Genomic DNA, 57,671 nt, shown 5'->3' on the forward strand with positions numbered 1-57,671 from the left:
ACGGCGGGGTGACCCTCGAATTGTCGACCTCCGGGTCTGACTGAACACACGCGCCACAGAGCGCTCTGAGGCACCCCGCCCCAAACACCCCTAATTCAGCAGGCTCCTAGCGACCGGCTAACTGTTGGTCAGCCCCGCTTCGGCCAGCTCCGCCTCGGTGGGCAGCCGCAGCGTGATCAGGCCCGCGAAGACGTCGCTGTCAACCTCCATGCGGTTGACGGTGACGTGTATCGGTACCCAACCACTGCCGACTCCCGGCAGTCGCAACACCCGGCTGGTGCTGCCGGTCTCGAACTCCTCGGCCATCGGGATCAGCTTGTCGCGGTCATCCGGATGGAACTGGACACTGTGACGCCAGTCGTAATATGGGCACGGCTCGTCCAGCCACTTCAGCAACTGCCAGTTGCTGAGCTCGATAAGTGCGCGATGTACCCCGGCTTGCGAAAGGCTGTCGAGGACCCGTTTCGCCAGCTGGTCGCGGGGGACGGCGTCCTCGTCCCCATCGCAACGCAGGTTGATCGCGCGGGCGATCAGATGCTCGGTGCCGTCCTCGGCGCCCTCGATGGCTGTGCGCGCCACGAACCCTGTTCGAATTTCCTCTCCGCCATCATTGAAAGTCCAAGTTGTGCAATATGTTCTGCCGGGAGCTTCGTTCTTGGCCAAAGCCAGCACATTGGCCTCGTCGCTGTTGAAGCTGCGGGCCGGGAGATCCTCGGCGAACGCGATGTCGTGGGTCGATTCCCCCAGCGGATCACGGCCGGCGTTGACCAGCGATTCGGCGGTATCGGTCGCGACGCCACTCGTGATGTCCCACTTCAACGGCCCCGGGATCGGCCGATCCGGAGGCTCGGCATCGGCAGGACCGATCCACATGTGCACACCGTGCATCCGGCCGTCGGACATCTGGACAGGCTCGGTCCGGATTACCCGATCGCTCTTCGGGGTGATGCTGGCCAGGCTTTTACCGGTCGCCACGGTTTCGGCGATTGCGGTCTGGATGGCGGCCAGATGGGGGCTGCGGCGCAAGTAGATGGCCAGCGGCACCAGGTTCTTCATCTCCCGGCCCTGCGCGACCACCACTGGCTCGGTGCCGAGTGTCTCCACCAGCAGCCAATCGTGGGCCATGGAGGCAGTTTAACGGCGGCATCTGCGTTTCACCTGGACGCCGAGCGGAGGAATCCGCAGGTGAGACGGGGATGACCCGGTCCAGCAAACGGCTGTGCCGCCGATTTCCTTGCGCCCGCGGTGACCAGTTGGGTATTTTCGCTACGCCTCCGGCAGTGCGGGGCCGCCCGCCAGCGTGCGCGGCGTGTCCGCAAGATGGGAGTTGACCGTTCGAGGGGTCCGGTCGGCCCGTCGATCAGGCGCTGCCGCTGGCGAGTTGGGCGAGAACGAGTTCGAGCACCCGTACGGAGCCACCTTTGTCCAGCGGGTCATTCCCATTGCCGCACTTGGGTGACTGCACGCATGACGGGCAGCCCTGCGGGCATTCACACGCTTCGATCGCCGCGGCGGTCGCGCCCAGCCAGGTGCTGGCCAGTCGGTAGCCCCGTTCGGCGAAACCCGCCCCGCCGGGATGTCCGTCATAGACGAATACCGTCGGCAATCCGTCGGCGCCGACGGCGGTGGACAGCCCACCTATGTCACCACGGTCGCAGCTGGCCACCAGCGGTAACAAGCCGATCGCGGCGTGCTCGGCCGCGTGCAGCGAGCCGGGGATTCTCTTCAGTTCGATTCCGCTGTCCGACAACGCTTCCGGAGTGATCGTGTACATCACCGCCGTGGTGGGCAGACAGTGTTCGGGCATGTCGAGCTCGACGAAGTCGATGACCTCCCCCGACAGCCGCCGGCGCAGGTAGCCGATTACCCGGTGGGTCACCGAGACCGGGACGAGGCCCAGCGTCACCGCGTCGAAGTGGACGCGTTCGCCGGTTCCGGTGATGGCGATATCGGTGATCTCCCGGGCGAACGTGGAATAGCCGGGATCCTCGGCGTGGACGAACGCCACCCCGTCGGAAAGGCTCAGCGAGTCGACGACATAGCTCTCGCCTTGATGTAGGTAGACGGCGCCGGGGTGAACGGTCGCCGGAGCCTGGCCCGCGCCTGCGTTGCCCAGCATCCGCCCGGTGCCGGTCTCGACGATCGCGATGTGACCCCCGGCGGTACCCCGGATGTCCACCGCGGGGTGCGGATCCAGCCCGGCAGCCGGGAAATATTTGCCGCCACGCCGGCGCAGCAAACCGTCGTCGACGAGTTCGGTGGCCACCGGCTCGGCCTGCCAGCGACGGACCTCCGCCTCCTCCAGCGGCATTTCCGTTGCTGCGCAGAGTAGCTGGGGGCCCACGACGTAGGGGTTGGCCGGATCGATGACGACCCGTTCGACCGGCTTGTCCAGCAGCGCCTCCGGGTGGTGCACCAGATAGGTGTCCAGCGGGTCGTCGCGCGCGATGAGGACCACCAGCGCACCCTGGCCTCGCCGGCCCGAGCGGCCGGCCTGTTGCCAGAACGATGCGACCGTCCCCGGGAATCCCGCCAGTAGCACCGCATCCAGCCCCGCGATGTCGATGCCGAGTTCGAGCGCGTTCGTCGTGGCCAGCCCGCGCAGTTCACCGTCGGTGAGCGCACGTTCCAGGGCGCGCCGGTCCTCGGCGAGGTAACCCGCCCGGTAAGACGCGACGGTCTCCGACAGCTGCGGTGCGACGTCCTCGAGGCGGGCGCGTGCGTTCAACGCCGTCAGTTCCGCACCGCGCCGCGACCGCACGAACGTCAATGTCCTGGCCCCCTCAGCAACCAGATCGGCCATCATCCGGGCAGCTTCGGCGCCGGCCGAACGCCGCACCGGCGCCCCGTTCTCGCCCAACAGATCGGTGCGCAGTTCGGGCTCCCACAGCGCCACCGTTCGCGCCCCGTGCGGTGAACCATCCCGCGTCACCGCCGTCACGGTCTGACCGATCAGCTCGGCGGCCGTGTCGGCCGGTGCGGCGGTGGTCGCGCTGGCGAAGATGACGGTGGGCCCTGGTGCCGAGGCCGGGGCGTAGCGCTCGCACAATCGCAGCAGCCGGCGCAGGACCATCGCCACGTTCGACCCGAAAATCCCTCGGTAATAATGGCATTCGTCGACCACGATGTAGCGCAGCCCGCGCAAGAACACCGCCCAGCGCGCATGATTGCGCAATAGCGACAGGTGAATCATATCCGGGTTGGAGAACAGCCACCGTGACCGTTCGCGGGCGAATCTGCGTACCTCGGCCTGTGTGTCGCCGTCATAGGACGTCGGGGCGACATCGGTCAGGGCGGCCACCGCGGTGGTCAATGAATGGGCGGTGCGTAATTGATCGTGGCCGAGCGCTTTGGTGGGGGACAAATAAAGCGCCCTGGCGCGTGGATCACGCGCCAGGGCATCCATGATCGGCAATTGGAACGCCAGCGACTTACCCGATGCGGTGCCGGTGCTAATGACGACATGGTGGCCTGAGTGGGCGAGCTCGGCGGCGTGGACCTGATGCGACCACGGCCGGGGGATTCCGTGATCATGGAACGCGCGGAGCACATCTGGATCGGCCCAGGCAGGCCAGTCCGCACTCTCGGCTTGACGGGCCGGGAGTTCGGCGACATGGCGCAGCGCCGAGGGCGACGATTCGGCGCCGGCGACGGCTGCCTTGAGCAGCTCGCTGCCGAAACTCACCATTTGAAAATCAGTCCTTTCGAAAAAATATCTACAGCCCCGTATCGAATTGTTCATCAGTTAGTAGCACCGAGACTGTCGCAAGAGCCCCGGACATGATTGGATAAGGGCGGTCGCAGCTTCTGTGTTCGTGTCCCAACACTCGCAGGATCGACGTTGCGATCGCGGTTCCTGCGAGGGTCTGTAGGTCGGGTGAGTTCCGACGACTCCACGAAGGATGGCGGTCGGAACGGGCCCGGTCTGCCGAAAACTCGGTCGGCCGCTCCCGGTTGGAAGAGAAGGAAAGTACGAAAGATGCCACAGGGAACTGTGAAGTGGTTCAACGCGGAGAAGGGCTTCGGGTTCATCGCTCCCGAGGACGGTTCTGCCGATGTGTTCGTCCACTACACGGAAATTCAGGGGTCGGGCTTCCGCACCCTTGAGGAGAACCAGAGGGTCGAGTTCGAGGTCGGTCAGAGCCCCAAGGGACCGCAGGCCACAGGCGTGCGCTCCATCTGATCAACAACGACGTCAGGAAACACCCCCGAGCGTCCCGGTGACGGGTATCGCCGGGGGTGCTTTCGTTCGTGGCGGTCCCGTCGGGGACGCGCCACGCCCGTTGGCAGCCGCACCGCTGCCGGTCGCTGACTGCCTTACTGTCGAATCGTGAGCCAGCTGTCCTTCTTCTCGGCTGAGTCGGTGCCGCCTGCGGTCGCCGACCTCACCGGGTTGCTTGCGGCAACCGGACAGGTGGTGATGGTCGCTGGCGGCGCCCGGCTGTCGGTGGTCGTCGACGAGCAGTGGCGGGCGCAGGCGCTGGCGGAGATGATCACCGAGGCGGGGCTGGAAGCCGAGGTCACCCGCACCGACGAAGACCACCCGCTGGTGCGCACCGCTGTGGATGCGCGGCTGGTCGGGATCGCGACCGACTGGACCAGGGGGGCGGTCAAGACAGTGCCGCCCCAGTGGCTGCCAGGGGCCCGTGAGCTGCGGGCCTGGACGCTAGCCGCGGGCGTCCCGGAGGCCGACCGCTACCTGCTGGGACTGGATCCGCACGCCCCCGACACCCACTCGCCGCTGGCATCGGCGTTGATGCGGGTCGGTATCGCACCGACTCTGATCGGCACTCGAGGCGCCCGGCCGGCCCTGCGAATAAGCGGCCGTCGCCGGCTATCACGCCTGGTAGAAACCGTGGGGGAACCACCGAATTTGATCGAGGCGTTGTCAGCGTGGCCCCGGATCTGAGAGATTCCCCTGCGAGGGTCAGTTTGCGTTGACTCCTCCGGGGTGCGAAATTGTCAGGTGCCCGCGGGTAGGGGGTACCCGTGGGTAGACAGAAGTGGAGCGTAAGCGCAGTTGGCTGACGAGGGAACCCGCGCAAGCGGCAACGGGAGCGTCCGGCGGCTCGTCATCGTCGAGTCGCCCACCAAAGCGCGCAAGATAGCCGGTTACCTGGGCTCCAACTACATCGTCGAGTCATCCCGCGGGCACATCCGCGACCTGCCGCGCAACGCCGCCGACGTGCCCGCCAAGTACAAATCCGAGCCATGGGCGCGCCTCGGCGTCAACGTCGAGGACAACTTCGAGCCGCTGTACATCATCAGCCCCGACAAGAAGAGCACCGTCACCGAGCTCAAAGGCCTACTCAAGGACGTCGACGAGCTCTATCTGGCCACCGACGGTGACCGGGAGGGCGAAGCCATCGCCTGGCACCTGCTGGAGACCCTCAAACCCCGTGTTCCGGTCAAGCGGATGGTCTTCCACGAGATCACCGAGCCGGCCATCCGGGCGGCCGCCGAGCATCCCCGCGACCTGGACAACGACCTGGTCGACGCCCAGGAGACCCGTCGCATCCTCGACCGGCTGTACGGCTACGAGGTCAGCCCCGTGCTGTGGAAGAAGGTCGCCCCGAAGCTGTCGGCGGGTCGGGTGCAGTCCGTCGCGACCCGGATCATCGTGCAGCGTGAACGCGACCGGATGGCCTTCCGCAGCGCCTCCTACTGGGATGTGATCGCCGAGCTCGACGCCAGCGTCTCGGATCCCAACGCCGCACCGCCGCGGTTTACCGCTCGACTGGTCAACGTCGAGGGCAAACGGGTGGCCACCGGGCGGGACTTCGACTCCCTCGGCGCGGTGCGCAAGCCCGACGAGGTGGTGGTGCTCGACGAGGCCGCGGCGGGCTCGCTGGCCACCGGCCTGCAGGGCTCCAGTCTGACCGTCGCCTCGGTGGAGGAGAAGCCCTACACCCGCCGGCCGTATCCCCCGTTCATGACCTCCACGCTGCAGCAGGAGGCGGGCCGCAAGCTGCGGTTCTCCTCCGAGCGCACGATGAGCATCGCGCAGCGGCTCTACGAGAACGGCTACATCACCTATATGCGTACCGACTCGACGACGTTGTCGGAGTCGGCCATCAACGCCGCGCGCAATCAGGCCCGCCAGCTCTACGGCGACGAATACGTCCACCCGTCGCCGCGGCAGTACACCCGCAAGGTCAAGAACGCCCAGGAGGCGCACGAGGCCATCCGGCCCGCAGGCGATACCTTCGCCACCCCCGGTGCGTTGCACCGTGAACTCGACACCGACGAGTTCCGGCTCTACGAGCTGATCTGGCAGCGCACCGTGGCCTCCCAGATGGCCGACGCGCGGGGCACCACGCTGAGCCTGCGGATCGCCGGAGTCGCTCGGCCGACGACATTGGATCCAGCGACATCCGCCGACGGGCGCGAGGTGACCTTCAGCGCCAGCGGTCGCACCATCACGTTCCCCGGCTTCCTCAAGGCCTACGTCGAGACCGTCGACGAACTGGCCGGCGGTGAGGCCGACGACGCCGAAAGCCGGCTGCCGCAGCTGCGGCAGGGCCAACGGGTGGACGCCACCCGGCTCAACGCCGACGGGCACACCACAAACCCGCCGGCCCGTTACACCGAGGCGTCGTTGATCAAGGCCCTCGAGGATCTCGGAATCGGCCGTCCCTCAACGTATTCCTCGATCATCAAGACGATCCAGGATCGCGGCTACGTGCACAAGAAGGGCAGCGCGCTGGTGCCCTCCTGGGTGGCGTTCGCGGTGACCGGGCTGCTCGAACAGCACTTCGGTCGGTTGGTGGACTACGACTTCACCGCCGCCATGGAAGACGAGCTCGACGAGATCGCCGCCGGCCAGGAACGCCGTACCAACTGGCTGTCCAACTTCTACTTCGGCGGCGAACACGGGGTCGCGGATTCCATCGCCCGCGCCGGTGGCCTCAAGAAGCTGGTGGGTGTCAATCTCGAAGGTATCGACGCGCGAGAAGTCAACTCCATCAAGCTCTTTGACGATGAGCAGGGACGCTCGATCGTGGTGCGGGTCGGTAAGAACGGTCCGTACCTGGAGCGGATGATCACCGACGACGAGGGTGAGCTCAAGCCCCAACGGGCCAACCTCAGCGACGAGATCACGCCTGACGAGCTGACCCTGGAATTGGCCGAAACCCTCTTCGCGACACCGCAGGAGGGCCGCGTGCTCGGCGTGGATCCCGAAACCGGCCACGAGATCGTGGCCAAGGACGGCAGATACGGGCCTTACGTCACCGAGGTGCTGCCCCCGCCGCCGGAGGAGGAGGGCGGTGTCGGCGCCAAGAAGGGCAAGAAGCCGACCGGTCCGAAGCCGCGCACCGGCTCACTGCTGCGATCGATGGACCTGCAGACCGTGACCCTCGAGGACGCGCTCAAACTGATCTCGCTGCCGCGGGTCGTCGGTGTGGACCCCGCCAACGGCGAGGAGATCACCGCACAGAACGGCCGCTACGGGCCATACCTCAAGCGCGGCACCGACTCTCGTTCACTGGCCACCGAGGACCAGATCTTCGACATCACCCTCGAAGAGGCTTTGAAGATCTACGCCGAGCCCAAACGCCGCGGCCGCCAAGGTGCCTCGGCGCCGCCGCTGCGGGAATTGGGTGTGGACCCGGCGTCCGGCCAGCCGATGGTGATCAAGGACGGGCGGTTCGGCCCGTACGTCACCGACGGCGAGACCAACGCCAGCCTGCGCAAGGGCGACGACGTCCTGTCCATCACCGACGAGCGGGCCTCGGAACTTCTCGCCGATCGCCGGGCCCGTGGCCCGGTCAAGAAGAAGGCTCCCGCGAAGAAGGCGGCACGCAAGAAGGCCCCTGCCAAAAAAGCGTGACCTCATCCCGCCCAAACCGACGATAGGCCGCGAAAGTTCGAGTGAACCGCAACATTTCGTCGATTTCGGGGTGGCGACGCTAGCCGGTAACGGTTTCGCTCTCGCTGGCGTCGCTCGGCAGCACCAGGTTCACCGGACGGGCCAACTGGGTGGGCGCCCGGCGGCCGCGCAGTTCGACGATCTCGCCGACGTTCCAGCACAGCGCCTCGGCGTCCAGAGCGCCGCTGACGGCGATCGCCGACGCCAGCACGTGACCGCCCTCGAGCTTGGCCAGCTCGGTCAGCCGCGCGGCCTCGTTGACGGGGTCACCGATCACCGTGTACTCGAAGCGGGCTTGCGCGCCGATGTGTCCGGCGATCGCCCGTCCAGCCGACACCCCGATACCGAATTCGGTCTGGCCGAGCACGCCGACCAGCTCGTCGTGTAGTTCCCGGGAGGCCGCCAGCGCCGCACCGGAGGCGTCGGGATGCTCGATCGGGGCACCGAAGATGCACAGTGCCGCGTCGCCCTGGAACTTGTTGACGAAGCCGCCGTGCTTCTTGACGGTCTCGACCACCACCCGGAAGAACTCGTTGAGCATGCTCACGACCTCGCTCGGAGGTCGTGACGCGGCCAGTTGGGTCGACCCGACCAGGTCGACGAACAGCACCGCGACGTCACGTTCCTGGCCGCCGAGCTCGGTGCCGCGTTCCAGCGCCCGCCGGGCGACATCTTCGCCGACATAGCGCCCGAACAGGTCGCGGAGCCGCTGCCGTTCGCTCAGATCGCGAACCATGTCGTTGAAGCCGGCCTGCAGCAGGCCGAGCTCACTGGCGTCGTAGATCTGCATGTGGGCGTTGTAGTTGCCGCGCTGTACCTCTCCGAGCGCCCAGCGCAGCTGGCGCAGCGGGTCGGCGATCGACATGGCCGCGAGCACATTGCCGGTCAGGCCGACCACCAGCGCGGCGACGGCCATCAGCAGGATCGGCGTGGACAGGGCGTCCGCGGAGGCCGCCAGTAGCGAGAACTTGCTGGCCACGATCGAGAGCACGATGGCCAGCAGTGGCACCCCGGTGGACAGCAGCCAGGTCGCCACGAGCCGCAGCACCACCCCCGGCCGACTGAACCCCTCCGGGACGCCGCTGCGCAGCGCCGCGACGGCGACTGGGCGCAGCACCCGCTCGGACTGCAGGTAGCCGATGATCGCCGTGGCGGTGGCGCCCAGCAGTGTCGCCACCGCCAGCACGGGCGCGGCGTGGCTGGCGACCGGCCAGCTGGCGGCGATGAAGACGATGGCTCCCAGCACCCAGTTCGTCATGCTGATATAGAACCGGTAGGCCGGCATCCGTAGGGCACGAAGTCGCGCCTGCTCGGTGGTGGCCGGGTCGTCGTCGGCGAGCAGTGCGTCGCGGCGTTGCCAGCGGAACACCGGAACGAGCAGCTTGAGGCTGACGAACGCGCCGACGCCGAACGAGATGAACAGATAACTCAAGAAGATGACGAGGTTGAGCGTCGGCAGGTCTTGCAGCATGACCCGATCCGACGGCGGGAGGCCGAACCGCAGGAACCCCAGCACCAGTAATGCGCCGATGATGTCGGCCTGCAGCATGCCCAGGGTGAATACCGGCCACGGCGTGCGCGCCACCCAGCGGACGAATCCACTGATTCGCCCCGGGCTGAGCTGCGCGGTGGTCACCCGCCCACCGTATCGGTACAGGACGACCGATCCGCATCTTCGAAACCTGGTGGACACGGGTTGTGTCATTGCTGCGCACTAGTGTTTGAGGCGATGACCGGAGTTTTCGCGCGGCTGGTTGGCCAAAGTGCGGTGGAAGCCGAGCTGGTGGGTGCCGCACGGGCGGCCCGGGGTGATTCCGCTCACGATGTGGTCGCCACCGGGACGATGACACATGCCTGGCTGATCACCGGCCCGCCGGGGTCGGGACGCTCGGTGGCGGCGCAATGCTTCGCTGCCGCCCTGCAGTGCACGGCGGAGGGCACCCCGGGCTGCGGGGAGTGCCGCGCGTGCACCACGACGATGGCCGGGACCCACGGCGACGTGCGACGCATCGTTCCCGAAGGGCTGTCGATCGGCGTCGACGAGATGCGCACGATCGTGCAGATCGCCTCCCGCAGGCCCAGCACCGGTCGCTGGCAGATCGTGGTGATCGAGGACGCCGATCGTCTCACCGAGGGGGCGGCGAACGCACTGCTCAAGGTGGTCGAGGAGCCGCCGCCGTCGACAGTGTTCCTGCTGTGCGCGCCGTCGGTGGACCCCGAGGACATTGCGATCACCCTGCGGTCGCGGTGCCGGCACGTGGCGCTGGTGACGCCGCCGACGGCGGCGATTGCGCAGGTACTGATCGACAACGATGGCCTGTCCGCGCAGGAGGCGCAGTGGGCGGCGTCGATCAGTGGTGGACATGTCGGACGGGCCCGCCGCCTGGCCACCGATCCCGATGCCCGGGATCGCCGTTCCCGCGCGCTCCGGCTGGCGCGGGACGCCGCCACCCCGTCGCGGGCCTATGCGGCCGCCGAAGAGCTGGTGGCCACTGCCGAGGCTGAAGCCAAGGCGCTCAATATCGGCCGCGACGAGGCCGAGGCCGAGGAGCTGCGCACCGCACTGGGTGCCGGCGGTACGGGCAAGGGCACCGCGGGCGCGCTGCGCGGCGCGACTGGCGCGATCAAGGATCTCGAGCGGCGACAGAAGTCTCGCCAGACGCGGGCCTCGCGGGACGCCCTGGACCGCGCGCTGATCGACTTGGCCACCTACTTCCGGGACGCTCTGCTGGTGGCCAATGGAGCCGGTTCGGTAGCACCGAATCATCCCGACATGGCCGAGAAGGTGGCGGCGATGGCCGCGCACACGTCCCCGGATCGGCTGTTGCGCTGCATCGAGGCGGTGCTCGAGTGCCGCGAGGCGCTGGCCATGAACGTCAAGCCCAAGTTCGCCGTCGATGCGCTGGTGGCGACCGTGGGTCAGGCACTGCGTTCGGACCTGTAGACTCACTGCTCGGCCCTGGGCGAAATGCTCTTCGCGCAAGCGCTCATCGCCCTGGCCGCGCCACCTTAGCTCAGTCGGTAGAGCGATTCACTCGTAATGAATAGGTCAGGAGTTCGATTCTCCTAGGTGGCTCAGCTACGCCTTGCCGAGTTCCGCCGCGGCGATGTTGCGAGCCGTCGCCGCCGCCGGGAAGCCGGCGTACCCGCTCGCGTGGTAAATCACCTCGGCGAGTTCGTCGTCGGACAGCCCGTTCTGCCTGGCGATCCGGAAGTGCGCCTTCATCTCCTCGGTGGCGCGCAGCGCAATCAGGATGCCCAGCGTCACCAGGCTTCGATCGCGGCGGCCGAGCCCCTCCCGAGTCCACAAGCGGCCGAAAACGCTCTCGACTCCGATTTCCATCAATTCAGGGGCGAAGCCATCGAACTCGATGTCGCCGTCGGGCAGCGTTCCGGGCAGCATCTCCCGGAAAACTCGTAAACCGTCCTCGCGTAAGTTAGACATGCAAACTACTTTGGCACACCGCGGGCCGCCGCACGTAATGCCGGGGCGGAGAATCCGCCGCCGGCCCGCCGTGGCGTCACTGGCGTGGCGCCAGATACCCGACCGGTCCCGAGGCCAGGCACAGCGATAGCGCGGCGGTCGCGGCCCGTACCGTGATCGCGTCGCCGGCCCCGGACAGTCGCACGAAGACCCGGTTCAGCCCGGGGTGCACCGCCACCTTGGTTTCGGGGCCCTCGGTCAGCGACATCAGCATCGAACCCTCGCTGTTGGCCAGGTAGTTGATCTCGGCGGTCCACTCCGCGGGCAGTAGTGGCCCGTCCAGTGGCATCCGTACCGCGGTGTCCGGTTGCGCAAAATAGCCGCACCCCGGCACCGGGCCTACCACGATGGTGCGGACCCAGGTGACATTGGCGTCCACCAAGCGTCCGCTTGTATCGAGCATGCGTAATTGTGTTGTGGACTTGGAAAATTCGGGCCTGTTGCGGATCAGAGCGAACATATGGCTCGCCAGGTTCTCCGGGTAGGCGACGCGCTGCAGCACCAGTGGGTCGACCTCCTGATCGAGCAGCGGCGCCGACGAGGACGCTCTCGCCTGCGCCAGCCCGCGAATCGCGTTCTGCAGGTAGGGCTGTGCCGGGTTGTCGCGCCAACTGGTCAGGAATGTCGACGTCGAATACAGGCTGCTGGCCGCGAACGCGAGGACCGCACACGCCGCGACGGCGGTACGGGTGCGCGAGACGTTCAGCCACACCGAACCCACGCGGTTGGGCGCGCAGAATCCCACCGCGGCGAGCAGGGTCAGCACGATCACCAAATCGGGGAAGTAGCGCAGAGTTTGTGCCAATTCCAGGGCGGTGAACTTCGACGAGCGCAGCAGATAGATCGGGATCTGGCAGGCTACCGCGTACCCGGCGGCCACCAGCCACACCGGTCCGATCCGCTGTTTTCGCAGCAATGACACCACCACAACCGCAGCGAGCGCCAGCCAGCCCAGCACCATCGCCGATACCGGGGGAACCGCCCACGGCGAGGCTGGGGCCCACCGCTGCCATTGCCACGGCCCGCCGATCAACCCGGGCACGATCCCGTGGGTGACCGAGCGGCGCAACAGATCCCACGTCATCGCAAGGTCCGAACTCCACCGCCGGTGGTCGACAACCAGCAGGTACACCACCACCCACGCGGCAGTCAATGTCAGTGCCGGTGCCCATAACCGCAGGCCGCGGCGCAAGACTGTGCGCACAGCGGCGGCCTCGCCTTGCACGTGGTAGAGCAGCGCGGCCACCGCGAACGCGACGAACGGAATGACGGCGGACTTCTCGAAGAACAGCAGGCCGCCGAAATACACCACCATGCCGGTGATTGCGTAACGCCGATTTCCGGTGCGCACCAACAGGATTGCGTCGGCACATACCCAGGCCATCGCCGCCAGCATCGGTAGTGAGTTCAAAGCCGCTGCCCACCAGGCGAATCCGGGTATCCCAAGCGGAGTCAACAGGGCGAAACACAGTGGAATCAACAGCACCGGACGCCAGCCGAGAATCACATACAAGGTCCGTAACACCGACAGCGATGCCACCAGCTGTAGCACCACCAGGCTGGCCGCCGGCCAGGCCCACACCAGCGGGGCCAGCCGGGTGATCACGCCGGCCACCAGGAACGCGCCGGGCATGACGTGACCGTCGTGGTCGTCGAACAGATACGACGGCGACAGCAGGTCCTGGGTACCGGCCCGGCCCACCAGGATCAGGTCGTCCCAGTAGAAGTAGCCGCCGAACGCCAGGACTGCGCGGACGATCAGTTGGACCGCGATGAGAACGACGGCCGCCGCCGCGACCGGTGGCACGCGCGCCACCCAGGTCGGAGCTGCCATCGGGTCGACTGTACTCACCTGCCGGTAGGGTGACCGCTATGCAGGTACTGGTCACAGGGGCGGCCGGCTTCATCGGCTCGACGCTCGTGGACCGGTTACTCGCGGACGGGCACACCGTCGTCGGGCTCGATGATCTCAGCCGGGGCCGCATCGAGAACCTCGTGGAGGCGAGCGCCAGTGCGAGATTCGAGTTCGTCGAAGCCGATATCGCCGACGCCGATTTGATCGGCCTGTTCGAGCAGCACAAACCGGAGGTCGTTCACCACCTGGCCGCGCAGATCGACGTGCGCCGCTCGGTGGGGGAACCTGAGTTCGACGCGGCGGTCAACATCGTCGGCACGATACGGCTGGCGGAGGCGGCACGCCGGGCCGGTGTTCGCAAGGTCGTCCACACGTCCTCGGGCGGGTCGATCTACGGGGTGCCAAAGCAGTACCCGACCAACGAGAGCACCCCGGTCGACCCGGCCTCGCCCTATGCGGCGAGCAAGGTCGCCGGGGAGATCTACCTCAACACCTTCCGCAACCTGTACGGCATGGACTGCTCGTTCATCGCGCCGTCCAATGTCTACGGTCCCCGCCAAGACCCCCACGGCGAGGCCGGCGTGGTCGCGATCTTCGCCAAGGCGATGCTGGCCGGCCACGCCACCCGCGTCTACGGAGACGGGTCGAACACCCGCGACTATGTCTTCGTCGACGACGTCGTCGACGCCTTCATCCGGGTCTCCGGAGCCGGCGGGTGCGGACAGCGGTTCAACATCGGCACCGCGGTGGAGACCAGCGACCGGCAGCTGCACACCGTCGTCGCCAAGGCGGTCGGTGCGGCCGATGATCCGGAGTTCGCACCGGCACGGCTGGGCGACCTGAAACGGTCGTGCCTGGACGTCCGCAAGGCGCAGATGCTGCTGGGGTGGCATCCGCAGGTGCATCTCGAGGAGGGCGTCACCCGCACGGTCGACTACTTCCGCGCGCAGTCGGCCTAGCCGCGCAACGGGGTCTTAGCGTTCGGGAACCTGCGCGCCGTCCAGCGCGACCGCGCGCGCCAGCCGGGCGTACTTCAGCTCGAGCTCCTTGAACCGCAGATACGTGCTCATCGTGGTGAAGACGAACGCGACGATCAGCGCATAGGTGATCAGGTCGGCTCCGCGGCGAACACCCAGCAGGTTGGCCAGGATGGTCGTGTCATCGGGGCGCAGGATGGCATAGATCGCGGCGGCCACGAACAACACGTAGCCGACCTTGACCCAGGCCTTGGCCTTGGCGTTGGTGCGGGACCGCAGCAGGTAGAGCAGTAAGGCGATCACCGCTGCGATCAGCAGCACCTGAATCCAGTTCATTGGCGCATCCTTCCGCGCAGGAACCCGTCGAAGACGATGTTCACCCCGTTGAGCAGCGGCTGGCCCTTGGACATCGAGTACTCGGTGTAGAGGATCTCGACGGGTTCTTCGGCCACCCGCCAATGGTTTTCGACGATCAGCTGGATGAATTCTCCCGCATGGCTCATCCCGTTCATCGTGAGATTCAGTTCGTCGGCCACGGTTTTGTTGAACACCCGCAATCCGTTGTGCGCGTCGGTCAGGTGCAGCCGGTGACTGCTCGGGCTCAGCCGGGCCGCGGCGCGCAGGATCAGCCGCTTCAGCGGCGGAATCTGGCTGACGGTGGTGCCGGCGAAGCGGGTGCCGATCACGATGTCGACGTCGCCCTTGGCCAGCCGTTCGATCATCACCACCACGTCTTTGACCCGGTGCTGCCCGTCGGCGTCGAAGGTGACGAAGACGGCGGCACCGGGTTGGCTGCGGGCGTACTCCACGCCGGTCTGGATGGCCGCCCCCTGCCCGAGGTTGACCGGATGGCGCACCACATGGGCACCGGCACGCAGTGCGGTCTTCGCGGTCGCGTCGCTGCTGCCGTCGTCTACGCACACCACGTGGTCGAAGACTTCGCGCAGGTCGGCGATGACGTCGCCGATGACCTTCGCTTCGTTGAACGCCGGCACGATGATCCAGGCGTCGGGGTAGGGCGTGTCGATGTCCACAAGGTACACGTCACCACCTGTTGGTTCAGTGTGCGGCGCGGGCCAGAGCCGTGAGATGCACGGCCATCCCGACCAGCGGCCCGCACAGCAGGGCCACCACGGTCCGATCGGTCAGACTCAACGGCAGGGTCAGTAGCGCGGCCGAGGCCACGGTGGCCCCGACCCAGCCGATCGAATACGCCCGGTGCAGGGCCGCCGCCACCGTCGCGGCACCGGTCACGGTCAGCAGGGCGATCGCCACCGCGCCCGCGGTCAGCCACGCCAGCAGCGCCCCGCCGGGGCTGTAGTCGTCGCCGAACGCCACCCGGATCAACCAGGGCCCGAGCAGCCCGGCGGCCAGTATGCCGGCCGTGCCCAGCGCGACCACCACCGCAGCCGGGGCGACCAGCGCCTTAAGCCGGTGGCCGCGGTGGTCCACGAAGTGCGCGATCAGATTGCCCTGCATCGCGGTCAGCGGCACCAGCAGCGGAGCCCGGGTCAACGTCACCGCCAGGATCACGACACCGCCTGCCGCGCCGAGGTCGCCGCCGCCGGAGGTCGCCTTGAGCAGCACCGGGAACCCCATGACCAAAATCGCGCTGGCGCCGGCGGCGGCGATCGAGTGCCCGGCCCCGCGCAGAAAAGCCGTGGTGCTGCCGGGCGTGCGCAACCTCGCCGCCATTCGGGCACCCGGCGACACGGCCAACAGCAGCAGAAATCCCACCGAGCCGGCGACCGTGGCCCACAGGTAGCCGTTCAGTCCCCACCCCGCCACGAATGCCGCCGCCGCGACCGCCACCCGCATCACGGCGTCGGAGACCATCAGCACCCCGTAGCCACCCCAATGACCGGTACCGGCGAGCAGACCCAAAAGTGTGGCGTGGACGCAGAATCCGGCCATGCCCACGCAGAGCAGGACCACTGACAGCGGCCGGGATTCACTGAACACGTGTGGTGCCCACAGCGGCGACGTGCCGGCCATGGCGACGGCGGCCGCGAGGCCCACCCCCGCCGCGACGGCGATCGGGTGAGTGTGCGGACCGTCGGCTCCTCCTCGGGCCGTTCCGGCCCGCATCGTCGCCGCGGTCCGAACCTCCCGGGTGGCCTCCTGCAGCAGTCCGTAGGCCGCGCCGTTGACCAACCCGAAGGCCCCCCAGAACACTCCGAACACCGAGAAGCCGGCAGGGCTCAGGGCGCGGGCGGCCAGATAGAGCACGGCGTACCCGCACACCGCCGAGATCGCGGTGGCGGCGCCGACGCGTGCCACGCTGCTGCGGGAGATCGCCCCCGTCGCGCCGATCTGGTCGGCACCGGTGGCGCTCAGCGCCTCGAAGGAGGCACCCGCGTCGGTCACAGCCGCGGGACCTCGGTGGAGTAGAGCCAGGCGTCCCACAGCGGGCGCAGGGATACCTCGGCGTAGTTGGCGGCCAGGCCGGTGAAGTCGTCGGTGACCACCGTGCCGTGCTTGTGGCGGGTTGTCCAATCGCGCAGCAGCGCAAAGAACTTCTCGTCACCAATGGTTCCGCGCAGCACATGCAGCGTGAGCGCACCGCGCTTGTAGACCCGGTCGTCGAACATGTCTCGCGGCCCGGGGTCAGCCAACAGAAGATTCTGCGGCGAGGTGATGAGCTTCTCGTGATAATGCCGCGCCCACTCCTCGGCCGTCTGTCCTCCGGAGTTCTCCGACCACAGCCATTCGGCGTAGCACGCGAATCCCTCGTGCAGCCAGATGTCGCGCCAGCGCCGCACCGTCACGCTGTTGCCGAACCACTGGTGCGCCAGTTCGTGGGCGATCAGTCGTTCGGAGTCGCGCTTGCCATCGCAGTGGTTGGCGCCGAAGATCGAAATACCCTGGGCCTCAAGCGGAATTTCGAGATCGTCATCGGTCACCACGACGGTGTATCCGTTGGTCAGCGGGTACGGCCCGAACAGCTTGATGAACAACTTCATCATCTGGGTCTGCCGGCCGAAGTCATGAGCGAAGTTGGTGCGCAGTCGATCCGGCAGCACCGCCTGCATCGGCACTTGGGATTTGGCCAGCTTGTTGGTGCCGTACATGCCGATCTGCAGGGTCACCAGATAGGTCGATGTGGGCTCGGGCTGCTCGTAGGTCCACACGGTGTGCGCGGCACGAACGCGTCGCGATATCAGCTCACCGTTGGCCACGGCGCGGTAGGGGCTTTCGGTGCTGATCTGGATGCGATAGCTGGCCTTTGCGCTGGGATGGTCGTCGCAGGGAAACCACGATGCCGCGCCGTTGGGCTGCCCGGCGACCAGCACACCGTTGGACAGCTCCTCGAAACCGACTTCACCCCAATAACTTCGGATCGGACGCGGTGATCCGCCGTAGCGCACGCTGATCGACATCGCCGCGCCGGCGGGTAACGGTGCGGGCAGCGTGACGTGCAGCTTGCCGCCGGAGGTGCCGAAATGGGACGGGCGACGACCGTTGACCGTCACCTTCGTCACTGACAGCGCGTCGGACAGGTCGAGGGTGAAGGACTTCAGCGACGCCAGCGTCGTGGCGGTGATCGTGACGGTGCCGGTCAGTCGGTTGATCGCGACCTTGTATTCCAGCTCCAACTCGTACCGGGATACCCGATAGCCGAAGTTGCCGTTGTGTGGCAGGTACGGGTCGATGACGGGTGGGCCGCCTTTCTTGGCGGCCTTCTTGGCAGGACGTTTCACGCGGCGCTGCCCTTGGGCTCGCGAGTGCCATCTTCGTCTCGTGACTTCTTGCGGGAAAACACCCAGGGCGCAATGGGGTTGCCCTGCCAGCGGGTCGAGGGCGGCACCTCGTCCCCACGCATCACCAGCGATGCCGGGCCGACGGTCGCGCCGGCGCCGAGCTTGGCGGCGGGCAACGCCACGCAGTGCGGACCCAGTGTGGCGCCCTCGCCGAGAACGACGGTGTCCATTCGCATGATCCGATCATGGAACAGATGTGTCTGCACCACGCAACCACGGTTGACGGTACTGGCACGCTGCAGTGTCACCAGGTCCGCTTCGGGCAACCAATACGTCTCGCACCACACTCCCCGGCCGATCCTGGCCCCCAGCCCGCGCAGCCACAGATTCATCACCGGAGTTCCGCTGGCCGCGCGGGCGAACCACGGTCCGGCCACCGTCTCGACGAAGGTGTCCGATACCTCGTTTCGCCACACGAACGATGACCACAATGGCTGTTCGCCAACGCGAATCCGTCCCACCACAAGCCACTTGGCGGCGACCGCGATACCGCCGGCCACCGCACCTGCCGTCAACAGCACGACTCCGCCGCACAGTGCGGCCCAGCCGTACCCCAGCTTCCACGCCAGTGCCTGCAGCGCGCCCAAGACGGCGACCCCGATCGCGAAGGTGACCATCACCGGAATCAGCCGGCAGGTCTCGACGGCGGCGCGCATGACCTTCAACCGCATCGGCGGGCTGTAGGTCAGCGCGGCATCGGCCTGGTCGGCGTGGCGCCGCAACCGGATCGGCGGGCTGCCGAGCCAGGACGAGCCGGCCTTCGCCTTGTACGGGGCGGCCGAGAGCACCGCGACCAGACCGTCGTCGGGCACCCGCCGTCCGGGCTGGGTGATACCGGAGTTGCCCAGGAAGGCCCGCTTGCCGACCGTCGCCTTGGCCACGTGGATCCAGCCGCCGCCCAGCTCGTAGGAGGCGACCATGGTGTCATCGGCCAGAAACGCGCCATCTTCGACAACGGTGAACTTCGGGGTCAGCAACGCGGTGGAGATCTCGGTGTTGCGACCCACTTTGGCGCCGAGCAGCCGCAGCCACAGCGGGGTGAGCAGGCTCGCGTACAACGGGAACAGGTAGTTGCGCGCGGCGTCCATCAACCGTTCGGTGGCCCACAGCTGCCAGCCGACGCGGCTGCGAACCGGGTGGTAACCCTCACGCAGGCCGATCGACAATGCCCGCACAGTGAGGACGGTCAAGGCGGCGTAGAAGCCCATCGAAACCAGCGCGGCCACCGGGATCCACGGCGCGGCCGCACCGATCGCGGAGAGCAACGTCGGGCTGTTCCGTGCGGGCCATACCAACACCGCCAGCCCAAGTCCCAGCGACACCAGCGGCACCGCGCCCAGCAACACCGACGTCAGGCCGTACACGGCGACCCAGTGGGCGGCCGGCGGCGGTCGGTGTTCGGGCCACGGATGGCGGGCCTTGCCCGATTTCACCGCGGGTGAGCCCTTCCAGTACTGGCCGTTCTTGACCTTGCCGACAACCCCTGAGCCGGGAGCCACATCGGCGTCTTTGCCGACGACCGCGCCGGGGAACAGCGTCGTGCGGGCTCCGATGGTGGAGTCGTTGCCGACAGTGATTCCGCCGACGTGGAAGAGGTCGCCGTCGATCCAGTGCCCGGTCAGATCGACCTCCGGTTCGATCGAGACCCGGTGGCCCAGCCGCAGCATCCCGGTCACCGGAGGCGCCGAGTGCAGATCCACGCCCTTGCCGACCTTGTTACCCAGCGCCCGTGCGTAGTACACCAGCCACGGTGCGCCCGCGAGGTTCTCCGCGCCGCTGGCGTCGGCCAGCCGTTCGGCCAGCCATACGCGCAGGTGCTGAGACCCGCCGCGCCGGTAGGTGCCCGGTTCCAGGCCGGACAACAGCATTCGCGCCCCCAGCACTGCGATACCCATCCGCCCTATCGGGGTGATGAACAGCACGAAGGCCACCGCCACCAACCACCAGTCGACCGTCACCAGCCACGGCAACGGGTGCACAGCGGCGGCCACGTTGTTGAGCAGCGCCAGCCACGTCACCCACTGCAGGCCGGTCAGGGTGGCCAGCGGCACCGACAGCAGCACCTGTGCGGCCTGCGTGGACAGCGGGGTTGGTTTGACGTCGCGCGGGGTGACCGCCACCGGCGGGGCGAGCTCGTCGAGGAACTCGGCCAGCGACCCCAGCCGGGGGTGGTCGTAGAGCTGCGCGACCGTCAGCTGTGGGAAGCGGCCGCGCAGCGCAGCCACCAGCTGCGCCGCCGATAGCGAACCGCCGCCAAGGGCGAAGAAGTCCGCTTCCGGGCCGTCGACCACCGCACCGAGCACGTCACGCCACAATCCGGCCAGCCAGCCCATCGTGCCGCCGAGATCGGGTTCGATGTCCTGGTAGCCCGGCGGCGGCCAGGGCAACGCGTCGCGATCGACCTTGCCCGAGGTTCGGGTGGGCAGCTCGTCGAGCAGCACCAGGCGCGGCACCAGGGCGGCGGGCAGGGTCTCGGCCAGGCGCGCGCGGGCGGCGGTGAGGTCGAACTTCGGGTCGGCGCTCGCGATGTACCCGACCAACATCGGAGTACCGCTGGCGGTGCGCCGCACCGCCGCCGCACCGCCGCTGACCCCGGGCAGGTGCACCAGCGCCGAGTCCACCTCGCCCAGCTCGATACGGCGCCCGCCGACCTTGACCTGGTCATCGGCACGGCCCTGGAAATACAACCCGTCTTCCTCCAGCCGGACCAGGTCACCGCTGCGGTAGGCGCGATCCCACGCGAGCGACGGCATCGGCGCGTACTTCTCGGCGTCCTTCTCCGGATCCAGATAGCGGGCCAGCCCGACGCCACCGATCACCAGTTCGCCGATCTCGCCCACCCCGACCGGTGCACCGTCGGAGTTGACGACAGCTAGGTCCCAGCCGGGCAGCGGCCGGCCGATGCTGACAGAGCTACGTCCGTCCAGTCGGGCGGCGCTGGATACCACCGTCGCCTCGGTCGGTCCGTAGGTGTTCCACACCTCGCGGCCCTCCACAGCCAGCCTCTCGGCCAGCTCCGGCGGGCACGCCTCGCCGCCGAAGATCAACAGCCGCACCGCTTCCAGCGCCTCGGCGGGCCACAGGGACGCCAGTGTCGGCACCGTGGACACCACGGTGATGTCCCGCGATACCAACCACGGGCCCAGGTCCATCCCGCTGCGCACCAGCGCGCGCGGTGCCGGCACCAGGCAGGCACCGTACCGCCAGGCCAGCCACATCTCCTCGCAGGACGCGTCGAACGCCACCGACAGGCCGGCCAGGACCCGATCTCCCGGGCCGATCGGATTCTGCTGCAGGAACATTCGGGCTTCGGCATCGACGAACGCCGCGGCGTTGCGGTGGGTCACCGCCACGCCCTTGGGTGTGCCCGTCGATCCGGACGTGAAGATGATCCACGCGTCGTCTCGGCCCAGCGGCGCGGTGGCCCGCCAGCCCCGCGACGAACCCGGGCCGCGGCTCAGGCCGGCCTCGGTGATGACGGCGACGACACCGGCTTCGCCGAAGACCAACTCGGCCCGCTCGTCGGGATCGTCGGCGTCGACCGGGACGTAGGCCGCGCCGGCGGCCAGCGTCGACAGGATCGCGACATACAGCGCATAGCTGCCCGACGGCATCCGGATGCCGATCCGGTCGCCGCGGCCGATACCGCGTGCGGCCAGCCATTCGACGCTCTCTTCGATGTCGCCGATCAACTCGGCGTAGGTGAGCTGGACCGTTCCGTCGTCGATCGCCGCGGCCTCCGGGAAGCTGTTGGCGGTGGCGTAGAGGATGTCGATGAGGGTGCGCGTCGGCGGCGCGTGCTCCGACAGCAGGTACTGCGGGGGAATTTCCGGCATCGCCACGACGTGGATCCTAGGCCGCGTTGTCGACATCGGGGCGACGGACGCGGCCGCCCGTCCCCCGATCCTCCGCCCTGGTTTGCTGGTGGGCGCGCTGACCTGTCAGACTGCTCCGGAGAGGGGAGTATTCCTTCGTCGCGGTGTCGTCACCACGGCGGCCAATGTCGGCCGTCCGGTACCGCGGACCGCTTCGGCGGTGGAAGAGACCTCGGACGTTTCGTGGCGCCCGGAGGTCGGTATGAATGTGTCCCCGCTCGAGTGGTTGATCACCATCGGGGTGACGGCGGCGGTGCTGCTGTTCGACATCGTCTTCATCGCCCGCCGCCCGCACGAACCCACGATGCGCGAGTGCGGCATCTATCTGTCCTTCTACGTCGGCCTGGCGGTCGCGTTCGGCCTCTGGGTGTGGAGCTTCCACGGTGCCCAGTTCGGACTGGAGTTCTACGCCGGCTGGCTCACCGAATACAGCCTGTCGGTGGACAACTTGTTCATCTTCATCATCATCATGGCCAGCTTCAACGTGCCGAAGATCTACCAGCAACAGGCTTTGCTGGTCGGCATCGTGTTGGCGCTGATCTTCCGCGGTGTCTTCATCGCGCTGGGTGCCGTTGCCATCCAGCAGTTTTCGTGGATTTTCTACATCTTCGGCGCATTCTTGGTCTACACCGCCATCAGGCTGGCCCGCGACACCGAGCATGATGACGATGCCGAGAACTTCGTGGTGCGGGTGGCCAGGAAGCACTTCCGGACCACCGACAACTGGGACGGTCTCAAGCTGTATCTCAACGACGGCGGCAGGCGGCTGATGACCCCGATGTTTCTGGTCATCGTCGCGCTGGGCACCACCGACCTGCTGTTCGCGCTGGACTCCATCCCGGCGATCTACGGTCTGACCAGCGAGCCCTACCTGGTGTTCACGGCCAACCTGTTCGCACTGATGGGGCTGCGGCAGCTGTATTTTCTGCTCGGTGACCTGCTCAACCGGTTGGTCTACCTGTCGCAGGGCCTGGCCTTCATCCTGTTCTTCATCGGCGTCAAGCTGGTGCTGCACGCGCTGCACGAGAACGAGCTGCCCTTCATCAACGGCGGTCAGGGCGTCCACGTCCCGGAGATTCCGACCCTGTTGAGTCTGGCCGTGATCGTGTTGACGCTGTTCCTGACATTGGTCGCCAGCCTGATCAAGACCCAGGTCGTCGACAAGCGCCGAGCGTGATGCCGGACCGATCGCGGATCTCGGCCCGCTGACAGAACGCGCATCTACCCTGGAGCGGGGTGCTCGACAGAGGAGATGGTTTCCATGATCGAAGTGCTGTCCGACATGCCTGCGGGCGTGACCGGTATCGAGGTGTCGGGTCGAGTCAGTGGCGAAGATCTGAAGGCATTCAAACCCACGATGGACGACCTGTTGAAGGCCGGGGAGGACATCAGAATCGTCGAGGTTATCGACTCCGACTACGAAGGCTTCGGCCCGGGCGGTCTGGTCGAAGATCTCAAACTCGGTCTGGGCACCCTGTTCACCCGGCACTCCGCCTTCAGACGGGTGGCGGTGGTCAGCGACAAGGAGTGGGTCGTCCACACCATGCATTTGGTGGGATGGCTGGTGCCCGGCGAGGTCGAAGTGTTCGGTCTCGACGATCTCGAACGCGCCAAGCAGTGGGCGGCCGGCTAGTCGCGAGTCGCCCGTCGAGTCGACGATGCCGCCGAGGTACGAGGCGGAGGAGAAGCGGGACAATCACGCCGTAGCACCGCCGAAACAAACGGCGCCTACCGTGACCGGATGTTGCGACGACGTTCGGCGTTGGTCGACAAACTGGTGGTCGACAAACCGGGCAGTCCACAGCAGGCCATCCTCGACGAACTGCGCCGGGTGATCCTCGACGGCGCCGCTCCGCCCGGCACGCCGATCCCCTTGGCAGAGGTTGCGGACCTGTTCGGGGTCAGTCAGATCCCGGTGCGTGAGTCACTCAAGACCCTGATCGGGGAGGGGCTGGTCGCACACCGGTCCAACTCGGGATATGCCGTCGCCGCACTCACCGTCCAAGAGCTGCGCGAAATGTACATCGTGCGTGAGACTTTGGAGGCGGCCTCGTTGGCCTCCGCGGTCGCCAATGCGACCGAGGCCGACCGCGCGGCCATCGTGGCGGCGAACGACGCTCTGCAACAAGCGATCGACAATGACGATCCACTCACCTATCACCGGCAGAGCAGGCACTTCCACCTTGCGCTGACCCGGCCGTCACGGATGTTTCGCCTGCTGCACATGCTCGAATCGGCGTGGAACATGACCGAACCCGTGCAATCGATGGTGCATGTCGCGCCAACGGACCGGGCGGCGCTGCACGTCGATCATCGCCAGATGGTCGACGCGTTCCTCGCCGACGATGTCGAGCAACTGCTCACGGTCGCCGAACTGCATGCCCAGCGGCTGAATTCGGTCATCGCCACCTTGCCCACCGACACCGGACTGCTGCTAGCGGGGGATATATCTTCGGCGCAATAGCCGAGTAGTCAGGCGGAAATACCGGCGAAACGCGCCGTCGATAGCGTCCGGCCATGACCGACATCGACACAACCCAGAGTGCCAAAGTACTGCCGCCGGGCGCCGTTGTCGGCGCGGGCGACGTCGTCGAAGCGGCCGGTCACCCGGTTGGTGCTGGATTGATCAAACCGGGTTACGACCCGCGCCTGACCAACGAGGATCTGGCCCCGCTGCGCGATCAGCACTGGACTTCGTACAACATTTTCGCGTTCTGGATGTCCGACGTGCACAGCGTCGGCGGTTATGTCACGGCGGGCAGCCTGTTCGCGCTCGGCCTCGCGAGCTGGCAGGTTCTGGTCGCGCTGCTGATCGGCATCGTGATCGTCAACATCTTCTGCAACCTGGTCGCCAAGCCCAGCCAGACCACCGGCGTGCCGTATCCGGTGATCTGCCGCAGTGTCTTCGGCGTCCTGGGTGCGAACATTCCCGCCATCATCCGCGGTCTGATCGCGGTGGCCTGGTACGGCATCCAGACCTATCTCGCCTCGGCGGCGCTGGATGTCGTTCTGCTCAAACTATTTCCGGGGCTGGCACCGTACGCCGACGTCAATCAACACGGATTCGCAGGGCTGCCGTTCCTCGGCTGGGGCAGCTTCCTTCTGTTGTGGGTTCTGCAGGCCTGCGTCTTCTGGCGCGGCATGGAGTCGATCCGCAGGTTCATCGATTTCTGCGGTCCCGCGGTCTATGTGGTGATGTTCCTGCTCTGCGGTTACCTCATCTACAAAGCAGGTTGGGGAGCAATCGATCTCAACCTCGGTGAGGTGACCTACACGGGGTTCGATTCGGTTCCGGTCATGCTCGGCGCGATCGCGCTGGTGGTCTCCTACTTCTCCGGCCCGATGCTCAACTTCGGCGACTTCGCCCGCTACGGCAAGTCATTCGACGCGGTGAAGCGGGGGAACTTCCTCGGCCTGCCGGTCAACTTCCTGGTGTTCTCGATCCTGGTGGTCGTCACGGCGTCGCTGACGGTGCCGGTGTTCGGTGAGTTGATCACCGATCCGGTTGCGACGGTGGCGAGGATCGACTCGACATTCGCTATTGTGCTGGGCGCGTTGACGTTCACCATCGCCACGATCGGCATCAACATCGTCGCGAACTTCATCTCCCCGGCATTCGACTTCTCCAACGTGAGCCCGCAGCGGATCAGCTGGCGGGCGGGCGGCATGATCGCCGCGGTCGGTTCGGTGCTGATCACACCGTGGAACCTGTACAACAACCCGGAGGTCATCCACTACACGCTGGAGGTCCTCGGGGCGTTCATCGGCCCGCTGTTCGGTGTGCTCATCGGCCACTACTACCTCATCCACAAGCAGAAGGTGATCATCGACGACCTGTTCACCCTGGCCGAGGACGGAACCTACTGGTACAAGAAGGGGTACAACCCGGCTGCGGTCATCGCCACGGCGATCTCGGCACTGGTCGCAGTCATTCCCGTGCTGGCCGGCGGGGTGCCGGGCATGTACACCGCCGCGCAATACAGCTGGTTCATCGGGTGCGGGCTGGGGCTGGCGATCTACTACGGGCTCGCGACCCGCACCAAGCTGGCCGTCGCGCCGCTTCCGTGATGCGGATCTGGGTGATCAATCCCAACACCACCCGGGCGATGACCGACATGATCGCGCACTGCGGCCGGGCGGTCGCGGGGCCGGAGGTGATAATCACCGGCATCACCTCCGAGATCGGGCCGGAGTCGATCGAGAGCCACTACGACGAGGCTCTGTCGGTGCCGGGAGTGTTGCAAGCGGTCGAACGCGGGGAGCGAACAGGCGTCGACGGCTACGTGATCGCTTGTTTCGGAGATCCGGGCGTGGACGCCGCTCGCGAGGTCGCGACCGGGCCGGTCATCGGCATCGCCGAGGCCGCCATGCAGGCCGCCAGCCACCTGGGCACCGGCTTCAGCATCGTCACCACACTCGCGCGCACCATCGGGCAGTCGGCTCACCTCGCGGAGCGCTATGGGATGCAACGGTTCTGCCGTGGCATTCACGCCTGCGAAATCCCGGTACTGGAGCTGGATACCGACCCGAACGCCCGAAAGGTCATCGCCGAGGCCTGCCGCGAGGCGATCGAGGTCGACAGGTCCGACGCCGTGGTGCTGGGCTGCGCGGGAATGGCCGATATGTGCCGTGACCTCTCGGCCGAGCTGGGTGTGCCCGTGGTGGACGGGGTGAGCGCCGCGACACTGGCAGTGCAGTCTCTGGTGACGATGGGTTTGCGTACGTCGAAGCGGGGAGAGTACGCCCCGCCGCCGGTGAAGCGTTACTCGCCGGGAGCGCCGCCGGCGGGGTGAACCACGCGCCAGTGTTCGGCGATCTCGACGCGACGGGCGATCCACACCCCGTCGTGGGACTGGACGTGGTCGCAGAACCGCTCGAGCGCCGCCGTGCGGGCCGGGCGGCCGGCCAGTCGACAGTGCAGGCCGATCGAGAGCATCTTCGGCGCGCCCGCGCGGCCCTCCGCGTAGAGCACGTCGAACGCGTCACGCAGGTGGGCGAAAAACTCGTCGCCATTGGAAAACCCGGCAGGCGACGCGAACCGCATGTCGTTGGTATCGAGGGTGTAGGGCACGACGAGATGGTTCTGATCGTGCACGCGCACCCAGTAGGGCAGGTCGTCGGCGTAGGAGTCGGAATCGTAGACGAAGCCGCCGTGCTCGACGACCAGCTCGCGGGTGTGCGGTGAGTCGCGGCCGGTGTACCAGCCCAGCGGCGCGACGCCGGTGAGTTCGGTCAGGATCTGCACCGCCTCAGCCATGTGGGCGCGCTCGGTGTCCCGGTCGACCAATTGATAGGACTTCCATCGCAGTCCGTGGCAGGCGATTTCATGGCCGAGCTCACCGAATGCGGCCGCCGCCTCAGGGTTTCGTTGCATGGCCAGTGCGACCGCGAAGATGGTCAGCGGAATGCCGCGCCGCTCGAACACCCGAAGTACCCGCCACAGCCCGGCACGTGAGCCGTACTCGTAGAGTGATTCCATGCTCTTGTGCCGGTCCGGGAAGGGCTCGGCGGGGGTTATCTCCGATAGAAACGTCTCCGAGGCCGCGTCACCGTCGAGAACGGAATTTTCCGCTCCCTCTTCATAATTGAGCACGAACTGCACCGCGATGGCGGCGTCGCCGGGCCATTTCGGGTGCGGGGGCGTGCGGCCGTAGCCGATCATGTCTCTCGGATAGCTCATGTCGGGTCAGGCGCTTGCCGCCCACCTCTCCTTGACGCGGGACAACCCCTCGTCGGTCAGCCGGCCGAACAGCCGCAGCCGCGCCATACCACCGTCGGGATAGATGTCCAGGCGAGCGTCGGTGACCGGCTGATCGGCGGCCAGCAAGAACCGATGCCTGGTGTCGGGTTGCAGCGCAGTGGTTCCCAACAGCTCGAACCACTCGCCGTCGTCCTCGCGCCCCATCAGCCGGGCGGCGCCGGGAGAGTTGCCGACGAAATACGACGTGTCCAGCTCTGCTGCGGTCAACACGCCCTGGCTGGCCAGCCGGATCTGAACCCAGTCGTTGCCGGCGTCGCGGCGGCGCGAAGTCTCCCAGCCCTCGCCCATCGTGCGGGCTGTGCCGGGCAGCAGCAGATTGTTGGGGGAGGAGTAGAACATGTTCGAACACGCCGTCACCCGGGCACCGTTTTCCAGGGCGGCGAGATCCAGTGGCATCCCATCGGCCAGCCGCGGATCGAGCAGGCCTTCGCCGTGCACCCGAAACCGGGCCACGCCGCCGTCGGGATAAATCGACAGTCGGACGTGGGTCCAGCGGCGGGAAGAGTTGACCTTGAACGGATTCCGCGTGTCGCCGTTGACGCTGACGCGTTCGACAATGGTGGTCCAATCGGTCTGCTGCACCAGGTCCTCGACGTTCGGATAGCCCTCGACGCAGGCCGCCTCGACCGAGATCTGTGGCGGGTAGTTACCGGTGAACCATGCGGTGTCGACCACCACGCCGCCCACGATGGCCGGCACCGCCAGTCGCACGATGGCGGTGTCGCAATCGTCGGGCCCGGCGCTGCGGCGCCGCCGGGTCTCCCAGCCGTCGTAGATCTGCCCCTTGTGCCCGAACGTGGCCGGACGGAACTCCGCCGGTTGCGGTTGGATCAGGTTCTCCCGCTCGGCGAACAGGTCGTCATTGGCCCACAACACCGCGCCGCCGGCCGGCCGGGCCGCCAGATCGGGGAGCGAGAGGAAGTGGGGATGCGCCCGTGTTGAGTCCTGCGCGCCGCCGATCACCTCACGAGCCTATGTGACCACCCAGGATTCGGCTCGGATAGGCGATCACCCGGCCGGGCGGTCATGGCCGGCGAGCATGCCGTTCACGATTCCGTGCAGTGCCGTGCGGACCTCGGCCCCGGTGATTTCGGGCTCCGCGGAATTGGCGATGGTCATCGCCGCGGCGTCGAGCGCGCCGATGAGGATATGCGCCAGCGGACGTACCGGCTGGGTCCGGAGTTCGCCGGCGTCCATGGCCGCCTGTAGCAGCTGTTCGGTCATGCCCAGGCTGTAGCGCTCGGCGACGTCTCGAAAACCGTCCCAGCCCAGGATATTCGGTGCGTCGAGCAGTATCAGCTGACGGATTTCCCGCTCGGCGCTGATATCCAGCCAGGCATCCACCGCCGCGTGCAGCGCCGCCGCCGGGGTAGACGGTTGCCTGGCGAGGGTGGCCGCCGCGAGCCGGCTCATCACATCGGCCTCGACGGCCTCGACGACATCGAGGAACAGCGCCGCCTTGTCGGCGTACTGGTGATACATCGCACCACGGGTGACGCCCGCCCGCTGGGCGATCTCCGGCGTGCCGACCTCGGCATAGCCGCGCTCACCCCAGAGCTCGCGCGCGGCCTTGCGCAACGCCTCCTGGGTCGTGGCGGACCGCTCCGCCTGGGTGCGTCTGATCGTCATGTCTTGTTTTCCATACACCCTGTCGGTATTTTACATGCAGACTGTCTGTTTGTTTGTTCGCTATCAAGGGAGATTGTCATGGACACCGTAGATCTCGGCGGCGGAACCATCCATTACGAAACGGCTGGACCGTCCACCGGCCGGCCGGTCGTCTTCATCCACGGCTATGCGATGGGTGGGTCGCTGTGGCGGCCGTTGAGCGCCCGGCTGGCGCGGGACGGCCTGCGGTGCATCGCGCCGACCTGGCCGCTCGGTGCACACCAGCAGGCGATGCGGCCGCCAGCGGACATGTCCATGCGGGGCGTCGCGGCCATGGTCGCCGAATTTCTCGACGTGGCCGGGCTCGATGACGTCGTGCTGGTCGGAAACGACACCGGCGGGGCGGTCGCCCAGGTGGTTGTGACCGAGTTCCCGGAGCGGGTCGGCGCCCTGGTTCTCACCAGTTGTGACGCGTTCGAACATTTTCCGCCGCCGATCCTGGCGCCGTTGATCACCGCGGCCAAGGTGCCGCTGCTCTTCCGCGCGGCCGTGCAGGTCATGCGATCGGCGACGGTGCGTCGTCGGGCATATGGCGGGCTGGCCCACTGCAATCTGGACGCGCTGACGGCCGAATGGACCCACCGGGCGATCCGCGATCGAGCGATCACCGAAGACCTGCGCCGATTCACCGGATCGCTGCACCGCCGGACCACCCTCGAGGCCGCCGCGCGGCTGCCGGTGTTCACCAGACCGGCACTCATCGCCTGGTCGGCCGATGACGTGTTCTTCCCGCAGGCCGATGGCCGCAGGCTCGCCGAAGCCCTGCCGTGCTCGCGACTGGAGTTCATCGAGGGCGCACGAACGTTCTCGATGCTGGATGCGCCCGATGTACTGGCCGAGTTGATCGCGGAGTTCGCAACGGCTGCAGACCCGGTCGGCCGCCCGAGCGGTGTCGACCGGTGCTAGATCGCCGAAAGTCTGCGGATCCGATCGGCGGTCACCCGCGCCGACACCGCGGCCGTGGGTGCCAGCGCCTCAAAGGCGTGTGGACAACCGGGATGCACATGCAGTTCGGTCGGCACACCCGCAGCGGAGAGCCTTACCGCATAGGCAATGTCCTCATCGCGGAAGATGTCGAGATCGCCGACGTCGATATAGGTCGGAGGCAGCCCGGCCAGGTCCGGTGCGCGGGCGGGGGCGGCGTAGCGCGACACGTCGTCACTCCCGGCGCGATCGCCGAGTAGCGCGCCCCACCCGGTGATGTTGTCGTCGTAGGTCCACGTCAGCGACTCCGGTGCCAGCTGCGGATCCGGGGCGACGGTGCGGTCGTCGAGCATCGGGTAGATCAGCAGCTGCGCTGCCAGCGCGGGGCCGCCGCGGTCGCGGGCCAGCAGGCTCACGCCCGCTGCCAGCCCCCCGCCGGCGCTGTCCCCGGCCACCGCCAGCCGGGTGGCGTCGGCGCCCAGGGTCGCGGCGTTCTCCGCGAGCCAGCACAGTGCCGCGTAGCAGTCCTCGACCGGTGTCGGGTTCGGATGTTCCGGCGCGACACGGTAATCCACCATCAGCATCGGGACGCCGGAGGCCGCGACGTAGGAGCGGACGGCCGCGTCGTAGCCCGGCCCGGTCTCGGTCAGGCCGTGGATCATCCCGCCGCCGTGCAGGTAGAGCGCGGCACTACCGGGCAGCCGCCCGTGGGAGGGGTAGTACCACGCCAGGTCCAGCTCCGCGCCGTCACCGGTGGTCAACGTGTGGCGTGTCACCTCGACGCCGGGTACGTGGCCGCGAAGATCGGCGAGAAGTTGAAAGAGCGGGACGATCCGTTCCCGGCGGGTGGCGATGTCGCCGATCGCGGGAGGATCGAGTTCGGCGGCCGCCTCCATTATCGGCGCGAGCAGGGTCTGCACTTCGGGATCCATCGGCAGGGCCACGCTTGCCAACCCTAGGCGCTGCGAAAGCGCCGCCGTGACGGATCAGCCCCAGTTGTCGTAGCCGCCCTCGGGGCCGAGCATCCGCTCGAGCCGACTGCGGTTGATCCGGGCCAGTTCGTTGCGCACGACCTTGCGTTCGGTCTCGGGATCGTGGTGCATCCGGTCGTGGACCGCTGCGATGACGGACTGGGCGCAGACGTCGGGGGCCAGCCCACCGATGTGCATGACGAAGTCGAAGCCGAACAGGTCGGCGTAGTCCTTGACCGCCGCGGTGAGTTCGGCCATGACGTCGGGGCATTCGTCCCACACCGAGCATTGCTCGGCCTGCGACTTGGTGCTGCGCGGGCGACGCCCGACGTGCGGGTAGGCCTGCAGGATGTCGTCGACCGAGGACTCCGACAGCGAGAACAGCAGGGCGTCCGCGCGGCGGAACAGGGCGTTGTGGTCGGCGTACGGGCGACCGCGTGCCAAGTCGCGCGCCAAGGTCACGCTGTTGCAGCATTCGTAGAGCGCATGCACGGCCTTGCTGTCCGGCAGCTCGTTGAAGGCCTCGAGACCGATGCCCTGGTGCATCAACACCAACTCATCATCGAAAAGGCAAAGCACAACCGCGTTACCGATTGTTACGGGCAGGCAAATTCTCTGCCCGGAGTCTTCGGCGGTCCTGCGCGCCCGTCAGTGGCCTTCGGTGGCGAAGCGCTCCCGTGAGCGCTCCACCTCGGCCTCGGCCTCGGCCCGCCCGACAAAGTCCGCGGCCTTCACGAACTTGCCCGGTTCGAGGTCTTTGTAGTGCACGAAGAAGTGCTTGATCGCCTCCAGCTCGAAGCTGGACACGTCACCGATGTCGGTGATGTGATCCCACCGCGGGTCGCCCGCCGGCACGCAGAGCACCTTGTCGTCGCCGCCGGCCTCGTCGACCATCTTGAACATGCCCACCGGTCGGGCCTCCACGATCACTCCGGGAAACACCGACTGTGGCAGCAGCACCATCGCGTCCAGCGGGTCGCCGTCCTCGCCCAAAGTGTCCTCGATGAAGCCGTAATCGGCGGGGTAGGCCATCGGGGTGTACAGGTGGCGATCCAGGCGGACCCGCCCGGTCTCGTGGTCGACCTCGTACTTGTTGCGCTGGCCCTTCGGGATCTCGATGGTGACGTCGAACTGCACCGCGCGACTCCTTAACTCTGCTTCCGGTCGCCCGGGCCGATCCCCGGGTCGCTTCGCTCTGCCCGCCGGCCCCGGCGATGCGGCCTAACCCTAACGCCAGCGATAACCTGCGCTACAGGGTGGTTGGGCACAATGAGACGAAACGAAAGTCAGGAGAGTGATGAGGCCGACCCGGTGGCGGCACTCCACGCATGTGGTGCTCGCCGTTGCGGTGATGGCACTGGTCGCCGCCCTGGTGGCGGCGGGCGCTTTCCTGACCCGCGGCGGTGACACCAGCAGCGCGCAGGCCCCGCCCGCCCACCCGTTGGTGACCGCCAACCCCGGTGTCATCCCGGTGGCGGACGCCGCCCCGGTGCCCACCGCGGCGGGGATGACCGCGGCGCTGGCTGCCCCCGTCGCCGACCCCAACCTCGGCAATGTGACCGGCCGGATCACCGACGCGCAGACCGGCCGGCAGATCTGGGAGCACCGCTCCGATCTGCCGCTGCTGCCGGCCTCGACCAACAAGGTGCTCACCACCGGTGCCGCCCTGTTGACGCTGGACCGCGACGAACGGGTCACCACCACCGTCGTCGCCGCCGATCAGACCCGTCAGCCCGGTGTCGTGGTGCTCGTCGGCGGCGGTGACCCGGTGCTGTCGGCCGCCCCGCCGGGCCAGCAGACCTGGTATCGCGGTGCGGCCCGCATCAGTGATCTCGCCGACCAGGTCCGCAAGAGCGGCATCACCGCCACGGCGGTACAGGTGGACGTCTCGCTGTTCACCGGACCCGATTTCGCGCCGGGCTGGGATCCCGCCGACATCGAGGGCGGTGACATCGCGCCCATCCAGCCGGTGATGATCGACGCCGGTCGCACTCAGCCGACCACCGTGGACTCGGCTCGTTCCAAGACACCCGCGCTCGACGCCGGCCGTGCGTTGGCCAGCGCGCTGGGTGTCGACCCGGCGAAGGTCACGTTGGCCGCCGCCCCGCCGACCGGCCGCCAGCTCGCGTCGGTGCAGTCGGCACCGCTGATCGAACGGCTGCGACAGATGATGAACGCCTCCGACAACGTGATGGCCGAGTCGATCGGCCGCGAGGTGGCCAAGGCGAGTGGCCGCCCGGTGAGCTTCGCCGGCGCCGTCGACGCGGTGACCAGCCACCTGGCCGGCGTCGGCGTGGATATGACGGGGGCGGCTTTGGTGGATTCCAGTGGGCTGTCGCTGCTCGACCGATTGACCGCCAAGACCCTCGACGAGGTGGTCAACGCCGCGGCCGGCCCCGATCTCCCGGCTATGCGTCCGCTGCTGGACCTGCTTCCGATCGCCGGCGGCAGCGGAACCCTGTCGGATCGATTCCTCGGCGGTGACCCCAAGCAATCGTCGGCCGGCTGGCTACGTGCCAAGACCGGGTCGCTGACCGCCGTCAACTCGCTGGCCGGGATCGTCACCGACGCCAACGGCCGGGTGCTGACGTTCGCCTTCATCTCCAACGACGCCGGCCCGACGGGTCGGGTCGCCCTCGACACCCTGGCCGGGGTCCTGCGCACCTGCGGATGTGGCTCATGAGCGGCGGAGCGAGTAGCGAACGCGGATCGCGCATCGACACGGCGCAGCTGACCGTCGGGCGGGCCGTCGACTGGGCGTTCGCCGGGAACGTGGGCGCCTGGCTGGCCCGGCCCGGCCCGGTCTCCACCGACTACACCCGCAACCAGGCCATCGACGAGCTGGCCGCCGCCGCCCGAAAAGCCGAAGCCCCGGTCCGCGAGGTCACCCGGATGGGTGGCGACGGACCCGTGGCCGACGCGCGCATCGTCGACCGGCAGGGCTGGATCCGGGCGGCCTCGGACTCGATGCGGGTGATGACCGGTGGCACCCATACGCCCAGCAACGCCATCACCGGGCGGGTCACCGGTGCCCAGACCGGCGCGGTGCTGGCCTTCATCTCCTCGGGCATCCTCGGCCAGTACGACCCGTTCGCCGAAGCCGGCGGCCCCGACGACGGCCTGCTGCTGCTGGTCTACCCGAACGTCATCGCCGTCGAGCGCCAGCTGCGCGTCGCGCCGGCCGATTTCCGGCTGTGGGTGTGCCTGCACGAGGTGACTCACCGGGTGCAGTTCTCCGCCAATCCCTGGCTAGCTCAACACATGTCGCAGGCGTTGGGGGTGCTGACCTCCGATGCGGGCGACGATGTGACGCAGGTGGTGGCCCGGCTGGCGGAGTACGTCAAGAAGCGCCGGCGGGCAGGAGCGCAGCGACCCGGGGATGAACCGCGTACGGGTGATCTCGGGCCCAACGACTCGGGCATCCTCGGGTTCATGCGCGCGGTGCAGTCCGAGCCCCAGCAGGCGGCGCTGGATCAGCTGCTGGTGTTGGGCACCCTGCTCGAAGGCCATGCCGACCACGTCATGGACGCGGTCGGCCCGGCCGTCGTGCCGTCGGTGCAGACCATCCGCAACCGGTTCGACCAGCGCCGCCAGCGCAAGCAGCCGCCGCTTCAGCGGCTGCTGCGGGCGCTGCTCGGGGTGGACGCCAAGCTCAGCCAGTACACCCGCGGCAAGGCGTTCGTCGACCACGTGGTGGACCGGGTTGGGATGGACCGGTTCAACGTGGTGTGGACGAGCGCGCAGACGCTGCCGCTGCCCGACGAGATCGAAAACCCGCAGCAGTGGATCGACCGGGTGCTGTAGCCGCCCTGCGGGCCACCGTGGCCGGCTTCGCGGCGGACTGCCTGCCCGGCGCCACATCGTGGTGCGTGGCGTTGTCCGGTGGCCCGGATTCGCTGGCGTTGGCGGCCGCGGCCGCCGCGCGCCTGCCGACGACCGCGCTGATCGTCGACCATGGCCTGCAGCCCGGCTCGGAGCGGGTCGCCGAGATCGCGCGCCGGCAGGCGCACGACCTCGGCTGTGTGGACGCGCAGGTGCTGCGGGTGCGGGTCGGCACCGACGGCGGCCCGGAGGCCGCCGCCCGCGCCGCCCGCTACGCCGCCCTGGATCGCGCCCGGGGCCAGGCGCCGGTGCTGCTCGCGCACACCCTCGACGACCAGGCCGAGACGGTGCTGCTCGGGCTGGGCCGCGGTTCGGGCACGCGATCGATCGCCGGCATGCGGGCGTGCGACCCGCCGTGGTTCCGCCCGCTGCTGGGGGTGCGCCGCGGCGTCACCCACGCCGCCTGCGCCGAATTGGGGCTCACCCCGTGGGACGACCCGCACAACCACGACTCCCGCTTCACCCGGGTCCGGTTGCGCAGCGAGGTGCTGCCGCTGCTCGAGGACGTGCTCGGCGGCGGGGTCGCCGAGGCGCTCGCCCGCACCGCCGCCGCGCTGCGCGAGGACACCGACGCCCTCGACGCGCTGGCGGAGGCGGCTCTGGAGAGCAGCGAGGACACTCTGGCCGTCGCTTCCCTGGCCGCTCTGCCGGCGGCGGTGCGGCGACGGGTGATCCGCGGCTGGCTGCTGCGGGGTGGGGCGGCCAACCTGACCGACAAGCAGATCCGCGCGGTGGACGCGCTGGTCACAGCGTGGCATGGCCAGGGCGGGGTGGCTGTCGGCTCGGATCTGCGGCAGCAAAGGCTGTTCGCGGCCCGCCGCGACGGCCGGCTGACGATGTACTCGCAACCGGTGTGATTGGTTGTTTAGCCCTGGTCATGGCACAGTGTGGTCGTGTCGGCGCACGAGCTGTACCCCGGGGACATCAAATCGGTCCTGTTGTCCGAAGATCAGATTCACGCCCGCACGGCTGAACTGGCCGATCGTGTCGGAGAGGACTACGGCCACACGCTGGGCGGTCAGGACCTGCTTCTGCTGACCGTTCTCAAGGGGGCGGTGATGTTCGTCACCGATCTCGCCCGAGCAATCCCGTTGCCCACCCAGTTGGAGTTCATGGCCGTCAGCTCCTACGGGTCGTCGACGTCGTCTTCGGGTGTGGTCCGCATCCTCAAGGACCTCGACCGCGACATCCACGACCGCGACGTGCTGATCGTCGAGGACATCGTCGACTCCGGGCTGACACTGTCGTGGCTGCTGCGCAACCTCGCCACCCGCCACCCCAAATCGCTGCGGGTGTGCACACTGCTACGCAAGCCCGACGCGGTGCGCGCCGACGTCGACATCGCCTACGTCGGGTTCGACATCCCCAACGAGTTCGTGGTCGGCTACGGCCTGGACTACGCCGAGCGCTACCGGGATCTGCCGTTCATCGGAACGCTGGAGCCGAGGGTCTACCAGCCCTAGCCCGCGCATCGCCCAAACCGACGTTTGAGCGCGAGAGTCCGAGTGAATTAAGCCATTTCGTCGATCTCGTTGCGTCGTATGCTGTGGCCCGTGAGACCAATTGGCCGATTGAGGCGCGAGTGGCGGAGGGAATGAGCGATCAATTCTGCTAATCCGGTGGACACGGCGCGGCGCTGCTCCGCCCCGTGATCCACTGAGTAGCCTGGCCCCAACTCATTCCGGAAAGTGACGTCTCGATGCTGGTTGTGCACGGATCCTGGTCGGACGGCAGCTTGTGTCTATGGGGCGAGGACCCGCACCGCCCGGTGAAAAGTGCCAGCCAGGCCTTGCGGTCGGCACGGCCCCATCCGTTCGCCATTCCCGCCGACCGGCTCGGCGAGATCTACATCGGTAAACACGGCAGCGCCGACCTGCAGTTGCCGTCACTACGCAGCTCTCCGCTGGACTCACCGGAACTGCTGCGTGTCACTCCGCGCCCCCCGGCGCACAGCCGACCCGCGCTGCTGCCGTGGACGGTGCCGGTCGTCGCCGTCCCCTCGGCTGACGCTCTAACCATTCTCGACGATCCGGCAGCCGGTGTGCGCTACGGGACCTCGGCAGCCTACTTTCTCGTCGATATCGCCAATTTTGCGCGAATGTTGTTGTCGCGCGGCCGGATTGTTCCGGCGCTCGAGTACGCCGACGGTGTGCCGGTCGCGTTCTGGCGGCCGGTAGTGCAAGGCGCGGATGTGATGGAACTGAACGCGCTCACCACTGCGATGCCGCCGGTGTGTCGGGCCGCGGTGGGCGCGCCGGGCGCGTACGAAATCGTGACGGCGGCCTTGACCGGCTTCGTCGACGTGTTGGCGCGCGCCGTCATGCCGCCGGCTGACCTCTTGCTGCCGCCGCGCCGCGGTCGCCGTCTCAAACGGCTCCCGGCGGCCGAAGCCTGGTTGACGGCACTGACCACCCCGGACGGCGGGTTCGAGGCGGATCCGGACGAGCTCGACACGCTGAGCGAGGCGCTCGCACCGTGGGATCAGATCGGGATCGAAGATCCGGGCCCCGCGCGCGCGGTCTTCCGGGTCTCCGACGGTGACGACGACAAGGCGGACTGGCGGCTGGAGTTCCTACTGCGATCAGTCGCCGACCCCAGCCTGCTGGTATCCGCAGAGCAGGCCTGGGATGACGACGGCATGCTGAGTCGCTGGCTGGACCGCCCCGAGGAACTGCTGCTGGCCGAGCTGGGACGGGCGGTACGGATATTCCCGGAACTGGCCGCCGGCCTGCGCACCGCCCGGCCCTGTGGGATCGATCTGGACATCGACGGCGCCTACCACTTTCTGTCCGCTGTCGCACCGTTGCTCGACGACGCCGGGTTCGAGGTGCTGCTGCCGTCGTGGTGGGACCCGCGCCGCAGGCTCGGGCTGGCGGTGTCGGCATCCACCCCGGTCGACGGTGTGGTGGAGACCGCCAGCCGGTTCGGCCGTGAGCAGCTCATCGACTTCCGGTGGGAACTCGCCGTCGGCGACGACACGCTGACCGAGGACGAGATCAACGCGCTCTCCCAGACCAAGGCTCCGCTGATCCGGCTACGCGGTCAGTGGGTTTCGGTGGATCCCGAGCAGCTGCGTCGCGGCCTGGAGTTCCTCGAAGCCAACCCCACCGGCCAGGCCGGCACCGGTGAGATCCTGGCGCTGGCGGCCGGTCAGTCCGTCGATGCGCCACTGGAGATCACCGCGGTGCGCGCCGACGGTTGGCTCGGAGATCTGCTGAACGGGGTTGCAGCGCAATCACTTCAACCACTGCATCCGCCGCCCGGGTTCAGGGCGACGCTGCGGCCATATCAGCAACGCGGGCTGTCATGGCTGGCGTTCCTGTCCTCGCTGGGGCTGGGTAGCTGCTTGGCCGATGACATGGGTCTGGGTAAGACGGTGCAGCTGCTGGCGCTGGAGGCCACCCAGCGCCATGACCATCCCGATACCGCATCGACACTGCTGATCTGCCCGATGTCACTGGTGGGCAACTGGCAACGTGAGGCCGCGAAATTCGCACCAGCACTGCGGGTTTACGCCCATCACGGTACCGCGCGGCTGCACGGGGACGAGCTGTCCGAACAGCTGGAGGCTACCGACCTGATCGTCACTACCTACGCGACCGCCGCCCGCGACATCGACGAGCTCGCCGACTATCAGTGGAACCGCGTGGTGCTCGACGAGGCGCAGGCAGTCAAGAACAGCCTGTCCCGCGGCGCCAAGGCGGTGCGCAGGTTTCACGCCGAGCATCGGGTAGCGCTCACCGGAACCCCGGTGGAGAACCGGCTCGCCGAATTGTGGGCCGTGATGGACTTTCTCAACCCCGGACTGCTCGGCTCGCCGGAGGTATTCAAGGCCCGCTACGCCGTCCCAGTGGAGAAGTATGGCCAGACCGAACCGGCGGAACGGCTGCGCAGGATCACCCGTCCTTACATTCTGCGACGACTCAAGACCGACCCGAACATCATCGACGATCTGCCGGAGAAGATCGAAACCAAACAGTACTGCCGGCTGACCGTCGAACAGGGGTCGCTGTACCGTTCCATCGTCGACGAAATGATGGAGAAGATCGAGAACACCGACGGAATCGCCCGCCGCGGCAACGTTTTGGCAGCGATGACCAAACTCAAACAGGTCTGCAATCATCCTGCGCAACTGTTGCACGACCGGTCGGTGATCGGGGCCCGCTCTGGCAAGGTGACACGCCTCGAAGAGATTCTAGAAGAGATACTAGCCGAAGGAGATCGGGTGCTGTGCTTCACTCAGTTCACCGAATTCGCCGAGATGCTGGCACCGCATCTGGCCGCTCGGTTCGGCCAGGATGTGGCGTACCTGCACGGCCGCACCCCGAAGAAGCGCCGCGATGAGATGGTGGCCCGGTTCCAGGCCGGTGAGGGGCCGTCGATCTTCCTGTTGTCGTTGAAGGCCGGCGGCACCGGCCTGACCCTGACGGCCGCCAATCATGTTGTGCACTTGGACCGGTGGTGGAACCCGGCGGTGGAGAACCAGGCAACCGACCGCGCGTTCCGAATCGGACAGAAGAAGTCGGTTCAGGTCAGCAAGTTCATCTGCACCGGCACCCTGGAGGAGCGTATCGACGACATGATCGAACAGAAGAGGGCGCTGGCCGATCTGGTGGTCGGCGACGGAGAGGGCTGGCTAACCGAATTGTCCACTGGTGACTTGCGAAAGCTGTTCACTCTGTCGGAGGGAGCCATCGGTGAGTAACTGGTATCCCGCGACGCGGCCGCGACCGGCTGACGGGCTCAAGGCCCGCAGCACGCGCGGGCAGATCGGCCAGACCTGGTGGTCGCAGCGGTTCATCGAGGTGCTCGAAGCGATGGGGATGGGTAGCCGGCTGCAGCGGGGCAAGAATTACGCTCGCCGCGGACAGGTGATCTCGCTGGAGGTGGCCCCTGGCCTGGTGAGCGCACAGGTTCAGGGCAGCCGGGCGCGCCCCTATCGGGTGCGCATCGGGATCGTCGCCTTCGACAAGGGGCAGTGGGCGCAGATTGAGGGCGCACTGGCCGAAAACGCCTTGTTTGCAGCGGCATTGCTGGCCGGCGAGATGCCTGGGGACATCGAGGGCGTCTTCGATTCGGTGGGGTTGGCGTTGTTCCCGGGGAAGGAGCGCGAGCTATCGCTAGACTGCTCCTGCCCCGACGATGCGGTGCCGTGCAAGCATCTCGCGGCGACGTTCTACCTGATGGCCGAGGCGTTCGACGAGGATCCGTTCGTCATCCTCGCCTGGCGCGGACGCGAACGCGATGATCTTCTGGAGAACCTGGCCGCGGCCCGCTCCGGCCGCCCGGCGGCCGACCGCGCTTTGCCGACAGGCCCAGCGCTTGCCGACTGCCTCGATTCGTTCTTCGTGCGCCAGAACGCTATTCCCGTGTCGCGTCCACCGGTGAGCGCATCGACGGCGTTACTCGACGAGCTACCGGAGGTGGCGGTCAACGTGCGTGGGCGGGGGCTGGCCGAGCTTCTGCGGCCGGGGTATGCGGGGCTGGCGGCGACTGATAGCTCCAGCGCCACGGATGTGTAGGATTTCTACACATGAGTCGTCGTGTTCAGGTCATCCTTTCTGAAGCCGAGCGCGAAGCGTTTCGTCAGCAGGCTGCGGCGAACAAGATGTCGCTGAGCACCTGGTTGCGCGAGGCCGGATTGAAACAGCTCGCGGCCGAGGAGACCGGACCGCTGCGGACAGTGGCAGAACTGCGCGAGTTCTTCGGGTCGCTGCCCGACGAACCGGGTGTCGAGCCGGACTGGGATGAACACGTTCGGGTGATAGCGGAGTCGCGGCGACGCGGTTCATCGGCTTCGTGATCTTCGTCGATACGAACGTCTTCATGTACGCCGTAGGGCGTGAGCATCCGCTACGCCGACCAGCTCGGGACTTCTTCGAGCACAGTGTCGAGCGACATCGCCGGCTCGTCACATCGGTGGAGGTCCTGCAAGAACTGCTGCACGCATACATTCCTGCGGATCGAATTGACACTCTGGATGCGGCGCTGACGCTGGCTCGATCGCTGACCGAGATCTGGTCGATTGAGGAGTCCGACGTCGCGCACGCTCGAGCGCTGTGTGACCGCTACCGAGCGCTCGGTGCGCGCGACTTCCTTCACCTTGCCTGTTGCCAGCGGCGAGGTGTCACCGAAATCAAGACCTTCGACCGCGCTTTGGCCAGCGCGTTCGGCTGAGTGAGAGCTCAGGTCACCTTGTGCGCGACTGAAGTGCAGAAACTAGCTTTGTCGGCGTGCTCGACTAGTCGAGCTCCCAGACCGCCGTCACCGAGAAACTCACCGTCTGCTGGCCCGGTTCCAGCGGAACCGCACTGGCCACCGCGCCGCGCGGCACCGGCATCGGCGTCGGCGGCGGCGGGGACCCGCCCGGCGCTTCCGAGATCGAGATGATCTTGCCCAGCGACAGCCCGGACAGATCGGCGTACTGCTGCGCGCGTTGCTTGGCGTCGTTGAAAGCCCGCGCCCTGGCGTCGGTGACCAGCTTGGAGTCGTCCTCGATCGAGTAGCTCACCGAGTTGATCCGGGTGGCGTCACCACCGGCGCTCACGACATTGGCCAACACCTGCGAAGCGGTGTCGAGTTTGCGGATCTTGATCTGGAGGGAGTTGCTAGCGCGGTAGCCGGTGATCGCGGTGCCGTCGCTGCCGTACTGCGGCTGCAGGCTGACCTGGGTGGTGCTGATGTCCTTGGCGTCGACGCCGCTGGCGTTGAGCGCATTCAGCACCGAGTTCTGCCGGTCGTTGGCCTGGTTCATCGCGGCGGTGACATCGCTGGCCGCGGCCTCGACGCTGACGTCGGCGGTCAACGTGTCGGGCACACCCTGCACCTCGCCGGCCCCGACGACGGTGACCTGCCGCGGAGTGCTGCTGACCGGGCTCGCGGGCGCGGAATCGCAGCCGGTGAGCACCGCGGCGGCGGCACCCATCGCGGCCAGGGCAACAACGACACGACGTCTCGCGATCGGCATGGGTGACACCGTAGCGTGCGGCACAAGATTTTTGGCCATGCCGAACCTGCAGCTCACCCACCTCGGCGGGCCCACCACCCTGATCGACGTCGACGGGTGGCGGATCCTCACCGACCCGACGTTCGACACACCCGGCCGGCGCTACACATTCGGCTGGGGCACGTCCTCCCCGCAAGGTCCCGCCTGGCCGGCCGAGCTCGTGGCGCCGGTCGACGTCGCGCTGGTGCACCCCGGCGGGGTGCGGTTCGGGTTCACCGGGCCGATTCGCTTCACGATGACCGCGGGCCGACGGACTCGAGTTGATCCGCCTGCTGCGCGCCAGACACTGTCGGATTCCATAGCGATTTCGGCGCGATTCCGTTCGCGTAGCGGCGGTTTACGCGCCGAAATCTAAGATTGCTCGCCCACGTGATCGCCGATGGCCTTCATGATCGCCTCGCCGGCCCGACCGAACAGGTCATCTCGCTTGTTCTGCGCCCATTCGTGCGACGCCTGTGGGGCATGCAGCTGCCCCTTGAAGTGCGGCATGACTTTCCGGGCGAACAGCTCGTAGGAGTGGTAGGTCGCCGGTGGGGCGGCCCAGTCGTGACCGAGCATCAAGAACGTGCCGAAGCCACCTGATCGCTCCAGCAGGTCGCCGATGTAGGCGATCGCATCGTCGGGTGTGCCGATGCAGCAGCCACCGCCGGCGGCGTAGTCGGCCACGAATTGCCGCGGGGACTGCGCGGCCTCTTCGACCTCATTGGACAGCGGGACGAACCCGGCGGCACCGAAGTACTTCGCGAAATCCTGCAGGCCGTACGTGCAGTCGTCGATGGCCTGGTCGTAGCTGTCGGCCAGGTGCATGATGCCCAGCACCCGCCAGGTGGCCCGGTCGGGCTCTGGCCGGCCGGACTTGGCGGCCTGGTCCACGACGATTCCCCAGGCGTCCTCCAATGCCGCGTAACCGCCGGGCACCGACATCGACAAGGACAGCAGTGAGGTGCCCAGTTGACCGGCCAGCCGTGGCCCGGACGGGGAAACCATTGCCGCCGTGGATATCTCCGGATACGGCCAGGTGTAGGGCCGGATGTGCAGGGCCGCGTCGCGCAGGATGAACCAATCCGAGTGCCGGTCGACGCGTTCGCCGGGCCCGGCGCGGAACAGCGCCAGGATGGCGTCCAGTGACTCCTGCATCATCCGCCGCTGCTCGACCGGGTCGATACCCATCATGTGGGCATCCGACGGCAGGGCGCCGGGGCCGGTACCGAACATCACCCGGCCGCGGGTCAGGTGGTCGAGCAGCACCCAGCGGTCGGCCACCATCAACGGGTGGTGGTAAGGCAGCGACACCACGCCGGTGCCCAGCCTGATGTGCTTGGTGCGTTCGGCGGCCGCCGCGATGAACACCTCCGGGCAGGCGATCAGTTCGTAGCCACCCGAGTGGTGCTCGCCGAACCAGGCTTCGTCAAACCCGAGCCGATCGAGCGCCACCGTGCGCTCCAGATCGTATTCCAGTGCGACAGTAGGTGATTGGCCCACCGGATGGAATGGGGTGATGAACACCCCGAACCGCAGTGGTCTGTCCGTCATGACCGCTCCACCTCGCCGAGGAAGTCCAGCAGGATTCGGTTGACGTCCTCGGGACGCTCCTGCTGCACCCAATGCCCGGCGCCCTCGATCCACTGTTCGGTGTACGGCCCGGCGACCACCTCGCGTGCGCGCGCCGGGTTCATCGTCGGGCCGATCGGGTCGGCGGTACCCCCGACGAACAGGGCGGGCACCAGGATGCGCTGCTCGGCCAGCTGGGGGGTCGAGGCCCAGTTGCGGTCGTAATTGCGGTACCAGTTCAGCGCTCCGGTGAATCCTGTCCTGGTGAACTCGGTCACGTAGTGGTCGAACTCGTCGTCGGTGATCCAGCCAGGCGGTGCGTCCGGTCCGGTCAGGCCGGTGAACATCTCGCGCATGGTGCCGGCCACGTCGGCGGCCATCTCGGCGTCCGCCGTGCCGGGCTCCTGGAAGCGCAGCATGTAGAAGTCTTCGCCGAACTTCTCCCGCCACCGCTCGGTGGGGCGGGTGCGCGCGCGGGGAATCGGCGGGACGGACAGGCCGGCGACCGCACGGACCCGCTCGGCGTGCAGCAGCGCGGTGTGCCAGACCACCATGGCGCCCCAGTCGTGGCCGATGAACACGGCTTGACTGGCCCCTCCGCCAACTTCTGAGTCGAGAAGGGCGACGAGGTCGCCGGTGAGGCAGTAGATGTCGTAGTCCTCGACCGTATCCGGTCGCGACGAACCGCCGTAGCCGCGTTGGTCGGGGGCCAGCACGTGGTAGCCGGCGTGGGCCAGGACCGGGATCTGATGGCGCCACGAGTAGGCCAATTCGGGGAAACCATGAGCCAGGACCACCACGGGTGCACCGCGATCGCCGGCCTCGATGACCCGTAACCGAACGCCGACACCGTCAACTAACCGTTCGGTCGAAGCGAGCACCGTGCCAGCCAAGCACAGCTTCTCCCGGCCTGGAAGGGCCGATTGCGCGCACAGCGAACACCGGTCAAAGGCCGCCGGAAACCCTGGGGGCTCTTACCGGCGTTGGTCTAGCGGTAGCCTGAACTATCCCAGCTGCGCAGATCGGAAGGACCGGGCCGTAACGGCCGATGCTTGATGAACCGCAAAAACGTGATCCGCACACTCACGGTGATCGCCGTTGTGCTGCTGCTCGGCTGGTCGTTCTTCTATTTCAGTGACGACACCCGGGGCTACAAACCCGTCGACACCTCGGTGGCGATGGCGCAGATCAACAGCGACAATGTCAAGAGCGCCCAGATCGACGACCGGGAACAGCAGCTGCGCCTCGAGCTCAAGAGCGGCAACGGCGACACCGAGAACTCGACCAAGGTCCTCACGAAGTACCCGACCGGGTACGCCGTCGACCTGTTCAACGCGCTGAGCGCCAAGAACGTCAAGACCAACACCGTCGTCAACCAGGGCAGCGTCCTGGGCTCACTGCTGGTCTACATGCTGCCGTTGCTGCTGCTGGTCGGCTTGTTCGTGCTGTTCTCGCGCATGCAGACCGGCGGCCGGATGGGCTTCGGGTTCGGTAAGTCCAAGGCCAAGCAGCTCGGCAAGGACATGCCCAAGACCACCTTCGCCGACGTCGCCGGCGTCGACGAGGCCGTCGAGGAGCTCTACGAGATCAAGGACTTCCTGCAGAACCCGTCGCGGTATCAGGCGCTGGGCGCCAAGATCCCCAAGGGCGTGCTGCTCTACGGTCCGCCCGGCACCGGTAAGACGCTGCTGGCCCGCGCCGTGGCTGGTGAGGCCGGAGTTCCGTTCTTCACGATTTCTGGTTCGGACTTCGTCGAGATGTTCGTCGGTGTCGGCGCCTCCCGGGTGCGCGACATGTTCGAGCAGGCCAAGCAGAACAGCCCGTGCATCATCTTCGTCGACGAGATCGACGCCGTCGGCCGCCAGCGCGGCGCCGGCATGGGCGGCGGCCACGACGAGCGCGAGCAGACCCTCAACCAGCTCCTCGTCGAGATGGACGGCTTCGGCGACCGGCAGGGCGTCATCCTGATCGCGGCCACCAACCGGCCCGACATCCTCGACCCCGCGTTGCTGCGCCCGGGCCGCTTCGACCGACAGATCCCGGTCACCAGCCCAGACCTGGCCGGCCGCAAGGCCGTGCTGCGGGTGCATTCGCAGGGCAAGCCGATGGCCCCCGATGCCGACCTCGAAGGCCTGGCCAAGCGCACGGTCGGAATGTCCGGCGCCGACCTGGCCAACGTCATCAACGAGGCCGCTCTGCTCACCGCCCGTGAGAACGGCACCGTGATCACCGCCGCCGCGCTCGAGGAGGCAGTCGACCGCGTGGTCGGAGGCCCACGCCGCAAGGGCCGCGTGATCAGCGAGCTGGAGAAGAAGATCACCGCCTACCACGAGGGCGGCCACACCCTGGCGGCCTGGGCGATGCCCGACATCGAGCCGATCTACAAGGTGACGATCCTGGCCCGCGGCCGCACCGGCGGTCACGCCGTCTCCGTGCCCGAGGACGACAAGGGCCTGATGACCCGCTCGGAGATGATCGCCCGGCTGGTCTTCGCGATGGGCGGGCGTGCCGCCGAAGAACTCGTGTTCCGCGAGCCGACCACCGGTGCGGTGTCCGATATCGACCAAGCCACCAAGATCGCCCGAGCCATGGTCACCGAGTACGGCATGAGTGCCAAGCTGGGTGCGGTCAAGTACGGCACCGAGCACGGTGATCCGTTCCTGGGCCGCACCATGGGCACCCAGTCCGACTACAGCCACGAGGTCGCGCGCGACATCGACGACGAGGTCCGCAAGCTCATCGAGGCCGCCCACACCGAGGCGTGGGCGATCCTCACCGAGTACCGCGACGTGCTCGACACCCTGGCCGGTGAGCTCCTGGAGAAGGAGACCCTGCACCGCAAGGAGCTGGAAGCCATCTTCGGTGAGGTGAAGAAGCGTCCCCGCCTGACGGTGTTCGACGACTTCGGCGGGCGCATTCCGTCGGACAAGCCGCCGATCAAGACCCCGGGCGAGTTGGCCATCGAACGCGGTGAGCCGTGGCCCAAGCCGATGCCCGAGCCGGCTTTCAAGAAGGCGATCGCCCAGGCGACTGCGCAGGCACAGGCCCAGCAGGCCCGGACCGGGAACGGCAACGGGGCGCACACCAGCCCGCAGCCCGTCCATCCCGGCTCGACCCAGCCCGACTACGGGGCGCCCGCCGGCTGGCATGCGCCCGGGTGGCCGCCGGGTGGCCCGCCGCCGCAGGGCGGCTACTGGTACCCGCCGCCGCAGCAGGGGTGGGGGCCGCCGCCCGGGCAGCAGGGTCAGCCGTATCCCCCGTATCAGCCCCAGCCTTCACCGCGTCACGCCGGGCCCTCCGCTGGGCCGCACGAGAATCCGGGTGCCGACGGGGGTCGTTCGAAAGCGCCGGACAACAGCTGATGACGAACGGAGCTTCAATGGTGCAGCCGGATTCGATCACGCTGGACACCCCGCTGTTCGATCAGCCACGGGCCGAGGCGGCCGTTCGTGAACTGTTGCTGGCCGTCGGGGAGGACCCCGACCGGCATGGTCTGCAGGACACCCCGGCACGCGTCGCGCGGGCGTTCCGGGAGATGTTCGCCGGTTTGTACACCGACCCCGACGCCGTCCTGGAAACCACGTTCGACGAGCAGCACGACGAATTGGTTCTGGTCAAACAGATTCCGATGTACTCGACCTGCGAGCACCACCTGGTGGCCTTCCACGGCATGGCGCACGTCGGCTACATCCCCGGTGAGGACGGGCGCATCACCGGGCTGTCAAAGCTGGCCCGAGTGGTCGATCTCTACGCCAAGCGCCCGCAGGTACAGGAACGGCTGACCGGGCAGATCGCCGACGCGATCATGCGCAAGCTCAAGCCGCGCGGAGTCATCGTCGTCGTCGAAGCCGAACATCTATGCATGGCGATGCGCGGAGTGCGCAAGCCGGGGGCCGTCACCACGACGTCGGCGGTGCGCGGACAGTTCAAGACCGACAAGGCATCCCGAGCCGAGGCACTGGAACTCATCTTGCGTAAATGACGCCATCAGGAGGGCCGCGCACGCAGGTGATGGGGGTTGTCAACGTCACCGACGACTCTTTCTCCGACGGCGGACGCTATCTCGATCCGGCCCGGGCCGTCGAGCACGGCCTCACCCTGGTGAATCAGGGCGCGGCCATCATCGACGTGGGTGGCGAGTCCACCCGGCCAGGGGCAGTCCGAATCGACGCCGAAGTGGAAGCCGCACGTGTAGTACCCGTCATCAAAGAGCTTGCTGCCCAAGGCATCACCGTGAGCATTGACACCATGCATGCGGCGGTGGCGGCGGCGGCCCTGGACAGCGGGGCCAGCATCGTCAACGACGTCTCCGGCGGCAAGGCCGATCCGGCCATGGCCCCACTGGTGGCCGAGGCCAAAGTGCCGTGGGTGTTGATGCACTGGCGTTCGGTTCGCGCCGAGCATCCCCATGAGGTGCCGGCCTACGACGACGTGGTCGCCGAGGTGCGTGCCGAACTGCTCGCCGGCGTCGACGCCGCTGTCGCCGCCGGGGTCGACCCCGAGAACCTGATCATCGATCCGGGACTGGGGTTCGCCAAGACCGCACAGCACAACTGGGCCTTGCTGCGCGCGCTACCCGACTTCGTGGCCACCGGAATTCCAGTGCTGGTGGGCGCATCGCGCAAACGATTCCTGGGGGCCCTGCTGGCCGCCGCCGACGGCACCGTTCGCGCACCGGACGGGCGGGAGATCGCCACCGCGGTCATCTCGGCACTGGCCGCCCACCGCGGGGTGTGGGGAGTGCGGGTGCACGACGTGCAGGCCAGCGTCGACGCGCTGAGAGTGCTACAAGCCTGGGAGGATGCCGATGGCTGATCGCATCGAACTGCGCGGCCTGACCGTCCGCGGCAACCACGGCGTTTTCGACCACGAACGTCGCGACGGGCAGGATTTCATCGTGGACATCACGGTGTGGATCGACCTGGCGGCCGCAGCGGCCAGCGATAACCTCGCCGACACCTACGATTACGGCACGCTGGCCCAGCGCGCCGCCGCCATCGTCGGCGGGCCGGCCCGCAACCTGATCGAGACGGTGGCCGGCGAGATCGCCGAGGATGTGATGACCGACCCGCGGGTGCACGCCGTCGAAGTTGTGGTGCACAAGCCCAACGCGCCGATCCCGTTGACGTTCAACGATGTTGCGGTCGTAGCGCGCCGTTCCCGGCGCGGGGGGCGGGGCCAGATCGTTCCCCTCGGGGGTGGCGCATGACGCGGGTGGTGCTTTCGATCGGCTCCAATCTGGGCGACCGGATGGCTCGCCTGCAGGCCGCTGTCGACGGGCTCGGCGACTCGGTGCGCGCGCTGTCGCCGGTGTACGAGACCGACGCCTGGGGTGGTATCGAGCAGGGGCCGTTCCTCAACGCCGTCGTCGTCGCCGACGACACGGGTGCCGACGGCCACGAATGGCTGCGACGCGCGCAGGCGCTGGAGAACGCCAACGACCGCGTCCGAGAGCAGAAGTGGGGACCGCGCACCCTCGACGTCGACCTCGTCTGCTGCTACGAGACGTCACCGGACGGTGACTCCGAAGTCTTCTCGCTCGACGAGGGCCTCACGCTGCCGCATCCGCTGGCGCACCTGCGTGCCTTCGTCATGATCCCCTGGCTGGCGGTCGACCCCGACGCCGAACTCACCGTAGCCGGCGAACGTCAGCGCGTCGATCGCCTGCTGTCCGAACTGGAACCGGTCGACCGCGACGGGGTCCGGCTGACCGGCCTGCTGCTGCGGCTCGGGGACGACCTACATCCGGATGGCCCGGAGTCAGGGGCCTGATGGGGCCGACACGCAAACGCGACCTCACCGCCGCGGCCGTCGGTGTCGCGATCCTGGCCTACTTGTCGGTGCACGTGCTGTACCACTACTTTCCGCCGATCACCGGGTGGACGGGGCTGTCACTACTGGCCGTCGCCGGCCTCGAGGCCGGGTGGGCGGTGTCGGTACGGGCCAAGATCCGCGATGGACAGATCGGAGTCGGTGGTGGTCGGCTGCACCCGTTGACGGTGGCCCGCAGTGTGGTGATCGCCAAGGCCTCGGCGTGGGTCGGGGCACTGATGCTGGGCTGGTGGATCGGCGTACTGATCTATCTCTTGCCCCGCCGGGGCGAGCTGAGGGTGGCCGGGGCCGACACCCCGGGAGCCGTCATCGCCGCGCTCAGTGCGCTGGCCCTGGTGGTCGCGGCGCTGTGGCTCCAACATTGCTGCAAGTCGCCCGGCGAACCGACCGACGACCCCGACGCCGCCCCGGAGTAGGCCCGGACGGCGAATCGCCGCAGCTCGACGACACGCGGACGGACGTCGCGCGGGTACAGTCAGCCCATGACCGTTCTGTCCCGCGGCGCCAAGAAACGGCGCGGCGGCCGCAGGCCGGGTTGGCTGCTCTTGACGGTGTTGCTGGTCCTAGCCATTGCGGCCAGTTCCGCCTTGGTCTTCACCAACCGTACCGAGTTGCTCAAGCTGGCGGTCATCCTGTCGCTGTGGGCGGCCGTGATCGGGGCCTTCGTCTCGGTCATGTACCGCAGGCAAAGCGATATCGACGCGGCCCGGGCGCGCGATCTGAAATTGGTCTACGACTTGCAGCTCGACCGGGAGATCTCGGCGCGGCGCGAATACGAGCTGAGCGTCGAATCACACCTGCGCCGCGAGCTCGCCTCCGAGCTGCGCGCGCAGTCCGCCGACGAGGTCGCCGCGCTGCGCTCTGAGTTGGCCGCGCTGCGGGCGAACCTGGAAATTCTCTTCGACGCCGACCTGGGCGACCGGCCCGCACTCGAGGGTGATCGCGCCGGCGACTGGACCCGCGACACCGCGACCCTGCCACCCGTGCCAGGGCGGGTCCAGAGCAGCCGCATCACGCCGGTGCGGCCGGAAGACACCGGCAGTCGCACCGCCGAGAACCCGATCATCGACGTGCCGGAAGAACCCTTGGTTCCGTCGCCGCCCCAGCAACCGTATGCCCCGCCGCCGCCGCGCCGCCGCGCCGAGCCCGAGTCGCCGGAGAACCGCCACCGCGGGTCGCATCGACGGCCACCCGAAAACGGCGAGCAGCCCGCCCCGCCGGTCGATCGACCGTTCGCACCGCCCCCGCCGTCACGTCCGGAACCGCAATCCGACGCCGCCGTCGCGGCGGCGGCCTTGGCCGCAGAGCCTCCCGCATCCGACGCGGCGCGCTGGCGGCCAATGGAAGGCGAGGGCCAATGGCTGCCGCCGGGCGCGCAGGGCAGCAACTGGGCCGCGCCCGCCGACAGCGGCATCGGCACTCCACCGGCCGCGCCGCCGTTCCCGTCCGCGGAGGAGCCGCCGCGCGGCCGGCACTGGACCCCGCCGCAGGACGCGACCTCCACGACCGAACCGGAATCCCAGCCGCGGCCTGAGCCGGTCATGCACCGACCGCCCGAACCCATGGCGCCACGCGCTCGCCATTCGGTCGAGGGATCCGCTCAACCGGCCATGTCAACGCCCCCGCCCGCTCGGCATCGCGGCACCGAGGAGGAGTCGCCGGCCGAGCGTCGCGACGCTCAACACACCGGTGGCCAGTCGGTCGCCGACCTGCTGGCCCGATTGCAGGCCAACGGCACCACCGGCGGTGGCCGCCGGCGCCGACGCGAGGACTGACCGAGCCGGGTTAGAGTTGTCGAGACCGTCCGGTACCCGACTCAGGACCGGAACGAACACACTCATGACGTCAGCGAGGTCGTCGACGTGGGGACCCCCAGCGGCTTACGCCCGGCCCGGCTCAAGGTCGGCATCGTCTCGGCCGGCCGCGTCGGTACCGCGCTCGGCGTGGCGTTGGAGCGCGCCGAGCATGTGGTGGTGGCATGCAGCGCGATCTCGTCGGCATCGCGTCGGCTTGCCGAACGGCGGCTTCCCGACACCGAGATCCTGCCGGTGCCCGACGTCGCCGACAGGTCCGAGTTGCTGCTGCTGACTGTGCCGGACGCCGAGCTACCCGGGCTCATCAACGGCCTCGCCGCGACCGGGGCGGTGCGACGGGGAACGATCGTCGTGCACACCTCGGGAGCCAACGGGGTCGCGATCCTGACCCCGCTGACCGAGCAGGGCTGCGTTCCGCTGGCCATCCATCCGGCGATGACCTTCACCGGCGCCGACGAGGACATCGCCCGGCTGTCCGACAGCTGCTTCGGCGTCACCGCCGCCGACGAGATCGGCTACGCCATCGCCCAGGCACTGGTGCTGGAGATCGGTGGCGAGCCGTTCGGGGTCCGTGAAGAGGCGCGAACGCTCTATCACGCGGCCCTGGCGCACGCCAGCAACCACATCGTCACCGTGGTCGCCGACGCGCTCGATGCACTGCGCGCGGCGCTGGCCGGGCAAGAGCTGCTCGGCCAGGAACTCGTTGTCGACGCCCCCGGCGGCTTGGCGGAGCGGATCATCGGTCCGCTCGCCCGGGCCGCTCTGGAGAACACCCTGCAACGCGGACAGGCGGCGTTGACCGGACCGGTGGCGCGCGGCGACGCGGCAGCCGTCGGTGGCCATCTCACTGCCCTCGATCAAGTGGATTCCGAACTTGCGCAAGCCTATTGCGCGAACTCGCTGCGTACCGCACAGCGGGCGCACGCTCCCGAGGAGGTTTTTGAGGTGTTGGCCGACTGGTCAGGGCAAGGACGGCGGCGATGAGCAACGACCCGCAGTTCGCGGCCGGACAGCTCAACGTGTATCCGACCCCCAAGGCGGTGTCCGCCGTCACCCGTGCCCTGCGGCACACCGGGCGGCGGATCATGCTGGTGCCGACCATGGGTGCGCTGCACGACGGTCACCTGGCGCTGGTCCGTGCTGCCAAGCGAGTGCCCGGCGCGGTGGTCGTGGTGTCGATCTTCGTCAATCCGTTGCAGTTCGGGCCCAGCGAGGACCTCGACGCCTACCCGCGAACCCTGGACTCCGACCTCGAACTGTTGACTGACGAAGGTGTCGAGGTGGTGTTCGCCCCGACTGTGTCGGCGATGTATCCCGACGGCCCCCGCACCACGGTGCATCCAGGTCCGTTGGGCGCACAGCTGGAAGGCGCCTCGCGGCCGGAACACTTCGCCGGCATGTTGACCGTCGTGCTGAAGCTGCTTCAGATCGTCCGACCGGATCGGGCGTTCTTCGGCGAGAAGGACTATCAGCAGCTGATCCTGATCCGCCAGATGGTCGATGACCTCAACGTCGACGTGCGCGTCGTGGGTGTGCCGATCGTGCGCGAGTCCGACGGCCTGGCGTTGTCTTCGCGCAACCGCTACCTCAATCCCGAAGAACGCGAACAAGCGGGCGCACTGTCCTCGGCGCTGCTGGCCGGCATGTACGGCGCTTCCGGCGGGGCCGGTTCAGCTCTGGATGCCGCCCGCGCGGTCCTCGACGAGGTGCCGGCCATCGGGGTCGACTACCTGGAAGTGCGCGGGCCCCAATTGGAGCCCGCACCCGCATATGGTCCGGCACGCCTGCTGGTCGCCGCCCGCCTCGGTGCCACCCGGCTGCTGGACAACATCGCCGTCGACCTGTCGACCGATACCGCTCCGCCCGGGGTCGGCAACGGTGAACACCACGAAATAACTTGGAGAAATTGATGTTCCGGACGATGTTGAAGTCCAAGATCCACCGCGCGACGGTGACGCACGCCGACCTGCACTACGTCGGCTCGGTGACCATCGACGCGGATCTGATGGACGCCGCCGACCTGATCGAGGGTGAGCAGGTGACGATCGTCGACATCGACAACGGTGCGCGGCTGGAAACCTACGTGATCGCTGGGCACCGGGGCTCCGGGACGATCGGAATCAACGGCGCTGCAGCACATCTGGTTCACCCCGGTGATCTGGTGATTGTGATCGCGTACGGCGTGATGGACGACGCCGAGGCACGGGCCTACCGACCGCGGGTGGTTTTCGTCGATGCCGATAACCAACAGATCGACCTTGGTGACGATCCGGCACACGTGCCCGACGATGTCGCCGGCCTGATCTCACCGCGGGCGGCGGGGTAATCGTGCTGCTGGCCATCGACGTTCGCAACACTCACACTGTCGTGGGGTTGATCTCAGGTTCGGGGGATCACGCGAAGGTGTCTCAGCAGTGGCGGATCCGCACCGAATCGGAAGTGACAGCCGACGAGCTTGCGTTGACCATCGAGGGACTGATCGGCGATGACTCCGAGCGCCTCACCGGCGCCACCGGGCTGTCCACCGTCCCCTCGGTCATGCACGAGGTCCGGGTGATGCTCGACCAGTACTGGCCGGCGGTGCCGCACGTGCTCATCGAACCCGGTGTGCGCACCGGGATCCCGCTGCTCGTGGACAACCCGAAGGAGGTCGGCGCCGACCGGATCGTCAACTGCCTGGCGGCTTACGCCAAGTTCTCCTCGCCCGCGATCGTGGTGGACTTCGGCTCGTCGATCTGTGTCGACGTGGTCTCGGCGAAGGGTGAATTCCTCGGCGGGGCGATAGCTCCCGGTGTCCAAGTATCCTCAGATGCAGCGGCGGCACGATCGGCGGCGTTGCGCCGAGTGGAGCTCACCAGGCCGCGTTCGGTGATCGGCAAGAACACCGTGGAGTGCATGCAGGCTGGTGCGCTGTTCGGATTCGCCGGCTTGGTGGACGGGTTGGTGAACCGGATCCGGGAGGATGTCGACGGATTCGCCGGCTCCGATGTCGCGGTGGTCGCCACTGGCCACACCGCCCCGCTGATGCTGCCCGATCTGCATACCGTGCAGCATTACGATCAGCACCTCACGCTCGACGGGTTGCGGATGGTTTACGAGCGCAACCGCGACAATCAGCGAGGCCGGATCAAGTCCGCGCGCTAGAAAAAGGTGCGGATCAAGGTGACCACCCGGCCTTGGTTATCGAGCTCCGGGATCAGCTGCCACTTGTCGAACACCGTGCACGGGTGCGACACCCCGAACGCGATCCAGCTGCCGACCTCGACCTTGGCTTCGGCGGTCGGTGACACCCTCAGAAACGCGTGCTGGTCGTTGAGCTTGACCACCTGACACCCGGTCAACCCGTCGTCCGTCCAGCCCGATGGCCGGTGAAGCCGTTGCGGCACAGGAAGATCCTGGTCGAATGACACGTCGCGGCGGCCCATCGTCAGCAGGGCCAGCCCGGGCTCGGGGCGCGAGCACACCTGGGCCCACACCTGTATCGCCGCCACGAACCCGCCGGGCGGGGCACCCGGCCGGGTCAGCGGTGACGTCCGCAGGTACAGCCCGTCGTCGTGGGTCAGATACGCGCCGCTGCGCAGGATGGTGCGCCAGTCGCCGGTCAGCGTCTGCGCCACCAGGTCGAAATGCGTGCTCCCGCCGGCGGTCACCACGAGATCGGGAACCTCGCATAGTGGCGCGAGGCGGATGGCGGCCGCGCGCAGCCACTCCAGGTAGTCCCGGACGGAGTCGATACCCGCGGCCGACACGTTGTGGCCCAGCGACGCCTCGTAGCCGGCCACCCCGACCAGGCGAAGTCGTGGGCTTGCCACCACCGCTGCCGCCACCGCGTCGGCGGTGGGGTTGTCCCGGCAGCCGGTGCGGGTGCCTGCCGCGCCGAGTTCGACGCAGACGTCGACCGGACGTCGGGCGCCGGCGGCCTGCAACGCCTCGGTCATCAAAGCCACCCCGCGGATGGAGTCCACCCAGCAGATCAGCCGGAAATCGGGGTCGTCGTCGAGTTCGCGGGCCAGCCACGCCAGCCCCGCCGAGTCGACCAGTTCGTTGGCCAGCACCACCTCCCGCACCCCGAATGCCCGGTAGGTGCGCAGCTGACTGATCGTGGCGACCGTGACCGCGCACGCTCCGGCGTCGAACTGCCTGGCCAGCAGTTGCGGGGCCATGTGGGTCTTGCCGTGCGGGGCCAACTCGACACCGTGGCGCGTGCACCAGCCGGCCATCGTCGACAGGTTGTGGCGCAGCGCCTCGGCGGATAGGACGCATACCGGCCCCAGCGGGCCGGCGGCGAACAGCTCGGGCTCGTCGGCGCAGATCTGTGCGGGCGTGCGGCCCGCCCACTCGGGGGGCAGGCCCTTGAATCGCCAGTCCACCCGTTCGTCGGCCAGGGCTGCCACCGCGGCCGGGTTGAGCAGCGATGTCATGACCTCATTTAAGCTGGCACGTCGTGAGCTCTGCAGATACTCCGGATACCCCCGACGCGGGCGTTGACGTCCCCGAGCAGTTCCGGATTCGCCAGGGCAAGCGCGCGGCCCTGCTGGCCGATGGCAAAGATCCGTATCCGGTGTCGGTGCCGCGCACCCATTCGCTGGCCGAGATCCGCGCGACGTACCCCGACCTGCCTGCCGAAGCCACCACCGGCGACATCGTGGGTGTCACTGGTCGGGTGGTGTTCGCCCGCAACTCGGGCAAGCTGTGTTTCGCCACGCTGCAGGAGGGCGACGGAACCCAGTTGCAGGCGATGATCAGCCTCGCCGGTGTGGGAGAGCAAGCCCTGGATGCCTGGAAGACGGAGGTCGACCTCGGCGACATCGTGTTCGTGCACGGCGAGGTGATCAGCTCGCGCCGCGGCGAGCTGTCGGTGCTGGCCGATTCCTGGCAGATGGCCAGCAAGGCGTTGCGCCCGCTGCCCGTCGCGCATAAGGAGATGAGCGAGGAGTCGCGGGTCCGGCAGCGCTACGTCGACCTGATCGTGCGCCCCCAGGCCCGTCAGGTGGCGCGCCAGCGGATCGCCGTCGTGCGGGCCGTGCGCAACGCGCTGGAGCGCCGCGGGTTCCTCGAAGTCGAGACCCCGATGCTGCAGACACTGGCCGGTGGTGCGGCCGCCCGGCCGTTTGTCACCCACTCCAATGCCCTCGACGCGGACCTGTACCTGCGGATCGCCCCGGAGTTGTTCCTCAAGCGATGCGTCGTCGGCGGTCTGGAGAAAGTTTACGAGCTGAATCGTAACTTCCGAAACGAAGGCGCAGATTCGACGCATTCGCCGGAATTCTCGATGCTCGAGACTTATCAGGCATGGGGAACCTATGACGAATCGGCGATCGTCACCCGCGAAGTTATTCAAGAAGTGGCGGACGAGGCGATCGGCACCCGGCAAGTGCCATTGCCGGACGGGACAATCTATGACATCGACGGTGAATGGCCGTCGATTCAAATGTACCCGTCGTTGTCCGAAGCCCTCGGTGAAGAGATCACACCGGACACATCATTGGAATACTTACTCACTATTGCCGATCGTCTCGACGTCGAGATCCCGCCCGATCGCGGCTACGGACACGGCAAGCTGGTCGAAGAACTGTGGGAACACACCGTCGGGAACACATTGTGGTCCCCGACATTCGTCAAGGATTTCCCGGTCGAGACCACACCACTGACCCGTCAGCACCGTAGCATCCCCGGCGTCACCGAGAAGTGGGACCTGTACGTCCGCGGAATCGAGTTGGCCACGGGATACTCCGAGCTGGTCGACCCGATAGTGCAGCGCGAACGCTTCGAGGACCAGGCCAGGGCGGCGGCCGCCGGCGACGACGAGGCAATGGCGCTCGACGAGGATTTCCTGGCGGCGATGGAGTATGCGATGCCGCCGACCACCGGAACCGGAATGGGCATCGATCGCCTGTTGATGGTTCTCACCGGGTTGTCAATTCGCGAAACGGTTTTGTTCCCGATTGTTCGACGCCATGGCTGAGGTGCGTCGATCGAATCCTTGTTGAATGACGTGGGCAAATGTGGCACATTGGTGCACACGGGGGATCGGGTGGACTAACGCTTGATGTGCGCAGGCAGAAGGATTCAGTGAGGCAATGGCCAAGAAAGTGACCGTCACTCTCGTCGACGATTTTGACGGCGCGGGTGCCGCGGATGAAACGGTCGAATTCGCGCTCGACGGTGTGAGCTATGAGATCGATCTTTCCGCCAAGAATGCTCAGAAACTCCGCAACGATCTCAAACAGTGGGTCGACGCCAGCCGCCGGGTCGGCGGCCGTCGCCGCGGCCGCTCCGGGCCGGCTGGCCGTGGTCGCGCCGCCATCGACCGGGAGCAGAGCGCTGCGATCCGGGACTGGGCGCGCCGCAACGGTCACAAGGTGTCGACTCGGGGTCGCATTCCGGCCGACATCATCGACGCTTTCCACGCCGCAACCTAGGCCTGACCGGGCTTCTCT

General features: G+C 67.6%; 53 protein-coding genes and 1 tRNA gene. 34 read left to right on the forward strand and 20 right to left on the reverse strand.

Annotated features, from left to right (window positions below):
- Positions 1-117: 117 nt before the first annotated feature.
- Together ORI27_RS00005 and ORI27_RS00010 are read right to left on the reverse strand one after the other, a co-directional pair.
- Entirely contained in the window at positions 118-1,125 is a 1,008-nt protein-coding gene (locus ORI27_RS00005; protein WP_265994837.1) for a PAS domain-containing protein, read from the reverse strand.
- 235 nt (positions 1,126-1,360) lie between these two features.
- Positions 1,361-3,688 carry a DEAD/DEAH box helicase gene (locus ORI27_RS00010; protein WP_265994836.1) on the reverse strand — a complete coding sequence of 776 codons (2,328 nt, stop codon included), beginning with the start codon at positions 3,686-3,688 and terminating at the stop codon, positions 1,361-1,363.
- A 291-nt stretch (positions 3,689-3,979) separates the two neighbouring features.
- Here ORI27_RS00010 and ORI27_RS00015 point away from each other — a divergent pair, with 291 nt between their 5' ends.
- The 3 genes from ORI27_RS00015 (at position 3,980) to topA (ending at position 7,831) form a co-directional block, all read left to right on the forward strand.
- Positions 3,980-4,183, forward strand: coding sequence for a cold-shock protein (locus ORI27_RS00015; protein WP_003925183.1), 204 nt, complete (start codon positions 3,980-3,982; stop codon positions 4,181-4,183).
- Between the two features lie 147 nt (positions 4,184-4,330).
- Positions 4,331-4,909, forward strand: coding sequence for a hypothetical protein (locus ORI27_RS00020; RefSeq protein WP_265994835.1), 579 nt, complete (start codon positions 4,331-4,333; stop codon positions 4,907-4,909).
- A gap of 111 nt (positions 4,910-5,020) precedes the next feature.
- Complete coding sequence (gene topA, locus ORI27_RS00025; RefSeq protein WP_265994834.1) at positions 5,021-7,831, forward strand: type I DNA topoisomerase; 2,811 nt, start codon at positions 5,021-5,023, stop codon at positions 7,829-7,831.
- A gap of 79 nt (positions 7,832-7,910) precedes the next feature.
- Here the strand turns inward: topA and ORI27_RS00030 are convergent, their stop codons facing one another.
- On the reverse strand, positions 7,911-9,575 hold the full coding sequence (locus ORI27_RS00030) for an adenylate/guanylate cyclase domain-containing protein (protein ID WP_265994833.1): 1,665 nt from the start codon (positions 9,573-9,575) through the stop codon (positions 7,911-7,913).
- Positions 9,576-9,599: 24 nt separating this feature from the next.
- Here ORI27_RS00030 and ORI27_RS00035 point away from each other — a divergent pair, with 24 nt between their 5' ends.
- A complete protein-coding gene (locus ORI27_RS00035; protein ID WP_265994832.1) occupies positions 9,600-10,814 on the forward strand; it encodes a DNA polymerase III subunit delta' in 1,215 nt (404 codons plus the stop codon).
- A gap of 59 nt (positions 10,815-10,873) precedes the next feature.
- A tRNA-Thr gene (locus tag ORI27_RS00040) sits at positions 10,874-10,946 on the forward strand.
- Between the two features lie 3 nt (positions 10,947-10,949).
- Here the strand turns inward: ORI27_RS00040 and ORI27_RS00045 are convergent.
- Together ORI27_RS00045 and ORI27_RS00050 are read right to left on the reverse strand one after the other, a co-directional pair.
- Positions 10,950-11,315, reverse strand: coding sequence for a carboxymuconolactone decarboxylase family protein (locus ORI27_RS00045; RefSeq protein ID WP_265994831.1), 366 nt, complete (start codon positions 11,313-11,315; stop codon positions 10,950-10,952).
- A 76-nt stretch (positions 11,316-11,391) separates the two neighbouring features.
- The gene (locus tag ORI27_RS00050; RefSeq protein WP_265994830.1) at positions 11,392-13,188 is read right to left on the reverse strand and encodes a hypothetical protein; all 1,797 of its coding nucleotides are present in this window, start codon (positions 13,186-13,188) and stop codon (positions 11,392-11,394) included.
- A 38-nt stretch (positions 13,189-13,226) separates the two neighbouring features.
- Between ORI27_RS00050 and ORI27_RS00055 the strand changes: the two genes are divergently transcribed.
- Complete coding sequence (locus ORI27_RS00055; RefSeq protein ID WP_265994829.1) at positions 13,227-14,168, forward strand: GDP-mannose 4,6-dehydratase; 942 nt, start codon at positions 13,227-13,229, stop codon at positions 14,166-14,168.
- 15 nt (positions 14,169-14,183) lie between these two features.
- On the opposite strand, the gene ORI27_RS00060 is transcribed toward ORI27_RS00055, so the two are convergent.
- From ORI27_RS00060 to ORI27_RS00080, 5 genes are read right to left on the reverse strand one after another with little or no spacing between them, the layout of a single operon-like run.
- On the reverse strand, positions 14,184-14,522 hold the full coding sequence (locus tag ORI27_RS00060; RefSeq protein WP_265994828.1) for a DUF2304 domain-containing protein: 339 nt from the start codon (positions 14,520-14,522) through the stop codon (positions 14,184-14,186).
- Positions 14,519-15,220, reverse strand: coding sequence for a glycosyltransferase family 2 protein (locus ORI27_RS00065; protein ID WP_265994870.1), 702 nt, complete (start codon positions 15,218-15,220; stop codon positions 14,519-14,521). Before ORI27_RS00065 ends, ORI27_RS00060 begins: the two co-directional genes overlap by 4 nt.
- Positions 15,221-15,245: 25 nt before the next feature.
- A complete protein-coding gene (locus tag ORI27_RS00070) occupies positions 15,246-16,553 on the reverse strand; it encodes a hypothetical protein (protein ID WP_407666198.1) in 1,308 nt (435 codons plus the stop codon).
- Positions 16,550-17,887 carry a M1 family metallopeptidase gene (locus ORI27_RS00075; RefSeq protein ID WP_265994827.1) on the reverse strand — a complete coding sequence of 446 codons (1,338 nt, stop codon included), beginning with the start codon at positions 17,885-17,887 and terminating at the stop codon, positions 16,550-16,552. The genes ORI27_RS00070 and ORI27_RS00075 overlap by 4 nt, the downstream gene beginning before the upstream one ends.
- Positions 17,884-21,783 (reverse strand): Pls/PosA family non-ribosomal peptide synthetase, encoded by a 3,900-nt coding sequence (locus tag ORI27_RS00080; protein ID WP_265994868.1) that lies wholly within the window; start codon positions 21,781-21,783, stop codon positions 17,884-17,886. Before ORI27_RS00080 ends, ORI27_RS00075 begins: the two co-directional genes overlap by 4 nt.
- 241 nt (positions 21,784-22,024) lie before the next feature.
- On the opposite strand from ORI27_RS00080, the gene ORI27_RS00085 reads away from it, so the two are divergent.
- The 5 genes from ORI27_RS00085 to ORI27_RS00105 all read left to right on the forward strand — a co-directional run bounded on the left by ORI27_RS00085 (position 22,025) and on the right by ORI27_RS00105 (position 26,615).
- Positions 22,025-22,999 (forward strand): TerC family protein, encoded by a 975-nt coding sequence (locus tag ORI27_RS00085; RefSeq protein ID WP_265994826.1) that lies wholly within the window; start codon positions 22,025-22,027, stop codon positions 22,997-22,999.
- Positions 23,000-23,083: 84 nt separating this feature from the next.
- Positions 23,084-23,455 carry a SpoIIAA family protein gene (locus ORI27_RS00090; RefSeq protein WP_265994825.1) on the forward strand — a complete coding sequence of 124 codons (372 nt, stop codon included), beginning with the start codon at positions 23,084-23,086 and terminating at the stop codon, positions 23,453-23,455.
- Positions 23,456-23,563: 108 nt separating this feature from the next.
- Positions 23,564-24,286 carry a GntR family transcriptional regulator gene (locus ORI27_RS00095; protein WP_265994824.1) on the forward strand — a complete coding sequence of 241 codons (723 nt, stop codon included), beginning with the start codon at positions 23,564-23,566 and terminating at the stop codon, positions 24,284-24,286.
- 53 nt (positions 24,287-24,339) lie between these two features.
- Positions 24,340-25,890, forward strand: coding sequence for an NCS1 family nucleobase:cation symporter-1 (locus ORI27_RS00100; RefSeq protein ID WP_265994823.1), 1,551 nt, complete (start codon positions 24,340-24,342; stop codon positions 25,888-25,890).
- The gene (locus ORI27_RS00105; protein ID WP_323055512.1) at positions 25,887-26,615 is read left to right on the forward strand and encodes an aspartate/glutamate racemase family protein; all 729 of its coding nucleotides are present in this window, start codon (positions 25,887-25,889) and stop codon (positions 26,613-26,615) included. The genes ORI27_RS00100 and ORI27_RS00105 overlap by 4 nt, the downstream gene beginning before the upstream one ends.
- Here ORI27_RS00105 and puuE read toward each other — a convergent pair.
- The 3 genes from puuE to ORI27_RS00120 are packed head-to-tail and all read right to left on the reverse strand — an operon-like array spanning position 26,585 to position 29,212.
- Positions 26,585-27,502, reverse strand: coding sequence for an allantoinase PuuE (puuE, locus tag ORI27_RS00110; protein WP_265994821.1), 918 nt, complete (start codon positions 27,500-27,502; stop codon positions 26,585-26,587). The genes ORI27_RS00105 and puuE overlap by 31 nt on opposite strands.
- Before the next feature lie 6 nt (positions 27,503-27,508).
- Positions 27,509-28,546 carry an allantoicase gene (gene alc, locus ORI27_RS00115; RefSeq protein ID WP_265994820.1) on the reverse strand — a complete coding sequence of 346 codons (1,038 nt, stop codon included), beginning with the start codon at positions 28,544-28,546 and terminating at the stop codon, positions 27,509-27,511.
- 45 nt (positions 28,547-28,591) lie between these two features.
- Positions 28,592-29,212 carry a TetR/AcrR family transcriptional regulator gene (locus tag ORI27_RS00120; RefSeq protein ID WP_265994819.1) on the reverse strand — a complete coding sequence of 207 codons (621 nt, stop codon included), beginning with the start codon at positions 29,210-29,212 and terminating at the stop codon, positions 28,592-28,594.
- 78 nt (positions 29,213-29,290) lie between these two features.
- Here ORI27_RS00120 and ORI27_RS00125 point away from each other — a divergent pair, with 78 nt between their 5' ends.
- Positions 29,291-30,157: an alpha/beta fold hydrolase gene (locus ORI27_RS00125; RefSeq protein ID WP_265994818.1), complete on the forward strand. Its 867-nt coding sequence runs from the start codon at positions 29,291-29,293 to the stop codon at positions 30,155-30,157.
- Here ORI27_RS00125 and ORI27_RS00130 read toward each other — a convergent pair.
- The 3 genes from ORI27_RS00130 to ORI27_RS00140 form a co-directional block, all read right to left on the reverse strand.
- Positions 30,154-31,119 carry an alpha/beta hydrolase gene (locus tag ORI27_RS00130; RefSeq protein WP_265994817.1) on the reverse strand — a complete coding sequence of 322 codons (966 nt, stop codon included), beginning with the start codon at positions 31,117-31,119 and terminating at the stop codon, positions 30,154-30,156. The genes ORI27_RS00125 and ORI27_RS00130 overlap by 4 nt on opposite strands.
- A gap of 42 nt (positions 31,120-31,161) precedes the next feature.
- A complete protein-coding gene (locus ORI27_RS00135) occupies positions 31,162-31,698 on the reverse strand; it encodes a 2-oxo-4-hydroxy-4-carboxy-5-ureidoimidazoline decarboxylase (protein ID WP_265994816.1) in 537 nt (178 codons plus the stop codon).
- A 96-nt stretch (positions 31,699-31,794) separates the two neighbouring features.
- Entirely contained in the window at positions 31,795-32,283 is a 489-nt protein-coding gene (locus ORI27_RS00140) for an inorganic diphosphatase (RefSeq protein ID WP_265994815.1), read from the reverse strand.
- 160 nt (positions 32,284-32,443) lie between these two features.
- Between ORI27_RS00140 and dacB the strand changes: the two genes are divergently transcribed.
- The 8 genes from dacB (at position 32,444) to ORI27_RS00180 (ending at position 41,205) form a co-directional block, all read left to right on the forward strand.
- On the forward strand, positions 32,444-33,829 hold the full coding sequence (gene dacB / locus ORI27_RS00145; RefSeq protein WP_265994814.1) for a D-alanyl-D-alanine carboxypeptidase/D-alanyl-D-alanine endopeptidase: 1,386 nt from the start codon (positions 32,444-32,446) through the stop codon (positions 33,827-33,829).
- Complete coding sequence (locus ORI27_RS00150; RefSeq protein ID WP_265994813.1) at positions 33,826-34,950, forward strand: zinc-dependent metalloprotease; 1,125 nt, start codon at positions 33,826-33,828, stop codon at positions 34,948-34,950. The genes dacB and ORI27_RS00150 overlap by 4 nt, the downstream gene beginning before the upstream one ends.
- Entirely contained in the window at positions 34,929-35,885 is a 957-nt protein-coding gene (tilS, locus tag ORI27_RS00155) for a tRNA lysidine(34) synthetase TilS (protein ID WP_265994812.1), read from the forward strand. Before ORI27_RS00150 ends, tilS begins: the two co-directional genes overlap by 22 nt.
- Positions 35,886-35,915: 30 nt before the next feature.
- A complete protein-coding gene (gene hpt / locus ORI27_RS00160; RefSeq protein WP_265994811.1) occupies positions 35,916-36,491 on the forward strand; it encodes a hypoxanthine phosphoribosyltransferase in 576 nt (191 codons plus the stop codon).
- A gap of 236 nt (positions 36,492-36,727) precedes the next feature.
- Complete coding sequence (locus ORI27_RS00165; RefSeq protein ID WP_265994810.1) at positions 36,728-39,733, forward strand: DEAD/DEAH box helicase; 3,006 nt, start codon at positions 36,728-36,730, stop codon at positions 39,731-39,733.
- A complete protein-coding gene (locus tag ORI27_RS00170; RefSeq protein WP_265994809.1) occupies positions 39,726-40,550 on the forward strand; it encodes an SWIM zinc finger family protein in 825 nt (274 codons plus the stop codon). Before ORI27_RS00165 ends, ORI27_RS00170 begins: the two co-directional genes overlap by 8 nt.
- A gap of 11 nt (positions 40,551-40,561) precedes the next feature.
- Positions 40,562-40,831 (forward strand): plasmid mobilization protein, encoded by a 270-nt coding sequence (locus ORI27_RS00175; protein ID WP_265994808.1) that lies wholly within the window; start codon positions 40,562-40,564, stop codon positions 40,829-40,831.
- Positions 40,828-41,205: a type II toxin-antitoxin system VapC family toxin gene (locus tag ORI27_RS00180; protein WP_265994807.1), complete on the forward strand. Its 378-nt coding sequence runs from the start codon at positions 40,828-40,830 to the stop codon at positions 41,203-41,205. The genes ORI27_RS00175 and ORI27_RS00180 overlap by 4 nt, the downstream gene beginning before the upstream one ends.
- Positions 41,206-41,269: 64 nt before the next feature.
- On the opposite strand, the gene ORI27_RS00185 is transcribed toward ORI27_RS00180, so the two are convergent.
- The gene (locus tag ORI27_RS00185; protein WP_265994806.1) at positions 41,270-41,995 is read right to left on the reverse strand and encodes an SIMPL domain-containing protein; all 726 of its coding nucleotides are present in this window, start codon (positions 41,993-41,995) and stop codon (positions 41,270-41,272) included.
- Between the two features lie 37 nt (positions 41,996-42,032).
- On the opposite strand from ORI27_RS00185, the gene ORI27_RS00190 reads away from it, so the two are divergent.
- Positions 42,033-42,389 (forward strand): MBL fold metallo-hydrolase, encoded by a 357-nt coding sequence (locus tag ORI27_RS00190; RefSeq protein ID WP_265994805.1) that lies wholly within the window; start codon positions 42,033-42,035, stop codon positions 42,387-42,389.
- Here ORI27_RS00190 and ORI27_RS00195 read toward each other — a convergent pair.
- A complete protein-coding gene (locus tag ORI27_RS00195; RefSeq protein ID WP_265994804.1) occupies positions 42,386-43,567 on the reverse strand; it encodes an LLM class flavin-dependent oxidoreductase in 1,182 nt (393 codons plus the stop codon). The two genes, ORI27_RS00190 and ORI27_RS00195, sit on opposite strands and share 4 nt — an antisense overlap.
- Positions 43,564-44,466 carry an alpha/beta fold hydrolase gene (locus tag ORI27_RS00200; RefSeq protein ID WP_265994867.1) on the reverse strand — a complete coding sequence of 301 codons (903 nt, stop codon included), beginning with the start codon at positions 44,464-44,466 and terminating at the stop codon, positions 43,564-43,566. The genes ORI27_RS00195 and ORI27_RS00200 overlap by 4 nt, the downstream gene beginning before the upstream one ends.
- A gap of 174 nt (positions 44,467-44,640) precedes the next feature.
- Between ORI27_RS00200 and ftsH the strand changes: the two genes are divergently transcribed.
- The 11 genes from ftsH (at position 44,641) to ORI27_RS00255 (ending at position 54,375) form a co-directional block, all read left to right on the forward strand.
- Complete coding sequence (gene ftsH / locus ORI27_RS00205) at positions 44,641-46,947, forward strand: ATP-dependent zinc metalloprotease FtsH (RefSeq protein WP_265994803.1); 2,307 nt, start codon at positions 44,641-44,643, stop codon at positions 46,945-46,947.
- A gap of 17 nt (positions 46,948-46,964) precedes the next feature.
- Positions 46,965-47,567, forward strand: coding sequence for a GTP cyclohydrolase I FolE (folE, locus tag ORI27_RS00210; protein WP_265994802.1), 603 nt, complete (start codon positions 46,965-46,967; stop codon positions 47,565-47,567).
- On the forward strand, positions 47,564-48,400 hold the full coding sequence (folP, locus tag ORI27_RS00215; RefSeq protein ID WP_265994801.1) for a dihydropteroate synthase: 837 nt from the start codon (positions 47,564-47,566) through the stop codon (positions 48,398-48,400). Before folE ends, folP begins: the two co-directional genes overlap by 4 nt.
- Positions 48,393-48,794 (forward strand): dihydroneopterin aldolase, encoded by a 402-nt coding sequence (gene folB / locus ORI27_RS00220; protein ID WP_265994800.1) that lies wholly within the window; start codon positions 48,393-48,395, stop codon positions 48,792-48,794. The genes folP and folB overlap by 8 nt, the downstream gene beginning before the upstream one ends.
- Complete coding sequence (folK, locus tag ORI27_RS00225; protein ID WP_265994799.1) at positions 48,791-49,357, forward strand: 2-amino-4-hydroxy-6-hydroxymethyldihydropteridine diphosphokinase; 567 nt, start codon at positions 48,791-48,793, stop codon at positions 49,355-49,357. Before folB ends, folK begins: the two co-directional genes overlap by 4 nt.
- Positions 49,357-49,833, forward strand: a complete 477-nt coding sequence (locus ORI27_RS00230) for a DUF3180 domain-containing protein (protein ID WP_265994798.1) — start codon at positions 49,357-49,359, stop codon at positions 49,831-49,833. The genes folK and ORI27_RS00230 overlap by 1 nt, the downstream gene beginning before the upstream one ends.
- Positions 49,834-49,899: 66 nt before the next feature.
- Entirely contained in the window at positions 49,900-51,192 is a 1,293-nt protein-coding gene (locus ORI27_RS00235; protein WP_265994797.1) for a DUF6779 domain-containing protein, read from the forward strand.
- A gap of 87 nt (positions 51,193-51,279) precedes the next feature.
- The gene (locus tag ORI27_RS00240; protein ID WP_265994796.1) at positions 51,280-52,215 is read left to right on the forward strand and encodes a Rossmann-like and DUF2520 domain-containing protein; all 936 of its coding nucleotides are present in this window, start codon (positions 51,280-51,282) and stop codon (positions 52,213-52,215) included.
- On the forward strand, positions 52,212-53,141 hold the full coding sequence (gene panC / locus ORI27_RS00245; protein ID WP_265994795.1) for a pantoate--beta-alanine ligase: 930 nt from the start codon (positions 52,212-52,214) through the stop codon (positions 53,139-53,141). The genes ORI27_RS00240 and panC overlap by 4 nt, the downstream gene beginning before the upstream one ends.
- Positions 53,141-53,557 (forward strand): aspartate 1-decarboxylase, encoded by a 417-nt coding sequence (panD, locus tag ORI27_RS00250; protein ID WP_265994794.1) that lies wholly within the window; start codon positions 53,141-53,143, stop codon positions 53,555-53,557. Before panC ends, panD begins: the two co-directional genes overlap by 1 nt.
- Before the next feature lie 2 nt (positions 53,558-53,559).
- A complete protein-coding gene (locus ORI27_RS00255) occupies positions 53,560-54,375 on the forward strand; it encodes a type III pantothenate kinase (protein WP_265994793.1) in 816 nt (271 codons plus the stop codon).
- On the opposite strand, the gene ORI27_RS00260 is transcribed toward ORI27_RS00255, so the two are convergent.
- Positions 54,372-55,652 (reverse strand): alanine racemase, encoded by a 1,281-nt coding sequence (locus ORI27_RS00260; protein ID WP_265994791.1) that lies wholly within the window; start codon positions 55,650-55,652, stop codon positions 54,372-54,374. The two genes, ORI27_RS00255 and ORI27_RS00260, sit on opposite strands and share 4 nt — an antisense overlap.
- Before the next feature lie 23 nt (positions 55,653-55,675).
- Between ORI27_RS00260 and lysS the strand changes: the two genes are divergently transcribed.
- Together lysS and lsr2 are read left to right on the forward strand one after the other, a co-directional pair.
- On the forward strand, positions 55,676-57,196 hold the full coding sequence (gene lysS, locus ORI27_RS00265) for a lysine--tRNA ligase (protein ID WP_265994789.1): 1,521 nt from the start codon (positions 55,676-55,678) through the stop codon (positions 57,194-57,196).
- 115 nt (positions 57,197-57,311) lie between these two features.
- Entirely contained in the window at positions 57,312-57,653 is a 342-nt protein-coding gene (gene lsr2, locus ORI27_RS00270) for a histone-like nucleoid-structuring protein Lsr2 (protein WP_265994788.1), read from the forward strand.
- Positions 57,654-57,671: the final 18 nt, after the last annotated feature.

Source organism: Mycobacterium pinniadriaticum, assembly GCF_026242045.1.
GTDB lineage: Bacteria > Actinomycetota > Actinomycetes > Mycobacteriales > Mycobacteriaceae > Mycobacterium > Mycobacterium pinniadriaticum.

Bases quoted from the DNA above. Each gene is read 5' to 3' on its own strand.
- ORI27_RS00030 (WP_265994833.1), bottom strand. From the start codon at position 9,575: ATGACACAACCCGTGTCCACCAGGTTTCGAAGATGCGGATCGGTCGTC.
- ORI27_RS00165 (WP_265994810.1), top strand. From the start codon at position 36,728: ATGCTGGTTGTGCACGGATCCTGGTCGGACGGCAGCTTGTGTCTATGG.
- dacB (WP_265994814.1), top strand. From the start codon at position 32,444: ATGAGGCCGACCCGGTGGCGGCACTCCACGCATGTGGTGCTCGCCGTT.
- ORI27_RS00260 (WP_265994791.1), bottom strand. From the start codon at position 55,652: ATGACATCGCTGCTCAACCCGGCCGCGGTGGCAGCCCTGGCCGACGAA.
- folK (WP_265994799.1), top strand. From the start codon at position 48,791: ATGACGCGGGTGGTGCTTTCGATCGGCTCCAATCTGGGCGACCGGATG.
- ORI27_RS00095 (WP_265994824.1), top strand. From the start codon at position 23,564: ATGTTGCGACGACGTTCGGCGTTGGTCGACAAACTGGTGGTCGACAAA.
- puuE (WP_265994821.1), bottom strand. From the start codon at position 27,502: ATGAGCTATCCGAGAGACATGATCGGCTACGGCCGCACGCCCCCGCAC.
- ORI27_RS00230 (WP_265994798.1), top strand. From the start codon at position 49,357: ATGGGGCCGACACGCAAACGCGACCTCACCGCCGCGGCCGTCGGTGTC.
- ORI27_RS00190 (WP_265994805.1), top strand. From the start codon at position 42,033: ATGCCGAACCTGCAGCTCACCCACCTCGGCGGGCCCACCACCCTGATC.
- panC (WP_265994795.1), top strand. From the start codon at position 52,212: ATGAGCAACGACCCGCAGTTCGCGGCCGGACAGCTCAACGTGTATCCG.
- lsr2 (WP_265994788.1), top strand. From the start codon at position 57,312: ATGGCCAAGAAAGTGACCGTCACTCTCGTCGACGATTTTGACGGCGCG.
- ORI27_RS00015 (WP_003925183.1), top strand. From the start codon at position 3,980: ATGCCACAGGGAACTGTGAAGTGGTTCAACGCGGAGAAGGGCTTCGGG.
- ORI27_RS00045 (WP_265994831.1), bottom strand. From the start codon at position 11,315: ATGTCTAACTTACGCGAGGACGGTTTACGAGTTTTCCGGGAGATGCTG.
- ORI27_RS00235 (WP_265994797.1), top strand. From the start codon at position 49,900: ATGACCGTTCTGTCCCGCGGCGCCAAGAAACGGCGCGGCGGCCGCAGG.
- ORI27_RS00090 (WP_265994825.1), top strand. From the start codon at position 23,084: ATGATCGAAGTGCTGTCCGACATGCCTGCGGGCGTGACCGGTATCGAG.
- ORI27_RS00150 (WP_265994813.1), top strand. From the start codon at position 33,826: ATGAGCGGCGGAGCGAGTAGCGAACGCGGATCGCGCATCGACACGGCG.
- folE (WP_265994802.1), top strand. From the start codon at position 46,965: ATGGTGCAGCCGGATTCGATCACGCTGGACACCCCGCTGTTCGATCAG.
- ORI27_RS00010 (WP_265994836.1), bottom strand. From the start codon at position 3,688: ATGGTGAGTTTCGGCAGCGAGCTGCTCAAGGCAGCCGTCGCCGGCGCC.
- ORI27_RS00120 (WP_265994819.1), bottom strand. From the start codon at position 29,212: ATGACGATCAGACGCACCCAGGCGGAGCGGTCCGCCACGACCCAGGAG.
- ORI27_RS00050 (WP_265994830.1), bottom strand. From the start codon at position 13,188: ATGGCAGCTCCGACCTGGGTGGCGCGCGTGCCACCGGTCGCGGCGGCG.
- ftsH (WP_265994803.1), top strand. From the start codon at position 44,641: ATGAACCGCAAAAACGTGATCCGCACACTCACGGTGATCGCCGTTGTG.
- folP (WP_265994801.1), top strand. From the start codon at position 47,564: ATGACGCCATCAGGAGGGCCGCGCACGCAGGTGATGGGGGTTGTCAAC.
- ORI27_RS00195 (WP_265994804.1), bottom strand. From the start codon at position 43,567: ATGACGGACAGACCACTGCGGTTCGGGGTGTTCATCACCCCATTCCAT.
- ORI27_RS00055 (WP_265994829.1), top strand. From the start codon at position 13,227: ATGCAGGTACTGGTCACAGGGGCGGCCGGCTTCATCGGCTCGACGCTC.
- ORI27_RS00125 (WP_265994818.1), top strand. From the start codon at position 29,291: ATGGACACCGTAGATCTCGGCGGCGGAACCATCCATTACGAAACGGCT.
- ORI27_RS00185 (WP_265994806.1), bottom strand. From the start codon at position 41,995: ATGCCGATCGCGAGACGTCGTGTCGTTGTTGCCCTGGCCGCGATGGGT.
- ORI27_RS00100 (WP_265994823.1), top strand. From the start codon at position 24,340: ATGACCGACATCGACACAACCCAGAGTGCCAAAGTACTGCCGCCGGGC.
- ORI27_RS00080 (WP_265994868.1), bottom strand. From the start codon at position 21,783: ATGCCGGAAATTCCCCCGCAGTACCTGCTGTCGGAGCACGCGCCGCCG.
- ORI27_RS00060 (WP_265994828.1), bottom strand. From the start codon at position 14,522: ATGAACTGGATTCAGGTGCTGCTGATCGCAGCGGTGATCGCCTTACTG.
- ORI27_RS00085 (WP_265994826.1), top strand. From the start codon at position 22,025: ATGAATGTGTCCCCGCTCGAGTGGTTGATCACCATCGGGGTGACGGCG.
- ORI27_RS00005 (WP_265994837.1), bottom strand. From the start codon at position 1,125: ATGGCCCACGATTGGCTGCTGGTGGAGACACTCGGCACCGAGCCAGTG.
- ORI27_RS00175 (WP_265994808.1), top strand. From the start codon at position 40,562: ATGAGTCGTCGTGTTCAGGTCATCCTTTCTGAAGCCGAGCGCGAAGCG.
- ORI27_RS00035 (WP_265994832.1), top strand. From the start codon at position 9,600: ATGACCGGAGTTTTCGCGCGGCTGGTTGGCCAAAGTGCGGTGGAAGCC.
- folB (WP_265994800.1), top strand. From the start codon at position 48,393: ATGGCTGATCGCATCGAACTGCGCGGCCTGACCGTCCGCGGCAACCAC.
- panD (WP_265994794.1), top strand. From the start codon at position 53,141: ATGTTCCGGACGATGTTGAAGTCCAAGATCCACCGCGCGACGGTGACG.